Source organism: Cohnella sp. 56 (genome assembly GCF_037963805.1).
Classification (GTDB): Bacteria; Bacillota; Bacilli; order Paenibacillales; family Paenibacillaceae; genus Cohnella.
In genome coordinates, this window is sequence record NZ_JAZDQE010000025.1 from 1 (window position 1) to 56687 (window position 56687).

Consider the following 56687-nt stretch of genomic DNA (forward strand, 5'->3'; position numbering starts at 1 on the left):
TCTACACTTCTAATCCAGGGGGATGGCCCCCAGCTATTTATCGTGAAAGAATGCTATCACAAGCTGCTTAGTAACGGGATTTCTGTATGAGGGTGTTTTCAAACTGCACTTTTTTTGACAACTCCACATCGCCTGCACTACGAGAGGCGTTGCCTCGCTCCGGGCGCCCAATTCACACATCGCCTGCACTACGAGAGGCGATGCCGCGCTCCAGGCGCCCAATTCGCCCATCGCCTGCACTACGAGAGGCGATGACTCGCTCCGGGCGCCCGATTCACACATCGCCTTCACTACGAGAGGCGATGCCTCGCTCCGGCGCCTAATTCGCCCATCGCCTGCACTACGAGAGGCGTTGCCTCGCTCCGGGCGCCCAATTCACCCATCGCCTGCACTACGAGAGGCGATGACTCGCTCCGGGCGCCCGGTTCACACATCGCCTGTACTACGAGAGGCGATGACTCGCTCCGGGCGCCCAATTCGCCCATCGCCTGCACTACGAGAGGCGTTGCCTCGCTCCGGGCGCCCGATTCACACATCGCCTGTACTACGAGAGGCGATGACTCGCTCCGGGCGCCCAATTCACACATCGCCTGCACTACGAGAGGCGATGACTCGCTCCGGGCGCCCAATTCACCCATCGCCTGCACTACGAGAGGCGATGACTCGCTCCGGGCGCCCAATTCGCCCATCGCCTGCACTACGAGAGGCGATGCCTCGCTCCGGCGTCCGATCCACACATCGCCTGTACTACGAGAGGCGATGCCGCGCTCAAAAGTCCGCCTTCACCATATGCCGCCACCTTATCGAGCCACTCGCAACGCCGCCGCGCCACCACGCCCATGTGCTTCCCATCGCCGGCACTTCCACCACTCACCCGTGCCGCTATGCTCCGAGTCGCTCTCACCCACCACGCACATGCCAAAGACGCCCCCGTATCCGGAGGCGCCTCACTCGCTCACTCATTGACTCACTAGCTCGCCTGTTCACCTGCGCAGTCGCTCCCTAGCTCGTCTCCTCGCTCACTCCCGGTTTTCACCCGCTCGCTCCCTAGCTTGCCTGTTCACCTGCGCAGTCGCTCCCTAGCTCATCTCCTCGCTCACTCCCGGTTTTCACCCGCTCGCTCCCTAGCTCGTCTCCCCGCTCACTCCCGACTCGCTCCCTCGCTCTCCAACTCGCTCCCTACAAGTCCACTTCGACCATCGACTGTGCCGTCACGGGATGGTCGGTGATGATGCCGTCGACCTGGAACTTGAGCACTTCCTTCAGATCGCGCCTGTCGTTGACCGTCCATACCCATACGCCGCGGCCGGCTGCGTGCGCTTTGTTCACGAGCTGCTTGGTCAGCATGATCTGCTCGATTGTGTAGAAGTCGACGTCCAGCGACGACAGGTCGCCGAGCGCGAAGTACAGAATCTGCCCGATCTTGATCTCGGGATCGATCTCGCGGATATGCCGCAGCGCGGCCCCGTCGAACGACTGGATGTAGGCGTCCTCCTCCATGCGCGTCTCCCGGATGAGCCGGACGACATCCTCCGCCAGCGCCTCCCCGGCGCCGTACGGCTTCAGGTCGATGAGCAGCTTGATGCGCCCCTGCGCCTCGCCCAGCACCTCGCCCAACGTCGCGATCCGCACCGGCTCGCCGTTCTCGTCCTCCCCGATGTCCAGTCTGCCGAGCTGCGCATACGTGAGGTCGGACACGCGCGAGTTCACGCCCGCCATGCGCCGCAGATTGGCGTCGTGGTTCAGCACGACCACCCCGTCCCTGGTCAGCTGAACGTCCAGCTCTACGGCCGTCAGTCCCTTGTCGATCGCCGAGAGGACGGACTGCAGCGAATTCTCGGGCGCACCCGCCGTGTCGCCCCGATGCGCCGCGATCAGTACGCTCCACTTGGCATAGACGAGACTGCCGCTCGCCTTCAACGCGACGAATACCGACAGGCTGATATAGACGACTGCGACCGTCGCGTACAGGAGGCGTTTTCTGCGCAATCCCTTGAGGTAGCGGCCGATGCGGCGTTCGAGCCTGCCGAGACCGCTACGGTAGATGTTCAGCCGATCCTCCGGCTTCACGCCCTGGGAGCGGCCGAAGTTGTAGTACAGACGGGTCAGCAGGATGATATTGACCGGCAGGAGCAGCAGCGCGAACATGTACGTCAGCAGTGTCGACAGCGTGAGCGAATAATGGTTGGAGAAGATGGTGAGCACGTTCATATTGAGCCAGGCGGGCAGGTAGGACAGCGAATTGATCGCCGTCGAGCCGGCAGCGAAGACGACCGCATTGAACAGGAACAGCGACAGGAAGATCTGTACCCGCCGACCCCTGGTGAGCGCCTGGCTGCTGCGGAGCGCCTGGGCGGTCGTCTTGCCCTCGAGCACGATGAAGTGCAGCGCGAAGATCCATCGCAGCAGCGCGTACAGCGCGCCGACCAGAATCAGGGCATAGACGAAGGTCATCGTGTAGGATGCGTCCAGCACCTGGTTGTTCAGGAAGATCGGCACGTTGAACAATGCGTAGAAGGAAGCCGACAGCGGCGAATCGATGAACGGAATCAGCACGAGCAGCAGCATGAGCAGCTGGAATATACCGAAGCCGAGCAGGCGGGGCGTCCGCCGCAGAATCGTCAGCACAGCGTCCGCGATGGCGATTTGTTTGCCGAAATAATGCTGCTGCACGAGCACGACGAGCACGAACAGCTCGACCAGCACGGCGCAGGAGGCGACCAGACCGATGAGGACGAGGCCCAGCACGCCCTTGTAGCTCAGACCCAGCCGATACACATCGCCGTTGAGCAGCGAGCCGGAGCCGACGACCGTCAGAATCCGGTTGAACATGAACGTGATGACGGGAACGACGAATGCGCTTGTGACCAGCATGTACAAATATTCGAAAAGCAGAAGCTTCGGATAGGTGGCGCGAAAATCGCGGAAGGCTCTGACCAGCAGGTTAAGCATAACGGTTCATCCCAGTTCTATAAAATGTATGTTAACCGGCGGCTGCCGGGTGCTCCTATCATAACATGTCTCCCGCTCGGCGGACGACGGATTGTGCGGCTGCGGGAACGCCGGACTAGGCATGCGCATACGTTAATCTATGTTCAAACAGACGGAGGTATTGACATGAGCTTGCAGTATTCTGCGCAAGGCGCACCGACATCGCTCTATCAGTGCGATTCCAATCTTCATCAAGCGCTGAAGTCCGTCAGAGATCATATGCATGGACTCTGCGCCCAGCACGCAGGCAAGCTGGCGAGGGTCGAGACGCTCGACGGCGAGGTGTTCGAGGGACATCTCATGCACTGCGACAGAGGCATCATGTACCTGAACGTACCGGACACCCGCGCCTTTTTCCCCGGACCTCCGGTTCCGTTCGCGAATCCCGGCTTTGTGCTGCCGCTCGTGCTCTTTAACCTGCTGACCATCTCGCTGCTCTAATCGCGGCCGAGTATCCCCATCACGACGAGGAGTGAGAAAATAGCTATGGCCTTCATGCCCCCCTTCGGTCCGCAAGGCATGCAGCAGGCGCCGACCGCACCGCCGCCGCAGACCGTGCCGCCAAGACCGCTCAACGCATCGACGCTGGCCGTCGATCCGGGCGCGATCCGCGGCTGCCTGTTCCGCAATACGTATGTCTGGCCGCGTGGCGGCCAAGGCTTCTGGTTCTATCCGGTGTTCGTCGGCCGCACCTCGGTGGCGGGCTTCCGGTGGAATGGCTTCTTCTGGATGTATACCGGCATCGACCTGCAGCGGATCGAGTCGTTCACTTGCTTCTGAGTTTCCCTCAAAAAAAAGCGGGCGCCGCGTACGAACGGCGCCCGCTTCATTATGGCTTAATCTCGTCCGCGCTCCACTCGAACGTCCACGGTCCCCGAATCGCGACGTAAGGCCTGACGAAGGTGAGCTTCACTTCCTTGCTGTCGGGTTTAATCTCGAACTCCATATACTCAACTGCGCCTGTCGACTCGCTGAGCTTGGCCATACCGCCCTTTCCTTCAATGTCCAGATTGTAAAGCGACCTGTCCGGCTTGGCGTCCCAGTGCAGATCCGTATAAATCCGAAGCGCATCCGTCCCGATCCGCTCCGTCTTCGTGATCGTGACGGGGAATCCGGCGATGTCGAACGTCTTGTTCAGCGCATCCTGCGAAGTCGTCGGCACCTTCACAGTCGCCTCGCCCCGGTAAAGGACGCTGATCTCGGGAATCGTCATGACGTACTTGGCTCCCTGCCGCTCCGATAGCGGGAAGTACAGCTCGCTCTGCGGAGCGCCGGTACCCCGGACCCAAGTTACCTCCAGCGGACGCCCCGCTTCGTCCTGTACACTTAGTTGATCCTCGGAGCCGTAACGAATCGGCCATCCGATGCCGTAGCTATTAATCCAGTAAGACTCCTGCGGCGGCGCGACGAGCGAGATGCGCGCCCGGTCGCCTACGCGGTCGGCGATCGCGGTCACGGACAGGCCGCCGGCCGTCGCAGTCTTGCCCAACTCCGCATAGCTGGCGGCCCCATCGGCCCGCTCGAGGACCGCGCTCGTCTCGACCGGCTCGGGCAGCGGCAGCACGAGCTTGACCTCGCCGCTCAAATCCAGCTTGCCCTTGTGCCAGAACGAAGCGGTCCATTCGTCGCCCCCCCATGAGCCCATGGAGCGTTCGATTGTGTACTGCTTGCCCTGTCCATTGACCACATCGAGCTGTTCGACGCGGGGGGCTTGCTTCCCGGCCATCGTGATATACGTCATGTCTTCGCCGACGACCATGCCGGTGATCGTGACCTCTCCCTTGTATACCTTGAGGACGATCGGCTTCTTGAGCACATACCGCTCGGACGGCGACTCCTCCTCCGTCACGACGCCCGTGCCGGGCGCGAACTGGAACGTCTTGCGCAGCGCGGCCCATACCCGGTCGTGATTCGCGATGCCCGCGGACAGGACGAGCAGCGCGAGCAGGGCCGCCGCGATCGCCAGCGCGCGGCGCCGCGCCGGCCGCTGCGATCGCCGTCCTCGCAGCAGCCCGAATCCCGGCCGCGCCGCCGCCGCCGCCGCGATGCCCGCGCCGGCCCGCTCACGCAGCTCATCGGGCAGCGGGATCGACTCCATGAGCGCCTTCATATTATCGGTAGGCATCCTGCCCCTCCTCTCCCGCCCGCCGCTGGAGCTTCGCCAGCGCGCGATACAGCAGCGTCTTCGCGGTGCCGAGCGGCACCTCCATCGCCTCGGCCGCTTCGCGGATCGTCAGATCGTAGTAATACCGGAGCACGACGACCTGCCGCTCCGTCTCGTCCAGCAGCTCGAGCAGCGACTGGAGCGAGATCGCGAGCGGGATGTCCGTCTCGTCCCGGGCGACGAGCGTCTCCGCGTACGACGGCATCCACGCCGCCTCGCGCCTTCGCTTGCGATAGGCGTCCGTCGCGCAGCGGATCGCGATCCTGACGAGCCAGGTCTTGAAGTAACGCGGCTCCTTCAAGCTCCGGATGGACTTGTAGGAGCGATAGGCCGTCTCCTGCACGACGTCCAGGGCATCCTCCGCATTGCCCATATAGACGTATGCCGCCCGGTACAGCTCCGCCTCATATTGCCCGAACAGCGTCGCATAGGCTTCGCTGTCGCCCTGCTGCGCCCGTTTGATCAAATCGAGAATATCCCTCACCCGCCTCGCCCTTGCTCCTGCTTCTATATGATTAGACGGCCGAGCGCATGAAATGGCTTTAAACGGATCACGACGCCTTCCGGCGCGCTTCCCCAGCCGCTCCCTTGCCGCCCGACAAGAACCAGCCGCATACGGCAATGAGTATCAGCACGGCATAGAATGTCAGCTTCCAGCCCGTCGACTCCGCGAAGGCGTGCGGGATGACGTGCAGCGACGGATGGGCCAGCGTGTGCACCGCCAGCTTCACGCCGACCCAGCCGACGATGACAAAGGCTGCGATCTCGAGCGACGGCCGGCTCTCCAGCAGCTTCACGAACAGGTTGGCGGCGAAGCGCATGATCAGGAGCCCGAGGAAGCCGCCGAGGAAGATGACGGCGAAGTGTCCGCCGTTCATGCCGCCGATGCGCGGCAGGCTCGTCTCCGGCAGGGCGACGGCGAGCGCCACGGCGGCCAGGATCGAGTCGATCGCGAAGGCGATATCCGCGACCTCCACCTTGACGACGGTCGGCCAGAACCCGGCCTTTTTTGGCGTCGCGCCCGTATGCGGCTCGGCATTGCGCTCGCCTTTTTTGACGATGACCTTGCGGAATATGTGGTTGAGTGCGATAAACAGCAAATACAGCGCCCCGATCGCCTGCACCTGCCAGACGTCCACCAGAAACGAAATGGCGAACAGCGAGGCAAAGCGGAACACGAATGCGCCGGCGAGTCCGTAAAACAAAGCTTTCTTGCGTTCCTGCTCCGGCAAATGCTTCACCATAATCGCCAGCACGAGCGCATTGTCGGCCGCCAGCAGCCCCTCCAGCGCAATCAGCACGAGCAGTACCCAGCCATACTCCATCAACAGTGCGAGCTCCATCGACATCCTCCTTTGTGATTGTCCGCCCGCCGCCCGCTCTCCCCCCGGAACAAAACAAAAAAGACCTCTGCCTTGTTCAAGGGCAAAGGTCTCGCTAACAATGCCGTATCGGCAATGCCAACAAAGCCGGAGAGCGCGCTCTCGTATTGACGACTTTATTGTGGCAGCTACTCCCCTTCGGAGTGGTTACATATGCGATTGCGGATGCTTCGTTTTCCAAGTAGAATACGGCGAGTAGGATGAAAGGTTTCATCACGTTAGCGATTATTTATAACGGTTGACGCCGACACGGCGGTCGACAAGGCGGCATGCAGACGCCCGCCCCGTATGCTGCCCTGCCGGCACAGTCAGGATTGACAGCCCCCTTGTACTAGAGGCATAATACAATAGAGTCATGAGGCGGGTGAGCGGCGAATGTTGAACTTTTACGAGCTGAAGTTGAATCATAGAGACCCCGTCTACATGCAGATGGCGCTGTATGTGAAGCGGCAGATCCTGCTCGGGCATGCGGTATCCGGAGATAGGCTGCCGTCCAGACGGGAGATCGCCGCGCAGCTCAGCGTCAATCCGAATACGGTGCAGAAGGCGTTCAAGCTCATGGAGGAAGAAGGCTTCGTGCGCACGAGCAGCACGCTGGGGAGCGTCGTATATGCGGACGAGGAGACACTGCGGCGGATTGAGGACGAACTGACGCGGGAGCTGGTCCGGTCGTTCGTCGATTCGGCCAAAGAAATCAATCTGTCGTTCAAGACGGTCGTCGCCCTGATCGGCGAGCATTGGGATTAAATTTTTTTGAATCCATTGTACCATATGACTAATACAATTGAGGTGCTTCGCATGAAAGGGCTGTACCGTCTGATCGGCAACGAATTCGCCAAGTGGCTCCCGGTCGTCTCGCTGCTGTGCGCCGCCGCCGTCATCGTGCCGCTGCTCTTGCTGCGGAGCCGGCTGAAGGATTATAACGAGTTCGCCGTCAACGCAAGGTTCGAGGACGTGTACGCCTCGTCCGGCAGCATCCTGCTGTTCGCCGTCCTGCTCGCGCTGGCATGCGCCTACTTCCTCGTGCTGAACTACGCAGCGTACTGGGGCAGCAAGAGCATATACATGTACCTGACGCTGCCGGTTAGACGCGAGGCGCTGTACTTCAGCCGGCTGATCGTGTTCGCGGGCTGCCTGCTCTGCCTGCTCGCAGCGCAGCTGATCGGCATCCGGCTCGGGTATGCGCTCTACGTCGCCAAGGTCGGCAGCTACGCTGAAGGACAGTTCGTCATGCACAACGGCTTTTTTCTGGCGATGATCCGTTCGGCGTATTTCCGGATGCTGCTGCCGCTCGGTCCCGGCAGTATCGCCTCTACGCTCAGCATCTTTGTCGCAGCCACGGCCGGCTTGTACTACGCTGCAATTTGCGAGCGCAGCAAGCGATATTACGGGCTTGCCGCCGTCGCCGCCGCCTTCTGGTTCGTCTTCAGAACTATCAGCTACCGCCTGAGCGAGAACGGCAGTACCTACATCGGGACCCACAGCCTGTATCCCAACTGCGTGCTGCTGCTGGCGCTCGGCGGGTTTTTCGTGTGGCACGGGCTGCATATCGTCAAAAGGGGGGCCGTCGCATGAGCGGCTGGAGAGAGACGGGCGCGATGAGAGCGATCGCGCGAATCGCCAGGCACGGGGCGCTGCCGGCGGCGGCACTGGCGATCGCATGGATCGTCGGGCTCGCGATCCATACGTACGCGGCGAGACACGACGAGACCCTCCGGCTCCAGGATCTGGCCGGCAGCCGAGAGGCGATACAGGGCGTGTCCATCGGCGGGGTCGTGAAGGACGGCTATCACCGAACGACGTTCCGGGTACAGGAAGGCCATGTGTCCAGCCGGACGGAGGTGCTCGAGCAGCCGCGTTGGACGTTCGCGGATGGCGGCTTCGGGCAGTCGGGCGAAGGGAAGACGTACACTGCGCAGCGCGAGGACGATGGTACTTACAAGGTGATCGTCTATCCGACGAAGGACGGCTCTCTCGTGGGAGTTGGAGAACGAGCATACGCAAGCCCGTCGATCGCCTACCGCGGCCAGCGCGGACCCGTCGGCCAACCCGCCTTGGCCAACCGGCTTGAGGACGGCATCGCGACGATCGGAGACCGCGTTTACTTCACGGCGCCCGTCTCGGGCAAATTCACCGGCCAGAGCGGCATCTATGAGCTCAAGTTCTACGAATGGTGGCAGGAACAGCGCATCGATAAAAAGGAGTACGCCCCCCGCAAGCTCGCGGACATCGACCTGAGCGCCAATGCGCAAGGCGAGGGCGGCGCGATCGAGGTGCTCGGGCTCGAGGCGATCGGCGGCAAGCTGGCGCTCGTCACGGCGGAGCGCGGAGCGCTGCACGTCCGCTGCTACGATCCGGACACCGGCGCCGAGCTCGGCGCGATCGCCGTGCCGGACGTGCGCCCGGCCGCGGCTCCCGACGATGCCGCCGCAGCGGGCAACCGTGCCGCCTACGAGGCGCATCCCGACGCGTCGCGAAGCCTGCTGACGCTCGCCTTCGAGCGCGCTGCTGCGGGCGAATCGGGCCGGCCGACGACGACCGTGCTCGTCCTCGACTTCGCGGGCGGCGGCATCGAGCTGGCGCAGCGGTTCGACGTCGACATGAACGACGGCGAAGCGGATACGGACAGCGCGATGTCCGCCATGTACTACCGCGACGGCAAGCTGTATGCGGTCAAGTCGCGGCGGGAGCCGCAGAACTCCGATACGCGCATTGCCTACGAATGGCTGCGTCCCAGACATCTGTATATTTATGTCTATGACCGCCAGTCGCTGGCCTACAAGGGAGAGCTGCTCACCGATGTGAACGACGACAGCATCCGTCTGGTCAATATGCCGGCCAACGGCAGCAACTCTGTCTACGAGCAGTTGGATTACCGGCGCTTCGCGGATGTATCGATCGCCTGGGACACGGATACGGAGGGAACGTCATGATCCAGCTCACATTTGTCGACAAGCGCTATCCGACGAGCAACGCGCTGCTGTACACGAGCGATCTGAAGATCCGCAAGGGCGAGATCGTCGGCATCCTCGGGGACAACGGCAGCGGCAAGACGACGCTGCTCAAGTCGATCATGGGCATCGGCGAGCTGAAAAAAGGCGAGGTCGCGATCGACGGCAAGCCGGCCGCCGAGCAATATGAGCGCATGGCGTTCATTTCCGAGGAAGGCACGTTCCCGCCCCAGGCCACGCCGCTGCAGTATGCGCGGTTTTTGACCGACTTCTTCCCCGGCTTCGATCTCGAATACTACAACCGCCTGCTGGCCCTGTACGAGCTGCCGACCGGGCGCAGGATCGGCACATTCTCCAAGGGTCAGAAAATGAAGCTGGAGATGAGCGCGGGGCTCGCCAAGCGGGCGGACTACCTGCTGATGGATGAGCCCTTCATCGGCAACGATATCTTCGCGCGGCGCGAATCGCTGCGCGTCATGATGTCGGAGCTGACGGGCGGCGAGACGCTGCTCATCACGACCCATCTGATCGAGGAGATCGAGAATGTCATCGACCGCGCGATCATCCTCCACAAGGGCCTCATCCTGGCGGACCACTACATGGACGATCTGCGGGAGGCGGGCAAGAGCCTGACGGACGCCATGCAGGAGGCCCGCAGTTCCCGGCCCCGGCGGGACAGGACCACAATACGATAGCCCGCTGCCGCTCTATTCCCTCTCTGCATTTCCTCGCACTCGTTTATCGCCCACTACTGCCTGTTGGGACTCCCCATTATTGGGCCAGGCACAAGCAGGGCGTGTGACGCATAAACATCAGTATCGCAGTTCCGGCCTGCCCGTTACGCCGGCAGTCCGCGATCGCTTACCGGTCGATGCCGCACTCGGCGATGCTGAAGGTAACCTCCGCAAGTCCGAGCGCATTCGGCAAGACCCGATGATCGTAGACCGTGTTGTAGTCGCAAGCGCAAATATCGGCATCGGTCTCCAGGGCGCGGGCGTACATCGTCTCGAACATGCCCGGCTCCGCCCAGTCGTCCGCATCGACGAATCCGATGAACCGGCCGGCGGCCGCGTTCAAGCCTGCATTGCGCGCCGCGCCCTGGCCTTGGTTGTTCTGCCGGATCACCTTGATCCGGTCATCCTCGGCTGCATAGCGGGCCAGCACCTCTGCCGAACGGTCCGTCGAACCGTCGTCCACGGCGATGATCTCAATGTCCGCGAGCGTCTGGCCGCGCAGGGAATCCAGACAACGGGGAAGATAGTCCGCGACATTGTAGAGGGGACAACGATACTGACGGCTGGCTTCATGGATATCCTCCTGTAGCGTGTGAGGAGGTCCGCAAGGATGATGTATGTAGGAGGCGGGGGTGTCATACGGACCATGCCCACATAGAAATAGGCCCATAGTATGACTCCCTCTTACTTAATCCCTGAAGTTGGAAAATTAAACAAGGGATTACTCCCGTCACTTCATATTGACGACGAACGGAGCAGTGAACACCTTGCCATCGTGCTGAAATTGCCCCCAGATTTTGTACGTCCCGCTGTCAGGAAAAGAAGTCGCAAACGCCGCATCCGGTCCGGTTGCCTTCTCATCCACCGGATGAACATGGAGGTACTGGCTCGCATCCTCCGAAACAATGACAACATGTCCGATCGCACCCAAATAAGGCTGCAGGTTATCGATGCCCCGCTTTGTGTTCGCATCGCGAATATTGAAGGTCAAGGTCACGTCTTCCTTCGGCTTGGTCGTGCTCATGATGAGCTCGACTTCTTTGCCGTCGACCTCTTTCACTAGCGTCTTGTCGGCTGTGATTGCGGCATGCGCGCCCTCCGGGCCCGCCACCTGCACCCAATCGCTGAGCGTCGTGTTGGCGCCGCCCGCAGGAACAAAGTCCGCGAACAGCTTGTACTCGCCGCCGGCGGGGAATGAAGTGTTCACCGCAAAGGTGCCGTCTCCCCTGAACGTCGGGTGGATATGGTTAAAAAACGACAGGTCGTGGTTGACGACGATGAGATGGAGCAGCTTCTCGTGACTGACCTCGTACCGATCGACCGGCTTCCCGCTCTTGTCCTTCACTTGGACGGTCAATTCCGTATCTTCATCTGCCTTGGCAGCGCCTGCCGGGAAGGCAAACGACACCTGGAAATCCGCAGTGGCGGACGCGGCCTCCGCACCATGACCGTCATGCTCGTTATGATCGCCTCCGTGGTGGGCACTTGCTTGCGCGCTGCCGGCTGTATGGCCGGCATGTTTATTGCCGCCCGCGGACTTGCTGTCGTCCCCTTTGCCGCATGCGGCCAATACGCTGATAGCGAGCGCGGCGGCAGCGACGAGGATTAGGGTCTTTTTCACGTTTACAGCAGCTCCTTTTTTACAGTGTCTATAGAAATCCGGTTTCCATATTGCGTGCCATTACGTTTACAACTTTAATAGTATAGCCCCCTACCCTACAAGTCAATCGGCAGTTTATCGTTCACCAGATCAGGACTCGTACCGGACGATCTAATGCCTGCTTCGTGCTTCGCCTATGCCGCCTGGGTTTAAAAAAGGATAAGGAGGCGGAGATGCTATGAATATAAAAAGCAAAGCGGAGGAAATCCTGTCCCGGATCAAGAGCGACCAGCAATTCTCAAGCAAGTTCCAGCACGATCCGGCCGCTGCGATCGAGTCGGCCGTCGGCATTAACCTGCCGAACGATCAGGTCAACGCGCTCATCGGTGTCGTGAAGGCCAGGCTGGCCGGAGACCACGCGGGCGAACTGCTGGGGTCGTTAAAGAAACTGTTCTAGGGTTGCGGCGGCAGCGCGTTTTGAATTACAATACGGATAACTGAACCGGAATGGAGCTGAAGAGAGAATGTGATGATTCTTGCCTGTGCTGAGGAAGACGGCGTTCGCGCGCCCGTATTCTTTGCCATGCAAGAAAGTTACGTTTCTCTTCACTCAATCGACGGGTGCTGATCCGGCCGCAGGCGGCCAGGTTTTCCTGTATCTATTTGAGCTGCGAGAAGTAACTTTCTTGCAGCTTTTATCTTTGTATACAGGAGGACTGCCCTATGTCGATCATCCAGGTCAACAACCTGACCTTCGCCTACGACGGCAGCTACGACAACATATTCGAGGACGTGAGCTTCCAGCTCGACACCGATTGGAAGCTGGGCTTCACAGGGCGCAACGGGCGGGGCAAGACGACCTTCCTGCGCCTGCTGCTCGGCCAATACGAATACACCGGACAGATCTCGGCATCCGCCAGCTTCGAATACTTTCCTTTTCCCGTCGCCCATCCCGAGGATCTGACCTATGAGGTCGTGGAAGGCGTCGTGCCGGACTACGCCGACTGGCAGCTGCGGCGCGAGCTCAATCTGCTCAAGGTATCGGAGGATGCGTTGTACCGCCCCTTCGCCTCCCTGTCGAACGGCGAGCAGACCAAGGTGCTGCTGGCGGCTTTGTTCCTCAAGGAGAACAGCTTCCTGCTCATCGACGAGCCGACCAACCATCTGGACATGCACGCCAGACAGCTCGTCAGCGACTATCTGCGGTCCAAGCGGGGCTTCATCCTCGTCTCTCACGACCGCGCGTTCCTCGACAACTGCGTCGATCATATTCTGTCGATCAACAAGACCGATATCGATATTCAAAAAGGGAACTTCTCCGAGTGGTGGGAGAACAAGCGGCGGGAGGATAGCTACGAGCTCGCGGAAAACGAGAGACTCAAAAAAGACATCAAACGCCTGTCAGAGGCGGCCAAGCGCACGAGCGACTGGTCGGACGCCGTGGAGAAATCAAAAAACGGCACGCGTCCCGGCGGCCTGAGGCCGGACAAAGGCTACATCGGCCACAAGGCCGCCAAGATGATGAAGCGCTCCAAGGCCACCGAGCACAGGCAGCAGGCGGCGATCGAGGAGCGGGCCGGACTGCTGAAAAACATCGAGAGCGCGGAGAGCCTGAAAATATCGCAGCTGGCGTATCATCAGGACCGGCTGGCGGAGCTGGAGCATGTATCGATCGCGTACGGCGACAAGACGGCGTGCGAGGACGTGAGCTTCACAATCGGGCGCGGCGACCGGATCGCGCTGTCCGGACCCAACGGCTCCGGCAAGTCGAGCATCCTGAAGCTGATCTGCGGCGAGCCTCTGACCCACACCGGAACCGTCCGCATCGGGAGCCAGCTCAAAATCTCCTATGTCTCGCAGGACACCTCGCACCTGCGGGGCAATCTGACGGACTACGCGGCCGAATACGGCATCGACGAGAGCTTGTTCAAGGCCATCCTGCGCAAGCTGGACTTCGCCCGCGTCCAGTTCGAGAAGGATATCTCCTCCTACAGCGGCGGGCAAAAGAAAAAGGTGCTCATCGCCAGAAGTCTCTGCGAGCGAGCCCACCTGCACATCTGGGACGAACCGCTCAACTTCATCGACGTCATCTCCCGCATGCAGATCGAGGAGCTGCTGCTGGAGCACGCGCCCACCCTGCTGTTCGTAGAGCATGACCGCGAATTCTGCGACCGCATCGCGACCAAGACCGTAGAGCTGCGCTCGCCCGTATAGTGCCCAGCCGGGGCCAAGCGCCGTCGCCGTTCGCGCTCAGACGCACGAGAACCGCACCAATTGGTGCGGTTCTTCGCGGTGCTCGCACGCTCGCCCGCGGCCTGGCGCATGCGCTCACTCCCGGATGCACAACCAGCGCACCAAAATGGTGCAGCCGGCTCGCTTCTGCGGCAGCCTCTTCCGTACTGCGGCACAGCGCCCGTCTCCCGTGGCACCTATCGCACAGAGAGCGGCAGCCTGATGCCGGCTATCCCCTCTGCATCACGTCCCATGCCAGGTACAGGCTGAGCGCCGCAGCTACGATCAAGCATCCGTTCTCGCAAACACAATATAATCCAGGGCCGGGGGCTCGCCATGCCCCTCCCGCACCAGACGGTTGATCTGGCCGCGGTGGTATTGTCCGTGAAGCGCCACATGCGCGAGAATATCGCGGATGGAGTTGCTGAACGGAGCGCCGGACTGGCTCCGGTATTCCAGCAGCTCGTCCAGCCGCTCCTCGGACAGGCCTGCGAGAATCCGGTCGTAGCAGCGCGCGTTGTCCTCAAGCAGACGCTCGAGCGCGCCCGGATCGTCCTCGCCGGCCCACAGCTGCAGGTGCGAGCTGTCGCGGCCTTCGAGGCGCACCGCCCATACCTGCTCAGCGATCAGAATATGACGGAACAGCTTCAGCGCCTCGGGGCTAACTCCTCCGTCCTGCTCGAGCGTCTCCAGCAGACGCCGGTCCGCCCATTGCTGATGTTCGATCATACGGCGAATTGTCTCCACGCTGATCCTCTCCTCACCAGATGCTCGCCAGATGCTCGTCGCTTCCCGCGGCAGCACCCGAACTTTTTCCAGATAGACAAGTGCATTCATGACCTGCGGCTCAGCTCTCAGCGATGCCGCCTTCTTTTCGGCGATCCGGCCAGCTGACCGATGGACAGAAGACCGAACCTCCCCGACGGGAGATTCAGTCTTCTTCGCGTTCCTGGATGCGCGGGAAGACGCGATCGCTTATGCCATCGCCCCGACACCTGATTCAGGAACCGCCAGCGACAGTGCGCTTAAGCCGTCGATCTGCTTTAGACTGTCGACGATATTGGATGCTGCAGCCTCTGCGTTCATCCCGATCGCTCCAATCCTTAATCCGAGCAACAGCGCGCCTGCGCACGAGGCAGCCGTACCGTAAATGAGGTTCCTTCCCCGACGACGCTCGACATGCCGATCGTGCCGGCGTGGGCCTCGACGAATCCTTTGGCGATCGCCAGACCCAGACCCGCGCCGCCGCTATGGCGCGAACGTGCCTCATCCGTCCGGTAGAACCGGTCGAAAATATGAGGGGCATGGCGCGGCTCAATACCCGGACCGGTGTCGGAGACGACGACGACAATGCTGCCTGGCTCTCCCGCGCCGGCATCCTCCTCCAGCAGTTCCACCTCGATCTGTCCGCCCCGGGGCGTGTAGCGCAAGGCGTTAACCGTCAAATTCAGAAAAACTTGCGTCAGCCGGTTCGGATCCGCTGTCAGCAGGGCAGCGCCGGTGCCGCACCGAAACGCCAAGCGGACTCCCTTGTGCTCCGCCTCGGGAGCCAGCCGGTCGACGATGCGCCGCAGCAACAGGGCGAGATCGGTCGGCTGCCGCTCGAGCGGCAGCTTGCCGGCTTCAGCCAGGGACAGCTGATGAAGGTCGTCTACCAGGCCGGTCAGACGGATCAGCTCGTCCTGCAGCGGCAGCAGGCTCTCGGGATCGACCGGATCGCCGCTGTGCTGCGCCAGATCGAGCTGGCCGCGAATGACGGTGATCGGCGTGCGCAGCTCATGCGCCACATCCGCCACCCATTGCCGGCGGCTGGCCTCGGCCTCCTGCAGAAGCCGGGACATCCGGTTGAAGGCGTCGGCGACTTGCCCATATTCGTCCCGCGTGACGACGGGCGCCTGCACGCCGTATTCGCCGCGGCCAAGCCGATCGATGACCGGCATCAGCTGGCGCAGGGCTGCGGTCAGACGCCGCGACAGCCGCCAGGCTACGACCAGACCGATGCCGATAAACAAGATTGCGCCCGGAACGAGCAGCGTCAAGATGGAAATCGGGAGGCCGATCCGAAGCTTCGTCAGCATGGCGACATCCGGGTCGTAGTAATAGAGCGAGCCGATCGCTTGACCGTCCCAGCGAAGCGTGCTGCGAATGCCGAGCCGCCGGATCAGCGTCCCGGCGGGCGGCCCTTGATGCAGCAGCACTTCATTGTCGGGAGACAGCAGCAGGATGCCCGTATCTCCTCCGGCCGGCGCTCTGTCTCCGAGCGCAGCTGCCGCGTCCTCCTCCCAGGCTCCGCCATGCTCCCGGTAGTACGCGACCAGCGCCTCCGACAGCGAGGCGACGACTTCGCCGCGCGTCGAATCCACCGCAGCCTCCACCGAAGCTCTGACGATCCAATGCGTCAGCAATCCGAACAGCACGCACATCGCCAGTATGAAGGCGGCCAATGCGAGGAACAGCTTGCGGCTCACCTTCATCGACGGTCTCCGAAGCGGTACCCGAAGCCGTACACCGTCTGGATAAATGTCGGGCGGGCGGGATCATCCCCTATTTTCTTGCGGATGCGGCTGATATGGGCGTCCACCGTGCGCTCATCGTTCAATATATCGTCGGCCAGTGCCGCCTGCAGCAATTGGAGACGGCTGTATACGATCCCCGGCCGGGAGGCGACGGTCAGCAGCAGCTTGAATTCCGTCGGGGTGAGCGCCACCTCCTGCCCGTTTTTCCATACGCGGCATTCCCCTTCAGAGATGACCAGATCCCCATACCGATAGGTCGCCATCGACCGGCCGCCATGTCCGTCGAGCCGGCGCAGTACGGAACGAATCCTGGCGGCAAGCTCCCGCAGCGAGAACGGCTTGACGATATAGTCGTCGGCGCCGACCTCGAGCCCGACGATCTTGTCCGCCTCGTCCGAGCGGGCCGTCACCATAATGATGCCCGCCGGTCCCATCCGGCGCAGCTCCCGGCACACGTCGAGCCCGCTCATCTCCGGCAGCATCCAGTCCAGCACCACCAGGTCGGGCATCGCTGTCCGCGCCATCGTCAGTGCTTCCTTGCCCGACTCGGCCGTCAGTGTGGCATAGCCTTCGCTTCGAAGAAAGGGCACCATGAACTCAAGCACCTTCCGTTCGTCGTCCACCAGCAGCAATGTTCGCGTCATGTCCGCCCGCCGCACCTCCCTTTATGGGCAACATTATACGGGTTAACCGGCCCGAAAAGGAGATTCTGCGTAAATTCACGAGATCCGCAAACGATCGCAACAAGTTCACAACATCCGGCTGCTACGATGAAAGCCAGAAAGACGCGGAAGCGGATGGCGGCCGCTTCTTCGGTAAATCCGGACAGGAGGAATGCCAAATATGTCAAAGTCTATAGATGCGTCCAAACGCAGCGGCGGCCGAATTGGCGGCGTGATCTACGTCTGCGTGGCCGGTTTGTTCGCCTTGGCTGTCGCCGTGCAGATTTTTCTGGCCGGCATGGCCATCTTCGTCGATGCGTCGCACTGGCACGATCATGTCGTGTTCGTTCGTTTTTTCGAGCTGTTCCCGCTGCTGCTGTTCATCTTCTCGTTCGCGGGCGGCCTCCCGACGGGACTGCGCTGGATGAGTCTGGTCATCCTGCTGCTGATCTTCGCGCAATACTTCACCGCTCATGTCTCCGGCGCCGGCGCCCTCCACCCGGTCATCGCAGCCGTAATGTTCTGGGTTGCCGTGCATGTAACCGTCCGCGGAGCGCGAAGCGTATTCCCGAGGCGGGCACGCTAGACATAGCAATAGGATCACGTCATCACCCGGACGTCGGCCGAAGTCAGCGGCAGCCCCATGAATTCGCCATACTTCGCCGCAGCGTCCACGAGCTCGGCCGTCCTGCCTGCGGCCTCCTGGAATAAATGCATGACGATGTCGATGCCTCTCGCGGCGATGCTGCGCTTCCAGATGCCGGCCACCTGTCCGTCGATGACGATGATGGGCATAAATACCCCGTTGTTGCCCGGAACGATATAGCGGGTGTACTCCGTCTTCACCGCCGCGGTGCGGTCCTGATAGCCCAGAAAAAATTCATCGAAGCCCGGGAGCAGGTATACCCCCGACGGTACTGCGCCCGCCCCGGATCGCTCGGCGGGTGCCGACCAATAAACCTGTCCGTCGATCGTCTCCGCTATCAACCGGCTTCGGACGGCCTCCGTTCCCCTCCTGGCTTCACTGAGCGTGAGGCCCGCCCACCATGCCAGATCGTGAACGGTCGCCGGGCCGTGGCCGCCAAAATATACTTCGGCGAGCAGCGCAAGCGCCTCCTCCGCCGATACTTCCCTGGCCGGCGGCACCCATTCGTCCAACAGGACGAACGTCTGCTGCTTGCCTTCCCTCGGCCCCAGACAGATCAGGCCCGACTGCGCCATATGCCACAGAATGTGATAGCCTCGCTGGCCGGCCGTGCCGATCCCCGCCTCCTCGAACAGTTGCATGAAGGCCGGTCGCGTGATCCGCTTGTCCCCGCGCAGCGTGTCGACCGCGATCTGCCGGCTGTGTTCGAGTATGTCGGGCGTCAGCTCCAATTGCTCCAGCCTTCGCTTGTCCCGCGCCAGCAATCGCGGGGCTAATAGCCGCTGGAGCCATCGCACGCTGTCGGGCGGCATGCAGTGAATCGTGCCCCGCAGCGACCACGTCAGCACGATCCTGCGATCCGCTATGCACTGCTCGATGTCTCCTGCGGCGGCATGCTGCATACGCACGCCGATCGCCCACAGCAATTGATGATAATCCTGCGCCTGCATGGCGCCGAGATGGCGCACGACCTGCTCGGGCCCGACGAGCTGGCCGCCGGCAATACGCTGATTCAGCAGCCGGTCGCGGGCGATTGCAACGTTGGTCATGTGAATGCTCCCCCTCCCCGCCGATCCGCCGACGCGCGATGCACGAGTGCCTCGTTCACCGGAGACGGCTCAGGCGCCGCCCTGTAACGCCAGCCGTACATGGTCGATTTGATTTTGATGATGACGGTCATGGTCGATGAACTCTTCAATGATATACAGCAGCGAATACGGCGTCCCCGTATGCGGGCACCGCTCGACGCCATTGGCGGTCACAGGCCGTCTCAGCGTATCCTCGCCGATGTCGAGCAGGAGCTCGCAGAGCTCCTCGCGGGTGGCGCGGAACTCATCCAGCAGCTGTCTCTGGCTCACACCCGACCTCGCATAGTCGTAGGCCGCCGCATTGAACGGATCGAAGTCCGGGAAGACGACGCCCTCGCCGCGCTGCACGGCAGGGATCGCATAGATGATCAGGTATCGGTCCCAATTCAAGAGATGGGCTATAATGCCGGCGGTCGAGGCTTTGCCTGCCGCGATCGGTCTGATCCACGCCGCTTCATCCAACGCAGCCAATTCACCGGCCCAGTTTGTTATCGATCTGTAGCGCTCGAGCACCGCTTGACTATCGGACACACGCATCCCCACTTTTCCAAATAATAACACCATTATACAAAACGAACATACGTTCCGCAAATGTAGCCGACGGACGCTTCAACAACTGCAAAATAACCGCTTCGCCGCGCCGCTCCTGACGCTCCGGGATCGAAATCGCACCCTGCGCGCTTTTTGTCGAAGGAATCTGAAGCTCATTCGGAGAATTAAATGTCTACAACATTCTCGATGACAAGTCGACGCAGCGGAGGCACCCCGAGTGATCGTACGCACCAAGCTTGCTATTCCCGATAATCGCGGCGCGGTCATCGCCCGGCCCCGATTGACACTGAAGCTGAACGAAGGGCTGGAGGCCAAGCTGACGCTGGTATCCGGCCAATCCGGATACGGCAAGACGACGGCGCTGAGCCAATGGGCACGCGAAACCCCGCTCCCTGTCGCATGGATCTCGCTGGACCGGCAGGACAACGATTGGATCGAATTCTGGAGCGGTGTGACGGCCGCCGTCGAGGTTGTGGCGCCGGGCTTCGGCGCGTCGGTCCTGCCGCTGATTAAGGAAGGGCCCTCGTCCGCTCCGGCAACGGCGCAGTCACAGGTATCGTCCTTTGCCTCGTCCTCAGAGCCCGCGATCAAGGCGCTGCTGAACGAGCTGTGCGGGCTTGAAGGCGAGCTGGCGATCGTGCTCGACGATTTTCAATTCATCGAGCTGCCCGCCATCTACCGCTCCTGGGCATATCTGGTCGAGCGCCTGCCGGGCAGCGTGCATCTGTTCGTCGCCAGCCGCACCGATCCGGCGCTTCCGGCTGCCAGGCTGCTCGCCCGAGGCGAGCTGCACCGCGTGACGACGAACGATCTGCGGTTCGATTTGGAGGAGGGCCTGAAGTTTCTGACAAGCAAGGCGGAGCTGGCGCTCACGGGCGAGCAGGCGTCGGCGCTCGTACGGCAGACGGAGGGATGGATCGGCGGCCTGCAGCTGGCGTCCATCTCGCTGAAGCACAGTCCGGACCCGGCTGCGTTTATCCGCCAGTTCAGCGGCAGACAGCAGCGGATCGCGGACTATTTGCTTGAGGAAGTGCTCCGGGAGCTTGAGGCGCCGCTGCGCGCCTTCCTGCTCGAGTCTTCCGTCCTGGCGCGCATGAATCCGGCGCTGTGCGAGGCCGTGACGGGCCGGGCCGATGCGCGCGCGCTGCTCGCGCGGCTCGAGCAGCTTAATCTGTTCCTGATCTCGCTGGACGAGGAGCGGCAGTGGTACCGCTACCACCACCTGCTATCCGACTTCCTGCGGGATCAGTTCTCCGGCGGCGATCCGGCTGGCTGGGCGGCGGCCCATGCGAGAGCCGCACGATGGCTGGAGGCGCAGGGCTCCATCGAGGAGGCCGGCGAGCATTATATGGAAGGGCGGCAGTACGAGGACGCCGTGCGGCTCATCGAGCGGCATCTGCCCGAGCTGATCCGCAGCAGAGGCGCGACGCTGAGCCGGTGGGTGCTGCGGCTGCCCGAAGGCAGCCTGGAAGGCAAGCCGATGGCGGAAATGTTCTACCTGCTGCTGCTGACCGGCAGCGGGCAGAAGGAGACGGCTGCGCGCAAGATCGGCGAGGCGCGGACCCGGTACGAGTCGCTGCAGGGCGCGATGGACGAGACCGCCTGGCGGGCGGTCATGGGCAACCTGTATTTTCTGAGCGGGGTCTCCTGCTATCTGCTCAAGGATCTGGGCGGCGTGTCCGACTACTTCGAGCGCGCGGAGCGGCTCTTCCCGGAAGCGCGCCTGCTGCGGACGGTCTCGTTCAACAACAATCACGTCCTCGACGAATTCGACGATCATATGGGCTACCTCAACGATTACCATGCCGCCCTCGCCTTCATGGACAAGTGGCTGGGCATCTGGGGCGGCAACCTGGCCCACCCGTTCGTCATGTCGCTCAACGCCTCGTACAGCAAGCTGCTGTACGAATGGAACCGGCTCGAGGAGGCGGAGGCCTGCGTCCGGCGCTTGCTGGGACGCAGCGACACGCCGCCCGTCGCCCGGACGCTGCTGCATCTGTACGGGAGCGCATCTCGAATCGCGCAGGCGCGCGGGCATGCGGCCGAAGCGGAGGACCTGCTGATCCAGCTGCGGGCGCGCGTCGACTCGCCCGACTACGATCTGTATATGCGCAGGATCGAAGCGGAGGAGGCCTGCCTGCACATGCGGCAGGGCGACCTGCGCCGGGCGGCGCAGTGGCTGGCGCGATGCGGCATGTCGCATGCGGACGAGGTGTCGGCGGGCAGCGTGACCGAGCATCTGGCGCTGGCCCGGGTGCTGGCCGCCTGCGGGCGCGGCGAGGAGGCGCTGGGCCTGGCGGAGCGGCTGTACGCGCTGCTGTGCAGAGAGGATCGCCTGCGCGACCGCATTCAGGCGCTGCTCGTGCAGTGCGCGGCGCTGCGCGGTCTCGGGCGGACGGGCGAAGCGCTGGCGAGGCTGGACACGGCCTTGCGCCTCGCAGAGCCGCAGGGCTTCGTCCGCAGCTTCGTCGACGAGGGCGCGGTCATGGCGGAGCTGCTGGCCGCCTATCTGGCGGCGGAGACGCGCGGGGCGGCAGGCTCCGCGGTATACGCGGCGAGGCTGCTGGAGGCTTGCGTGCCGGAGGAGTCGGCGCGCGAGGCAGAGGAGGCTGCGCCTGCCGCCGGACGGCTGACGGTGAGCTGCTTCGGCAGGTTCAAGGCATGCGCCGCCGATGGCCGGGAGATCCGCTGGCGCACGGCCAAGGCCGAGGAGCTGCTGGCCTATCTTGTGCATCACCGGGGCGAGGCGGTGGACCGGTACCGCATCATGGACGCGCTATGGGACGACGACTCCGCCAAGACGTCCGCGAATCTGAACACGACGGTGCATCTGCTGCGCAAGACGCTGGACCGTATCGGCATCGCGGGCATCGTGCAGCATAACCGCGGATTTTACCGTATCGACACGGGTGTGCTGGACTGCGATTACCTGGAATTCGAGCAGTGGATCGCCGCGGACGACCCGCTGGACGCCGATAACATCGGGCGCTGCGAATCGATCGCCAGGTCGTATGACGGTCCCTATCTCGCGGGCAACGCCTACCCTTGGTCCGAGCAGGCCAGCAAAAGCCTCGAGAACGACTTCGTCGCGCTGCTGTTCCGCATCAACGACTACTATATGCAGGCACAAGATTACCCTGCGGCTGTCGCCGTCCTCAAAAAGGCGCTGAAGCATGCCGCGTGGCGGGAGGACGTACATGTGCGGATCATTCGCGCCTACCTCTCGGGCAACGACCGGATCGCCGCGCTCAAGCAGTATGACGCGCTGAAGCGGATGCTGCGCAGCGAGTACAGGCTGGAGCCGGGGGAAGAAGCCAGAGCGCTGCTGAACATCCGGTAGGCATGCGGCAGATCGTTCGGCTGCGTCTCCGACAAATATCGCCAATCGTCTAAAAAAACGGCGTTATACAAATGCTGGAAAACACTCGGATTCGAGAAGCCTTTCCTTACGGGACAAGGCTTTTCGGGTTTTCGGATGTTTTTACCATGCAGATTTTGTTTAGTCGTTTTTGTTACCATGGTCTCAGTTTGAATACCATGCGGAGGGGGCGTATCGGTTTACGATGAAAAAACGCACGATTGGTTTGTTTCTTGCTCTATCGCTGTCACTGCCGAACGCGGTCATGTTCGCGAAGACGTCTGCCGACTTCACCGATCTGAAGGACCTGGACGCGGCGACAAAGGCCAAGTTCGACGCATTGATCTCGGCGGGCATCTTCGACGGCATAGGGGAGAACAACTTCGGCCTCAAGGATGAGATGACCCGCGCCCAATTCGCCAAGGTCGCATCATTGATCTTCAATCTGGAGGTCGACACGAGTCTGAAAACCTCCAGCTTCAAGGATGTAAAGGCCGACGATGCGGCGAACGGTTATGCGCTGCCGTACATTGAGGCGGTGAAAAAAGCCGGTATTACGGACGGTTACGGCGGAGGCGTGTACGATCCTGCGGGAGATGTGACCAAGGAGCAGCTGGCGGCATTCCTGATTAAGGGACTCGGTCAAAAAGACGATGCGCTGAAAACCACCGGAGTGAGCGACACTACCGTGTCCGATTGGGCCAAGGGATACGTCGCATTAGCCTTGCAGCAGAAGCTGTTGAGCAACGGCGCAGACGGAAAATTCGGCGGCCAAGCGAACGCGACGCGGGATCTGCTCCTCATAGGCGCTTATGAGGCCGATCAGGCGTATAAGATAATTAAACCGTCTCCGACTCCGACGCCTACCCCTACACCGACGGCTACAACTACACCTGCGCCTACGGCCACACCGTCACCGCAGACACCTGCGCCGGTATCGACGCCTACGCCGACTCCAACTCCATCACAGTCGCCGACTCCGTCACCGTCGCCATCGCAATCTCCGACTCCATCACCGACACCGTCGCAGTCGCCGACACCTTCTCCTTCGCCGTCGCAGTCTCCTTCGCCGTCGCCTTCGCAGCCGCCGCTGCAGACGCTGGCGCCTGCGATTGACGGATATGCGGTGGAGCAGGGTACGGTAGTGGATGCGGTTCGAATCGTCTCTACGGCCGGCGAGGGGAACGCACTGCGCGTGGCCAAGCAGGCCGCCGCGTTCACCGTGCCATACGCAGGAGACGACGCGAGCGAGATCGGCGCCGCCTATCCGTCGGGCAGCAATATCGAGAATGCCGCCGCGGGCGAGCATATCGGTCTGTATGAAGTCGATGCCGAGACCCAGGCCGTCGTTCGATTCAGCGATATTACAGTGAACGGCTCGCAGATTGCGCTAGCGCCGCTGGATCTTCCGTTCAACAAGTACACATCTCCGGAGCCAGGCTCCATGCCGGGAACGGCGAAGATTGCTGGACTGAGCTTGCCGTCGGACGCTACGCAGTGGCGCGTATTCGCCAGTGTCGTTCCTCTGATGCCGGCGGCCGGGACGACGACATACGGCGCGCTGTATGCAGCCGGCCAAGACATTGACGTGAGCGGCGGGCGGAACAATATCGGGCTGGCCGCAACTGATGATGCAGGCCGTGTCATCAGGTTCGCTCAGCTCTATTACGTCGATACTCCGACGATCACCACCCTGGCTTCGCTGGAACAGCTGTATGCCGGCGCTAACCAGCATACCATCGCCATTCAGTTCAACGACGACTTGCAGCAGCAAACCTTGGAAAAGTCGAGCATCGACGAGTTGATCGCGTCTATCGTCATTAATCCGGGCAAACCGAACGAAGTCACTGTGGATCTGGGTGGCAGCACCTTCGAATGGAATTCCAGCGCGATACCGCCGTCGCAATTCCCGGAGATTCCTTTTCCGCCCCTGGGGGTGCCTTATTTCCCAACCCTAAATTATCCTTCGGCCACGATCACGCTTGCCGGCGGCATCGATCTGGCCCAGGGCGACGTCGTCCGCGTCACCTTCAAGACCGGTGCCGTGAAGGATACCTCCGGCAAATCGCAATTGAGCTGCGATACGGAAGTACAGCCGCTTATAGGGTAGCAACGAATTAGAAGAAAGCCGTCAGGGTGCGCCCTGACGGCTTTTCTGCTTGGCGGGCGGCTTCGAAAGCCGCTAACGCTTAATTCGCTCCGCCAGCTCCAAAATAATGCCCTCCGGCCCCCGGCAGTAGCACAGCTTATATACATTCTCGTAGTTCTGGATCTCGCTGAAGGTCTCCATCCCTTTCTCTTCCGGCACGATCATTTATCCGCCAGCCAGCCCCTGCAATTCACCGCCGATTGTTGAAGCTCATTGAACAACAAGCCGGCATGATAACCGTCGCAGACTGCATGATGGAACTGTACCGACAGGGGCAGCAAGAGCTTGTCGTCCTGCCGCCGGTATTTTCCGATCGTAAATATGGGCAGCAGATACGCGCCTCCCGTGTACACATTCAGGTTAAATCCGGTGAAGCTGACCCAAGGAATGACGGAGATCGGGAACGTGTTCGGCGGCTCGCTCGTGTCGGGGAACAGCTGCTTGGCATTTTTGTACGCTTCGGTCACTTGAATATAACCGCCATAAAACCTCTGAAACGACGCGGTCTCATCGAACGGCGTCCAAACGCTGGAGAAAGTCCGCTCTTCCTCATGAAAGATGGTGAAGCTGGGAGACATGCGATCCCAAATGCCCAGCCGCCCCTCCGAATCGAAGCAAGTTCGGAATTCGCAGTGGCGGTTAACCACTGTCGAGATCATAAAGATCAAGGCCGGATACAGCTTCATCCCCATGTCCTTCAGTTCTGTCCGCAGCAAGGTGATATCGATATCGGCAGTCATGCTGTAGGAGCACCTTACATGGTTCAAATAATGCTCAAAGTAGGGCCTTCTCGGCCAGCATTCCATATCGATCGGATCAAATTTCATTTTTTCGCCCTCCTAAAATTTTATATTTTAGGAGGGAACATCGACTGCTTTAACCATGTCCTTCATCCCATTCCTCTTCGTATTTGCGTTAACCCGGATACTTTTCCTTCAAAAAAGCGACGGATTGGCGGATCAGCGCTTTTAAGACGTCGGTGTTGATATCCGCAACCTTATTGATGTACACGCAGCCTTTGCCCGCCATGTGCTTGCCCAAGTCCTGCAGCAGCCGCTCCCGCTCGTCTCCGTGAACAGATCCAGCAGCGCATAGGCATCCTCGCGCTTTTTCGGATCGGCCTCTTCAATAAATGCAATGACGCTGGCGTCGGTTTCCTTCGTCTTCGATTCGTACCCCAACGTTATCCTTCCTCTCGGGCGACAGAATCGGAATGTATTCAGTTTACACTGCCGCCGCGTGTTTGCGCGAGCTGCGCAAGAAGAAGGCGCTTATTTGGTTCGGGGTATTTTTCTTCGGCATCGGCGCGGTCGTGGCGATCTCGAGCGGCGAATGGCTCATGTCGATTCTGGCAGCCGGCATGACGATCGCCGCCATCTTTGCCCGTTCGTCATCGAACCGGGGCATTCCGGCAAGCCCGCAGACGATAACGCGAACCTGGGCCCCCGAGTACAACGCGACGATCGAGGATCGCGAGATTCAGGTGCTGCGCATTCGCCGGGATGGCTAACCGCTCATGATATTGCAGCTCGGTACGCGCACCACACCCAGACAACTTGTTTTATTTCTTCACAACCGCTACCCATAGCTCGTTTTTGTTTTCTTCCGGCGGCAAGTAGCACTCGATGGCCGGCAGATCGGCGAGTTCATAGCCGGAGGTCGGGACCCACTCGGTATAGAGGCGTTTCCATATCTCCCCGATACCCTCCGGTCCTCCTTCCGCCTCGAACACCGCCCAGGTTGCCTCCGGGAAGTCTCTTTTTATCATCGGCTCCGGCGGCTCCTGTCCCGAGACGATGGACATGATGTAATGGAATTGTTCGTTTGTTCCGAAGCCGCCGTCCGCACATACGCCGAGAATTCCCCTCACCGGATGAGCGTCCGCCCTGATTTCCCACAGCCTCTCGAACAGTCCTTCCCGCGCCGCATTTGCCCACATGTCGGGAACGATACGGAAAGCCTGGTCGGTGTCGACGCATTGCTGCAGCCCTACGACGGAAAATCCCGGTGCGTCCTCGATTCTGTAATTCATCTCCGCAACTCCTTTAATTGAGATTTGGAAGGAGATCCGCGGATAGGCCTTGAGCTTTGTCCCATTTTTGCGCGCTGCGGTCGGCGTAGTGCCGTGCATGTTCTGGAATGCGCGCGTGAATGCTTCCGGCGATTCATACCCGTACTTGAGCGCGAGGTCGATGACTTTAACAGGGCTATTCTGGAGCTCAAAGGCTGCCAGCGTCAGCCGCCTGCGTCTTACATATTCCGATAATGAGACATCCGCAATGAACGAGAACATCCGTTGAAAATGGTACACGGAGCAGCAAGCGATTTGGGAAGCCGTCTCGTAATCCACATCTCCCGCGATATGATCCTCGATGTAGCTGATAGCACCGTTCATTCTTTCGACCCAATCCATCCGCGATCATCCTCTCCTGATTGAAATATATACTAGTGAGAAACGCGCGTCCGTGCAATCCATGCACGATAATGCAAGGCTCCCAGGGAACCTTTGCCCCGGATAAGGTGTCTAATAGGCGAGGTGAGAAAATGGAACCGGATTATTGGAAAAATATCGGTTCATTCGGCGCGGAGAGCTTCAGAGAGCTGATGGAGACGTACGGGCAGACGGTGTGGGACTACGCGTTCTATGTGACCGGCCGGTTCGATCTTGCCGACGATGTCGCGCAGGACGTATTTCTGACGGTATATCGGCGCATCGGCACGTTCCGGGGACAATCCTCTCTACGCACATGGCTGCTCGCCATCACGCGCAATGTCGCGCTGAATGCCAGGCGCTCCGCGTTCCTGCGCCGCGCCGTGCTGATGGACCGGCCGGGCGAGCTGACCGGGGACGCGCATCCTTCGGCGGAGCAAGAGGCGCTGAGCCGCAGCCATGCGGAAGCGCTGTGGCGGACGGTGCTGGCGCTGCCTGTCAAATATCGCGAGGTGCTGCTGCTCGACGCCAAATACGAGATGAGCCTGGCGGAGATCGCGGGCGTGCTCGACGTGCCGCTCGGCACGGTGAAGTCGCGGCTCGCACGCGCGCGCCGGAAGGTCGCGGCAGCCTGGAAGGAGAGTGCGGAATATGAGCAAGCATAACGAGGATGGTAGGCAGCCTGCGGGGAGACCGTCCTGGTATACGCAGCTGCGGGACGACGCGGCATTCCCGGGCCGCCGGTTCACCGAGCAGACGATCGGGCAGATCGAACGGCGCGCGCATGGCGGAGAGGCGGGCCGGCATCGCGCGCGGCTGCGGCTCGCCGGCATCCTGTCGGGTGCGCTCATCGTCTGCCTCGCGGCATGGCTGGCGGCGGGCCAGCTGTCCGGCAGCGGCACGGGCGGCGCCGACCTGCCGGGCAGCTCCCTTGGCCCGAGCGTGCCGCCGGACGGGACGGCGCCGGTGCCGACCGTCTCTGCGTCGCACGAGCCGGCAGGCGAGCGCACGCTCGCCGCGATCGACGGCAAATACCGGCTGTATGTAAACCGGGCGGATGAGGCGGACGAGGCGGACGGCAGCTATGATCAGGTCTACCTTGAAGATACGGCAAGAAATATCGTCAAGTCCTTCAACTGGCACGGGAACATTCGCAAGCTGGATTCGCAGCTGCCCGCCTCCGCGCAGCTGGTCGACCTGGATCAGGACGGGACAGCGGAGCTGGTCGTCATCCTGGTACGCACCGACGAAGCGGGCATGCGGACACAGGAGGTCCATGCGGTGACGACGAACGGACTGCATGAGCTGCCCGTGCAGCTCCCATCCGCCTATCTGACACACAATACGACCTCCAGCGTGAAGTACATCAATGGCTACATTTATATCGAGCTGACGGCGGGCGGGCACACTTACCGCAAAGCTGTCGAAGCCACGACGACGGCGGACGTAGGCGACCGGCTTGCCTACGGCACGACCCAATACAGCATCGCGACCGGGCCCGACCGGCTGACGGCGCGCGTGCAGGTCGTGACGAGCGGCCCTGCGGCCGACAGCCCGCGGGTAGCCGTGGGCGAGATGGAGCTATCCTATGCCGCTGCGGACGACGGGTTAACCGTGGACGCATGGAACTTCGCTCCGGCCCAGGCCGCCAAGGAGATCCCGCTGTATGCGATTCAGATCGGCGGCTCGTTCCTGCCGCTGCAGACATGGGACGACAAGCTCGACCTGGTCGGTCTGTTGGGCCAGCCGAAGTCCGAGCACCAGGAGCAGCTCGGCGACGGCGCGGACACGCTCACCGGCTCCTGGACCAAGAAGCTCGTCTATGATGGCCTGGCGGTACAGCTGTTCTCTCCCAAGGACAACGGCAAGACGTTCTGGATCGACGACATGACGCTGACGGACGACCGGTACGCCTCGTCTCTGGGCGTTCGCGTCGGCGATACCGTCGCACAGCTGCGGGAGGCCTACCCGACGATCGCCATAGCGAACGACGGGCGCACCGATCCGGACAACTGCGCCTATGCGCTCGAAGACGAATCGCAGACGCAGCGCCTGACCTTCGAAGTCGCGAGCGGCAAGGTCAAGGAGATCCGCATTCAGTATTTGATACCGTAGAGGGAGAGTGGGCGTTCTATAGCGCGAGTCTCGGCGCCTGAGATCCGCAGCCTTCCCGCACGACCAACAAGCCGCCAGTGCGCTGGCGGCTTGTTCCATTTACTTTCTATAAATAGACGAATTAATCTGGGCGATATGATGCTGCGCATGCCACACATACCGCTGAAGGGCTGCGTCGAGCGTCATGGCGCCATGCGTCGGGCTGGTAACCGAGCGTTGAAACTCGGCGGGCTGCATTCGGGTCAGCAATATCGCAAATCTGACGTGGAGCGCCTCCAGCAGCATAATCGATACCTCGACCGGCGTTTCCGAATAATCGTTCAGCTCCGCCCACAGGTCTTCCCGGAAGGTGCCGGCGATCGGCCGGTCCTCGGTTAACCCGCGCTTGAAGCGAATATAAGCATTCATCCCGGCATCGGCCAGATGGTGGACAACCTGGCGAACCGTCCAGCCTCCGGGTCGATATGGCGCGTTCAGTCGCTCCGCTCCCGCTCCCTCCACCGCCTGCCGCAGCCTGACGGCGATCCCGCCGATGGACTCGATCAATTGCCTGCGCTGCTCCTCATCAGGCTCCCGTACCTCTATGAACGGCCCAATCGGGTAACGCCCGGCGAACCAAGCCAGCGCCAGCTGCTCCATCTCACTCACAAAAGCCTTCTTGGCCGGGCTATACGCGCTCGTATGCTCGAAGCGTTCGGCCAACTCTTCCTTAAACCCGCTATACCGCGCAGCTTCTTCGGGATGGGACCTGAGATAATCTCTGAATATAAGATGACGTTCAATATGAGGGTTATCGATCTGATAAAAGTGAATATGATGCGTCCTGTCCTCGCCGCCCTTGCGGAGCAGCCGCCTGCCGGGGATGCCCCACTCTCCGGCCACATCGTATCCGAGCAGGCGCATCCGGTCGTTGTACCGATCGATGCTCTCGATGTCCCGCACGATGCCCATCATGTCGATGACGGGCTTGGCCTTCATCCCCGGCACCGATGTGCTGCCGACATGCTCGAAGCGTACGATCTCATCTCCGAATATTGTGCTTAGCAACGCAGCTTCGTCCCGGTACAGCCGCACCCAGTCGCTGCGATAGTCGCTGAGCCTGACCTTCATCCAGCACCTCCCGACAGACGTACGCCTAGAAATGTCCTCGCGGTTTTTTGCCGGCCCAGCGCTCGTCGACCTTCTCCAGGGTGGATTGATAACGGGTGTCCACGCTCAGCCGATACTGATTCGTCATGTTCTCCAGCGAGCAGTGCATGAGGAACATCCCGAAAATCATCACATCGCCCGCCCGGTACTCGGTCGTCGCCCACTTGCCGCCGTACTTGCTCGTGATGGCGAGCGGATCGTCCGTGTAGTTGTTCACTTTGTCCCAGTCCGCATCCTTCGTGCCATAGGTGCGCTTCAGCTCCTCGAACCGATGCGAGCCCAGGCACATCGCCAGACCGCCCATCTCGTAGCTGATGTCGCCGATCGGAGACCAGGCGGTGTACAGATTGTGCGTACCGCGTCCCATGTACACTATATCATAGTGCGCCCCCGTGTAATCGCCCTTGCCGACCGCGCGCAGCCATTTGTAATTGTAGGTCAGCGACTTCTCGCCAAACAGCTGATCGAAAAAGCCCATAATATGCGGGCCGTTCAGCACGTCCAGCAGCTCCGGCAGATCCTCGTTCGTGCCGCCGAAAAACAGCGTCCTGCTGCCGTCCGCCATCACCCCGTCCTCGAGCAGGGTGTCCCTGTCGAGCTTGCCCATCTTCTCTATCTTGCGCAGCACCGCGCGCCTGGCGTTCAGCACCTGCTCCCGATCGTGGAAGCCGCGCAGCAGCAAATAGCCGTCCTCCGCAATTCTGGCGCGCAGGGCGTCAAAATTATGCATAATATCGTTCGAATCTCTCAGCTCCGTCAGATGCTCCCCGCCAAGCTCCAGCTCCCGGTTCCCTACCTTTACCAGCATGCACGTCTCACTCCTCCAGTTGGTTGTAGCTTCAGTATAGGGAGAGGCTGCGTATCCTTCCATTGAGGGACGTCACAAATACATGTATAATCGTACAAAATAATGATGCAGAGGGGGCGGCTTGGCGTTGGTCACGACGGATATTCCATATGCAATGGACGAGGGCTTCGCGGCTCCGGCATTCCGCTTCCAATCGATCTGGAAGGTAGGCGCGAACGATACCTATCATTCGCTCAAGCCGAACGGCTTCCTGAGCGCCGGGCTCTTCGTGACCTATGAAGGCAGGGGGAGCATCATGTACGGGGATACAAACGAAGTGATGGAGGCGGGTACCTACCTCCTCGTCTCGGGCGACGTGCCCTGTGCGTACCGCTGTCTGGACGGCGATTGGAAGTTCTACTTCATTCACTTCGATCCGCTGGATGTAGCCGACCAGCTCGGACTCGATGCCTGGCGGTCCGTATCGACCGGGCGCATCTCTGACGCCATCCGGTTGTGCGAGCGCCTCATCGACAGCCTCATCCTCCAGCCTGCCGGCTATGGCATGGCCGTGCATCTGACCGCGCAGGAGCTGCTGCATCTGTTCGCCCAGGAACGCGCCGCCTACGGCCGCAGCCGTCATCCCGAGCTCGACGACATCCTCTACCGCATGCACAAGCAGATCGGCGCCTCCGTCCCGATCGACGACTACGTCCGGCTGAGCGGCCTGTCGCGCACCGCCTTCTACACCCGCTTCCGCGAGCGCACCGGCCTGTCGCCCACCCAATATGTGCAGGAGCTGAAGCTCGCCTCGGCCAAGGCGGCGCTGGAGACGACCAACGCTACGGTCAAGGAGATCGCGGCTTCGCTGCGGTTTTACGATGAATTTCATTTTTCGCGGCTGTTCAAGAGAAGGTACGGGATGGCGCCGAGCGCTTATCGGCGGGGTCTATAGAATGCGATGCGAAAACCCGCCGAAGCTGAGGGGCTGCGGCGGGTTTTGTTCATGGATGATAAATAGATTTATTTTGCGGCTACACCGATCGATTCGGTGGATATGGCTTTTTAACATCGGTGCGGCCTAAAAGATAGTCTGTGCTGGTGTTATGCAAGTCGGCCAGCTTGATTAGAATGGCGGTCGGAATATCGACCTCGCCCCGCTCATAATTGCTGTAAATACGCTGACTACAGCTCAAATACGCCGCCACCTGCGTCTGCGTCATATCCTTATCCTCGCGCAAATTCCGAATTCGTGCATACATCTCCGCTACACCTCAGAAGCAGTATATTTTAGCGGAAAATTCGCTATGGAATTTTAGCGATAATTTCGCTAAAATGAATTCAAATCATGCAAAGAATACCGATTTAATTACCTCGCAACTACTGCTTAGCAGTTAAGCGGAGGAAGGAGAAATATGCGAAAACTGCTGGAAAAGCTGTATAACGGGCAACTTAATCCACTTGAGCAGATTGTCTCCAAAGATCCGGCGTACCATACCATTAATCAGCAAATCACAAAAGCTATGAACCTATGGAAGAGTCGGCTTGGTAAGGAAGAGTATCGGGAACTTGAGCGACTAATGGACTTGCGCTCTCAAATGGAAGAGTTGGATATGCTGGCTGCATTTGAATATGGTTTTCAGCTTGGGGTTTCCTTGATGGTCGAAACGATGGCCAGTTGGGGAGAGTTGCTGAAGGAGAAAGATATGAACTGAAACAGAGTGATTTCCGAGACACCCTTCGCTTCATCCGTGTAGCCGGCTGGCTATACTCTTTGACTTTAAAAAAACCAAGAGCCGGGCGTTCACACAGCGTGAACGGACCCGGCCCTTGGTTTTCTGTATAGCGTACTCTTTTAAAGACTCGTCACCGACGTCCCCGCCATCAGATCGGTCAGCGCATCATGGATGACCGAGGCCGGAATGGCGAATCCGATGCCCTGGGCTTCTGCGTTCACAGCCGTATTCACGCCGATCACTTCGCCCTTGTCATTCAGCAGCGGGCCGCCGGAGTTGCCGGGGTTGATCGAGGCGTCGGTCTGCAGCAGATGCTCGTACTGATGCTCGGTACCGTCTTCTTCGGCAATCGTAATCGGGCGCTCCTTGGCGCTGAGCACGCCGACGGTCATCGTATGATCCAGGCCGTAAGGGTTGCCGATCGCGATCACCCAGTCTCCGATGCTGGCTTGATCCGAATCCCCGATCGTCAGCGCCGGGAACTTCTTGCCGTCCGGACTCTCAACTTTAATGACAGCCAGATCAAGCTCCTCGTTCGAATTCACGACCTTTGCCGTGAGCGGCTCGTCATATCCGGGCACAGTAACCTTAAGCTCCGTCGCGTCCGCAATGACATGCTCGTTCGTCAAGATGTAACCATCCTCATTGAAGAAGAAGCCTGTTCCCGTGCCCATTAGCACCGGCTCGCCGCTCTGCTGCGGCTGCATCGTTTGCCCGCGCGGATCTGTCCAGCCGCCGCCGCGACCGCCGAAAAGGCCATTGGCCGACGATTGGCTCTCGACGCCGTAATTCCCAATCTCTACGACAGCGGGATTCGCCTGTTCAAACACGGTGGAAATCTTCTCGTCTACGCTCGAGGAAGAGGAGACCGACGCCGTCGTAAGTCCTGCCGCATCCGAATAGGAGCTGCCGGCCGCTGCCGACTCGAACGTGGCGGAGGTCCCTCCGCTGAACAGGTTCATCCGATCCGCCATCACGCTCATGCCGCCGACGACCAGGGCGCCGACCAGGAATGAGGCGATGATCGACTTGAAGGAGCCGCCTTTGGGGCGATTACCGCGTCGGTGGCCGCGACCGCCGCCGTCATGGTTCATAGCTGCCGCTTGCTCGGCTGCGACTGCTGCGTTCAACTCTTCTTCGTAGACAGAACGTAACGACTCCACTCGGTTAACGGAATCATAGCGGTAGATCGACACAGGCTCGTTATGGTTATTTATTTCATGGTTATTCTCGTTCTGTTCATTCATTCGAGTCATCCTCCCTTGCTTGCTATGACTCTATCATGGACCTTCAACCTAAAATGGAGCTTAAATGAGCCTAAAAGGTTCCTGAAAGATAAAAAGAGCGCAGACACCGCAATGGTGTCTGCGCCCCGCACGCTGGACGGCAAGTATTTTTCCTTTTCATAGCCTCAAATCACCAGGCAAAAACGCCCTTCTCGTCCAAAAACTCGCCATTATGCCGCTGTCCGTCCGTCGCGTAGCCCACAATAATCGCTGCGGCCGCTTCCTTCGATTTCCCGCCTGCGGCATTGCCGTTCAGATCGGTGGTCGTGAAGCCGGGCGTCACCGCGAATACCTGCGCACCGCCGGTTCTGACTTCATAAGCCATCGACAGGGTCATGGCGTTGTTGGCCGTTTTGGAGGAGTTGTAGTCGAACGCGTTCAAAGTGAATTCGGAATTTTGCATATGGTCCAGGGAAGCCATGTCGGTCGAGACGTTGACGACGGTGCCTTCGTTCGCTTTGATGAGCGGGAACAGGCGCTGGTTCAGGCGGAAAGTGCCGAAAAAGTTGACTTCGAAGGCGTTGCGCAGGTCTTCCTCCTTGGTATCGGTAAACGAGCGGGAGAACGCGCCCGGCATGCCGGCGTTGTTGATCAGCAGCGTCAGCTCCGAGTGATTTTTGCTGATCGTGTCGGCCGCCTGTTCGATGGACTGCAGGTCGCTCATATCGATCTGTACAAATTCGATGTCCAGCCCCTTGGCAGTCAGGTCGGCGACGGCCGTTTGGCCCAGCTCGACATTACGTGCGCCAAGGAGGACTTTCCAGCCGGCCTCACCCAGTTGCTTCACGATCTCGAATCCGATTCCTTTATTTGCGCCGGTGACGAATGCGGTCTTTTTCACGCCAATCCCTCTTTCCATAGGTTGGTTGCCTTTCACGATTTATAAGTTACTATGCTACACTTAGTGTAGGTCAACCATGAATTTTAGATAAGCGAGGGCGCGTATGCTAACGATCGGAGAAGTGGCGAAGGACGTCGGAATCAATGTCGGGGCTATCCGGTTTTACGAACGAAAGGGACTGCTGGAGCCTGCCGCCCGCAGCGAGCAGAACAATCGGCTTTATACGGAGCATGACCGGAACTGGCTGCTCTTCATCAAGTGTCTCCGCGAGACCGGGATGAGCGTGGAGGACATCAAGACGTATTATGACAAGGTGAAGGAGGGCACCTCCACCCTGCCGGAGCGAATCTATATGATTCAGGCGCAGAAGCTCAAGCTGCTGCACGATATCGAGGAGAAGCAGGCGCAGCTCGTTCGCTTGGAGGAGAAGCTGGAGCGTTATTATCGCGGTGAGAATTATTAGCCGCCGCGCGTCTCCGCCCGGTTACCGCTCCATGACTTGTTCACGTCTCGGGCCAACCGATACTGTTGTGATTGCCACACCGATCTCTGATTCGACAAAATCAATATAGTTTCTGGCGGCTTCGGGCAGGTGACTATATGCGGAAACCTGGGAGAGATCGCACTTCCATCCTGCCAGCCGCTTGTACACGGGCTTTGCCGACAGCAACTTAGCAGTGATCGGAAACTGACTGCAGACCCCTTCTTCTGTCTCATACCCTACGCAAACGGGGATTTCATCCAAGTAGCCCAGTACGTCCAGATTCGTCAATGCGACTGAGGTAGCACCTTGTATGCGGCATCCATAACGCGTAGCGACCGCGTCAAACCACCCGACGCGCCTTGGCCGACCGGTCGTAGCCCCGTACTCTCCCGAATCGCCGCCTCGGCAACGCAGTTCATCCGCTTCATTGCCTCGCAGCTCTGTCACGAACGGTCCGGTTCCTACGCAGCTTGAGTAAGCCTTGGTTACAGCCAGGATTCTGGTTATTGCATATGGCGGAATTCCTGCACCGACCGGTGCGCCCCCTGCAAGCGTTGAAGAAGATGTTGTGAACGGGTAAATCCCATGATCCGGATCTCTCAGGGCACCGAGTTGTCCTTCCAGCAGAATTGGCTCACCGCTTTGATAAGCGTCGTTTAATAATGAAGTCGTATCGCCGATATATGGCATCAGATGTTCTGCGTACTCGCTGAGTTGCGTGATCCATTCGTCGACGTGAACTGCCGGTTGCCCGTAAAGATGCTTGAGCAGTACATTCCTCGTCTCGAGAAGCTGGCCGATACGATCCCGAAGCCGAGCCGGATCTCGCAATTCACTCACCTGCACGCCAAGCTTGGCATACTTGTCCGAGTAAAAAGGCGCAATTCCGCGTCTCGTCGAGCCAAAGTTCCGGGCGCCCAGCCGCTCCTCCTCAAGTTGGTCGATCATGGGATGGATCGGCAATACCACTTGAGCACGCTCAGAAATAATGAGCCGCGGGTCAGGTACGCCACGCAGGGACAACGTCTTCAGCTCCTCCAGCAGCGCTCCAATATCCAGTGCCACACCCGGACCGAGTACATTTGTGACATGGGGGTAAAATACGCCCGAAGGCAACATATGCAGCGCAAATTTTCCAAACTGATTAATGATCGTATGTCCCGCATTGCTTCCGCCCTGGTAACGGACTACATAGGACGACTGCGCTGCCAACACATCCGTCATCTTTCCCTTCCCTTCGTCTCCCCAATTTGCTCCTACGATTGCGGTTACTGTCATATAATCCGCCTCCTATTCATCGTTTGCTCACAAACTAATGATAAATGAAGGAGAACGCATTAAAATAATTGATATTAATAATGCCAGATATAAATAGGAGTTATGCTAATGGAAGTCAATCTGGAGTGGTACCGGGTCTTTTATTGGATTGCAAAAACAGGGAGCTTATCAAAGGCTGCCGAGCGATTGCATATCACCCAACCGGCAGTGAGCCATACCGTGAAGCGGCTGGAAGACTCGCTTGGCGGTCAGCTTTTTTTCAGAACGCCGAAGGGCGTCACGTTAACGACGGAAGGCGAGGTTCTTTTTCATTACATCGAGCAGGCCTTTAACTTTGTTGACATCGGAGAAAAGGCGATTGCCGATATGAACAGCTTAATCAGCGGGGAGATCGCGATCGGGGCAAGTGATACATTGTGCAAGCACTATCTGCTTCCCTATCTGGAAAAGTTTCATTTGCAGTATCCGGGAATTCGCATTCGGGTCACCAACCGGACCACGCCGGAAACGCTTGCCCTGCTCAAGGAAGGAAAAATCGACTTTGGAATTGTAAGCTTGCCTGCTTCCGATAAACAGATTGAATTTTACGAAAGCATACCTCTACGGGACAGCCTCGTTGCAGGAAGCAAATTTGGCGAACTATCCAAAACTCCGCTTTCAGTTAATGATCTGCAAAACTACCCACTGCTGCTGCTGGAGACGGGAAGCAGCACCAGACGTTATCTGGATCATTATGCGGCCATGCATCAGATCACGCTCAAACCTGAGTTCGAGCTGGGAAGTATCGATCTGCTGGTCCGCTTTGCAATAAGCGGATTCGGCCTTGCCTTTGTGCTCCAAAATTATGTCCAAGAAGAATTGCGGGAAGGCTCGCTTGTAGAAATTCCGCTAAGCCCTCCCGTTCCCGAACGCAACATCGGCATCGCTACATTGCGAGGCGTGCCCTTGTCCTCAGCGACCAATTCGTTTCTCGCGATGTTGCCATTGAGAAAGCTGTGAGCGGCTGCAATCCATTTCGCGGCATCCTCGTCCCGCGATCAAGCCCCTCCGGCGCCGCGATCAAGCCCCTCCGGCGCCGCGATCGGCGCCGAGGGGCTGCGGCGGGTTGCCCCTGTCCGTCATGTGCGTGCGCCGATTATTGAATCGTCACATTGTCGATATAGACAGCGGACTGGCCGCTGCTGTTAGAGGCCGTCACGAACTGCACGCCAAGCTCTCTGACGTCGCCCGGATTGGCAATGCCGGACAGATTGAGCGTCAGTACGGTGTTGCCGGTACTAATCGGAATTGTGCCGCCGTCGTACCAGGTGTATGAGGCGCCGGTTTTCACATACAGCTTGGCGCGCATGCCGCTGCCCTGGGAGCCCCAGCTCGCATGCTTCACCGTCGCCTTAAGCGCCGACTTGCCGGACAGATTGTGCGCGGCCAGTTTGTACAGGGTGGCCGATCCGCCGCCCAGATTGATATCGGCCTTCAGAGAATAAGAGCCGCTTGCCGCCCATTCGGTGACGGCCCACGGGCCGCCGGACACGCCGCTTGCCGCCCAGCCGTTGCTGGAATTTTCGAAGCCGTACAGTAGGGATGCGGACCCGCCGCTCTCCGTAATGGCGGACAGATTAATGCCCGCGCGGTTCACGATCGCACTGTCGTTCATGAACGCATAAGCGTTGGCATTGTTCGCCGGCGACCAGCCATCGTTCCACGCGAAGAAGTAAACCGTCGCCGGGAAATTGTTCTTGATGGCGCTGCTCCACTTCGTATAGTCGAACGAAGCGCCGGTCGTGCTCGGGCCAATCTCCGAGAATGCGAACGGCTTGCCCAAGGCGACCAGCTCGCTATAGCCCGCCACGGTCGAAGGATTGTCGCTATATGCATCCAGCCCGACGATATCGACATAGCTCGATCCGGGGTAATACGAGGTCCGGTTGCCCCTGCTGGCATCGGGCGCATAGACCCAGATCAGATTGTTCAACCCTTTGGTATTCGTGAAGTAGTTGTACATATTGATCCACACATTTTTATATGTGGCCGCATCCTGATTGCCCCACCAGAACCAGTCCCCGTTCATCTCGTGAAGAGGCCGGAAGATGACCGTGACGCCGGCATTTTTCAAATCCTGCAGGCCAGCGGCCGTCTTGTCGAGATAAGCCTTCCAGCGTGCGCCGGTCGCCGTGCTCTCATTCAGCAGATCCCCGAAGTTGGTCAGCTTCGTGTTCAGGTTGCCTCCCGTAGCGGAGCCGGGACTTGGATAATGGACGTTGACGGTGACCAGACCGCCATTATTAAAGTAAGTCTTTAAATCCGAGTTGCAGCTATAGTTGATCAATGTCGTCGGGTCGGACGCCGTAGCCCAGCCGGAGCCATAATCGCAGCCGAAAATGCCGGGATACTGCCCTGTCGCCGAGACAAGCGAGTTCAGCTGCGATGTGGAGAATCCGCCATTGCTATAGCCGCCGAAAAAGCCCGAGAGCACCTTGCTGCCAGAACGATTCGGGAGATGCGCAAGCCAGTTATAGACATCCTTTGTTTTCTGCGACGAAGCGGAGTTGACCGGGGATACCGTGTGCGCGAGCACCGGCGTAATCGTCAAGCAGGTGAGCGCCATACATAAGAGCAACATCCAAGCTGAGCGCTTCATAAATATAACCTCCTCGTAGTTTGGAGAACCGACACCGGCAAGCGAGCGATGTAAGCGGTTTCGTGGATATTATAAGTCTTGTTTTGTTATTCATCAAGACATTTTTGTTAGTTATATATATTAAATTATTAGAAAACATTATCCAAACATGCGTTGTAAGTTAGTGGTTTGTATTCATCGTTATTAGTTTCTTTGGGAGATTTGAAGAAATAAAGGCGTGGGGCGCGATGGTGGCGAGAAGGGCGCGACTGCTCGCGGCGCGGCGATGAGCGGGCAGGAACCGCACAAAAATTGTGCGGTTCTGAGGGTGGGTTGCGCGGGACTGGAGGGATCGCGGAGGCAGCGGGGGCGGAAAGGGCGCGACTGCTCGCGACGCGGGCGATGAGCGGGCAGGAACCGCACAAAAATTGTGCGGTTCTGGGGTGGGTTGCGCGGCTGGAGGGATCGCGGAGGCAGCGGGAGCGAGAAGGGCGCGACTGCTCGCGGCGCGGGCGATGAGCGGGCAGGAACCGCACAAAAATTGTGCGGTTCCGAGGGTGGGTTGCGCGGGATTGGAGGGATCGCGGGGGCAGCGGGGGCGAGAAGGGCGCGACTGCTCGCGGCGCGGCGATGAGCGGGCAGGAACCGCACAAAAATTGTGCGGTTCCGAGGGTGGGTTGCGCGGCTGGAGGGATCGCGGGGGCAGCGGGGGCGAGAAGGGCGCGACTGCTCGCGGCGCGGGCGATGAGCGGGCGGGAACCGCACAAAAATTGTGCGGTTCTGAGGGTGGGTTGCGCGGCTGGAGGGATCGCGGGGGCAGCGGGGGCGAGAAGGGCGCGACTGCTCGCGGCGCGGGCGATGAGCGGGCAGGAACCGCACAAAAATTGTGCGGTTCTGGGGGTGGGCTGCGCGGGACTGAGAGGATCGCGGGCGCGGCTGTGGCGGGTGGGGCGCGATTACTCGCGGCGCGGCGAATGAACGGACAAGAACCGCACAAAGTTGTGCGGTTCTCGGAGCGCGCTGCCTTCTCTATTCCGTCGATGCCGTCGCATCTTACGCCGAGGGCTTCGCGTCTTGCTCAGCCAGCTTCGCGACAGCGCGGAGCGCGGCTTCGATCTCCCGCTCGACCGCCTGCGCGACGGCATCGGTGTGCGGGTCGTACTCGGCCGCGAGATCGGCGTCCGCGTAGCCGTCGACCGCGAGGATCGCGCCCGCCCGCGCGCCGCGCAAGCTCGCGACGACGTACAGCGCGGCGATCTCCATCTCGACGCCGATGGCGCCCGCTTTTTTGTACGTCTTGTGCGGGATGTCCAGCGCGCCCTGGAAAAAGGCGTCGAGCGTCACGGTAATGCCGCGGCTGACGACGCCGCCGAGCTCGCGCGCCGACGCGTCCAGCGCCTCGACGATGCGGCTGTCCGCGACGGCCGGGAATCCGTCCGGCACGATCGACCGGGTCAGCCCGTCGGCCCGGACGGCCGCCGTGCTGACGATCAGGCTGCCGGCCGGCGTCTGCTCCGAATACGAGCCGGCGGTGCCGACGCGGATGAGCGTCTTGACACCCGCGCGGATCAGCTCCTCGAAGCAGATGGCCGCGCCCGCAGAGCCGACGCCGTGGCTGACGACCGCGAGGCGTACGCCCCGGTAGTCGCCGACGAACGTACGGTACTCGCGGGCGAACGCCAGCTCCCGCACGCCCTCCAGCTTGCGCGAGATAACTTCGGCCCGGCGCGGATCGCCGCAGACGATCGCGTATTCGGGAATGTCTTCGGAGTGAATCTGCAAGATCGGCAAGTACATCGTTAATCGAACTCCTTTTTGGTCCATTCGTCCTCGGGAATCGGCAGCGCTTCGCCGGAGAACCGTTCCTCCGCGAACGGATCAGCTTCGTTATGGAACCCGTTGCGCTCCCAGAAGCCCGGCCGGTCCTCGCGCATGAACTCGATGCGGCGAATCCACTTCGCGCTTTTCCAGAAGTAGCGATGCGGCACGAGCGTACGCAGCGGCCAGCCGTGCTTGTCGGTGAGCGGCTCTCCTGCGAAGCGATAGGCGAGCATGACGTCGTCCTTCAGCAAGTCCTCGAGCGGCACATTCGTCTCGTAGTCCGGATCGGCGTGGAACATGACGTACTTCGCCTCCGGCTTGACGCCGAGCAGCGGCAGCAGATCCTTGAACAGCACGCCCTCCCACTCGGTGTCGAGCTTCGACCAGCGCGTCACGCAGTGGATATCCCGCACGACCTTGGTCGCAGGCAGCCGCATGATCTCATCGAACGTGAAGGAGCGCTCCTCCTCCACCTCGCCGCACACCGTCAGCCGCCACTCGTTCAGATCGTAGACAGGCACATCGCCCTCATGCAGAATCGGGAATTTCTCCGTCACGGTCTGCCCCGGGGGCACCCGATGGCGCAGCGCCGGATCGATGCTGGCCGCGGCGGCCGGCACTTTCGCTTTTTTCAGACGGTTCGCTTTGTTGTGCATCTTCGCTGTTAACCTCCTCTGACGTCCGGCATCGTTATCTGGAGCTGGAGCCGGCGTTTTGCGCGTCCTTGATGAACCCTTTGTCCCGGAAAAAGAACATCGCGATAATCGTCACGACATAAGGCACCATCTGCGTAAAGTGGGACGGCCACGACACGCCCTGCAGCCGGATGCTGAACGCGTCCATGAAGCCGAACAGGGCGCTGGCGCCGAGTACGCCGAGCGGTCCGGATTGGCCGAGCATCGTCGCGACGAGCGCGATGAAGCCGCGGCCCGATGTCATCCCTTCGGTGAACATCGTCACCTGCCCGAGCGACAGCTGCGCGCCGGCGAGCGCGCACAGCACGCCGCAGGCGATCATCGCGCCGTACTGGTAGCGGCGGACGTGGATGCCGATCGTCCTCGCGGCCAGCGGGTTGCTGCCCGCCGCCAGGAAACGGAACCCGTTCACCGTGCGATAGAAGTAGTACCATAGCAATCCCGCCAGCACGAGCGACAAGTACACAAGCGGAGAATGCCCGGAGAAAATGTCGCCCACGACCGGAATGTCCTTGATGAGCGGGATGTTCCACTTCGGCAAGCCGACCATATTGGGATCGTAGTAAGCGCCCTTCACATGGAAAATCGTCCGCAGGCTGAACGTCGTCAAGCCGAGCGCCAAAAAGTTCATCGCGATGCCGACGACGATCACGTTCGCCTGCAGATGGATGCTGAGGAACGCGAACAGCAGCGAGAACGCGCATACGCACAGAATCGCGAACAGGATGGCCAGAAAGGTATTCTCGAAATAATGGTTGCCGACGATGGCGGTGAACGCGCCGATCAGCATCAGCCCCTCCAGACCTACGTTGAACAGGCCGACGCGCGCGCACAGCGCGCCGCCGAGCGCCGCGAGCAGGATGGGCGTCAGGATGCGAAGCGCCGAGCTGAACAACGCCAGGTCAAACAGCTGATCCATCGACGACCGCTCCTTTTTTGCGCCGCATAAAGCGCCAGCTGAATTTTACCGTGATGAACAAGATGAGCACCGCCTGAATGACCGCGCCGATCTCAAGCGGCACATCGGTGTTGAACTCTACGCCCATGCCGCCTGTCTGAAGCGCCGCGAGGAAGAAGGCGCCGATGGCCGAGCCGATCGGATTCCCGCTTGCGAGCAGCGCCGCCATGATGCCTGTCCAGGCGTAGTCCGCCGAAGCGAACGAGCCGTCGATGTAGCGATATTGCGAGCCGAGCACTTCGGCCGCGCCTGCCAGACCGGCGAGCCCGCCGCTCGCGAACATCGTCGTCAGCATGAGCGATGTCCGCCGCACCCCGCCGTAGACGGCGAACAGCGGATTGCCGCCCAGCATGCGCGCCTCGTACCCTTTGACCGACCTTGCCAAATAGACGTACAGGATGACGACGGCAGCCAGCGCCAGGATGAACCCGGCGTGTACCGTCATGCCCTTGAACAGCTTCGGCAGCCAGACCGCATGCTCAAGCATCTGCGTCTGCGCCATGGCGGCCGAGCCCGTCTTGTCCTTGAACGGATACGTGACCAGGTAGCCTGCGAACAATGAGGCAATATAATTAAGCAGCATCGTCGTGATGAGCAGATTCACGCGGAAGCGAACGTCGAAGTAACCGGCCATCGCAGACCATAGTCCGCCGGCGATGATGCCGCCGAGCATCGCGACGATGCAGACGAACCAGCCCGGCCCCGGCATATGCAGGCCGATGAGCGCCGCGCTCAAGCCGCCGAACGCCATCTGCCCCTCCGCGCCGAGATTGAAGAAGCCCGAGCGGAAGGCGACCGCCGCCCCCATGGCGACGAGGATAAGCGGCGTCGCGCGGGCAAGCGTGCCCGTAAAAAAGTAAAAGCTGCCGAATGCGCCCTTCCACATCTCCGTGTACGTCTGTGCGATCGAGCCGCCGGCGACGAGTATGGCGATCGAGCCTGCGAGCAGCCCGATCGCGATCGCGACCAGCGGGCCGCGAAGCGGGAGCAGCCACGTTCCGAGTTTATTCAATTCGTACCCCTCCTCCCGCCATCAGCAAGCTGAGCTTGTCCTCGCTCGCCTCGTCGACGCGCAGCTCTCCTGCGATGCTTCCTTCGTACATGACGACGATCCGGTCCGACAGCTTCAATATTTCCGACAGCTCCGACGAGACGAGCAGGATCGCCCCGCCTTCGGCGCGCCTCTGCAGCAGCCCCTCGTGAATCGTCTCCATCGCCCCGATGTCGACGCCGCGCGTCGGCTCCGCCGCGATCAGGAAGGGCGTATTCTGCGCAAGTTCGCGGGCGACGATCAGCTTCTGCAGGTTGCCCCCGGACAAGTTCTGCGTCTTGTTGTCGAGCGAACCCGCTTTGATCGCGAAGCGCTTGACCCAGTCCGATACGAGTCCCCGCATCTTCCTGCGACGCAGCATGCCATAACGCCCCAGCCTGCCCTGGTGGCCCATGATGCCCGTCTCGACGACGGTCGCGTCCTTGTTCGCGCCCCAGATATACCGGTCCTCAGGAATATGCGACAGTCCGGCATCCCGCAATGCCCGCGCGCTGCTGCCCGTCACGTCCTTGCCGAGCAGCGAGATCGTACCCGCATCCGGCTTCATGAGGCCCGCGATCGATTGGATCAGCTCCGACTGGCCGTTGCCCGAGATGCCTGCCACGCCGACGATCTCGCCTTCGCGCACGGTCAGGTCTATATGGCTCAGCAGCGGTCTGGGACCGCGTCCGGCGAGGGAGACGCCTCTGAGCTCGAGCACATTCGCCTTCGGATTCGCGGGCTGCTTCGCGGAGGGCGCCAGTTCGCGGCCGACCATCAGCCTGGACAGCTCCTCCACGTCGGTCTCGGATGCGTTCAGCGTACCCGTCACTTCGCCGTCGCGCAGCACTGTGATCCGGTCGGCGACGCTCATCACTTCGTTCAGCTTGTGCGTGATCAATATGAAGCTTTTGCCCATGCCCGCCAGTTTCTTGATCGCTTCGAGCAGTTCATTGACCTCCAGCGGGGTCAGCACGCCGGTCGGCTCGTCGAGGATGATGATCTCCGCGCCTTGATGGAGCACCTTCAGAATCTCCACTCGCTGCTGTACGCCGAGCGGGCAGTCGCCGACCTTGGCCCGCGGATCGACGCGGATGCCATACGTCCCGGACAGTGCCTCCACCTGTGCGATCGCGGCTTTGCGATCGAACCGGACGGCGCCGGGCTCGCGGCCGATCACGATATTTTCCGCCACCGTGAAGTCCGGGAACAACATGAAGTGCTGATGCACCATCCCGATGCCGACGGCGATCGCATCCTTCGGATCGGCGAAGCGCAGCTCGCGCCCGTTCAGCCTGATCGCGCCAGCAGTCGCTTGCTCCATGCCGTACAGGATGCGCATGAGCGTCGTCTTGCCTGCGCCGTTCTCGCCGACGACGGCATGCACCTCTCCGGCCTTCAAGTTAAAGTCGATTCCCTTGTTCGCGATGACGCTGCCGTAGCTCTTCGTGATTCGCTCCATCTCGAGCAGCATGCGAGCCCTCCTGTCTGCGGTCCTTATAAGCATAGGAAACCGGCTGCTCGAGGCAGCCGGTTATCGATGGTTATTGGCGAGGCGACATTTATTGTTGCAAAGGATTGTTGACGACGATCGTGCCTGCAATGATATCATCGGAAATCTTCTTGAGCTTGTCAACATTTTCTTGGCCGATGGCATCGCTCAGCGGAGAGTTGCTCTCCTTGTTCACATAAGTCAGGCCGACGCCGCCTTCCTTGAGGCCGTAGTCGCGAACGCCGTACGTGAAGTTGCCTTGAACGAAGTCCTTGACTGTCTCATAGGCGACTGCATCCGTGCCTTTGAGCTGCGCCAGGATGATTTGTTTGCCGTCGGTGTTGTCCGTATCCTGACCGGACGTGTAGAAGCCCTTCTCGCTTGCGGCTTCGAAGACGCCGCGGTCGCCTACGGCCGACATGCCGGCGATGAAGTCCGCGCCTTGCGCGTTTTGCTGCAGCGCCAGTTCCTTTGCTTTGGCAGGGTCGGTAAATCCGCCTACGTAGCCAACCTTGATCTTGATGTCCGGGTTGATCGACTTGGCGCCTTGCTCGAAGCCCTTCGTGTACTTGGACAGCAGCGGGACGTCCATCGCGACGACGTTGCCGACCGTGCCGGTCTTGGACACGAGCGCCGCAGCCGCGCCGAGCAGGTACGAAGCTTCGTACTCCCGGAAGGCAACGGAACGCACGTTAGGCAGATCGACGACCGTATCAATGACGGCGAATGCCTTGTTCGGATATTCAGGCGCGATCTTCTTCAGCGCATCTTCGACCTGGTACGTCGCGGTGATGATCAGGTCGTAGTCGCCTGCTGCTGCCGTACGGATGTTTTGCTCGATGGAGGCCGGGTCCGTGGACTGCATCGTCTTTACTTCTACGCCGAAGTCTGTGCCGGCCTTCTTGAAGCCTTCGTCCATCAGTACAAAAAACGCGTTGACGCCGATCGGCTCGGGCGTGATAAGCGCGATTTTCTTCTTTTTGCCGCTATCTGCCGCGGGCGCGCTTCCGCTTGCCGGAGCGCTGCTGCCGGCGTTGTTGTTTTTATTCGATCCGCATGCGGCGAGGACGCCGGCGATCAGGACGAACATCAGAACGAGCGATAATGTTTTTTTCATCTGTTTCTCTCCCCCGGAAGTATGCAAAAAAATAGACTTTATCATATCCTAGAAGATCACTGGGGATTTGTCAATTGTATTTTCCGTTTTTTTCGACAAATTTCGCCTGTCCTGGGTCCATGCCTGCGATAGGGTGCTCTCGTTATATCCCCGCGGTGCCGCTCGTCTGTCGCCTGTACGGCGGTCCCTGGATATTCACATCAGCGTGCCTCAAGCTACCTTGCAGCGCCCGGTCCAAATACCGGCGCCAATCGCGACGCCGAGAGCTGATCGCCCAGACCAAAATATTCACAGAAGTTCATAATCATCGGATTCCATTGGGACGGATCGACATAATTCGGATGATCCTCCATCGTCAACGCCTGCTCCACGTGAATTTTCTCGATATGGACCTCCAACGCAACCAGAGAACTCGGCTCTTCGAAGGGATGTACCTTCACAAGCTTGGCCTCCAGGTGAACCGGACATTGCCGCACACGAGGCGCCCTGACAGCCCGCGACGGCAGCGGAGTCAACCCGGACACGCCGAACTTATCGGGCTCGAATCGATACCCGCGCGCCGCTTTGGATTCCGGGACCGGATTGCGGCCGGTCAACAAGGTGAGACGCTCGATCGCAGGGATCAAGTCGATGGACGGCAAATTGAGCACGCATTCGCCTTCTCTAATCATGTTCAAGACGGTCTGCGATTTGCTGCTTAGTCCGAGCATGCAAGAGCGATTCAGCCACCAGGCCGAAGACATCGGCGCCAGATTCGGGGTGCCATCCTCGTTTATTGTACTAATGAGCACGACCGATGAGCCGAAGTACAAAATCTTAGGTTCGATTTCGATATGCATTTCTCGCTTGCAGCCCCTTCCGTATCATCAAGTGCCCCTACTATAGCACGTGCCGGCAGGCGACTATACGAATTTGGAATGAGACAGCAAGAACTCGAAGGCCCGAACGGAACGCCTGTGATAGAGACAGGGACAATATTTGCTTGAGCTACTGAACATCGATATAAACCGGGTCCAGGTTTACGGCGATTACCTTCGATGGCCCGTTTATATGAGCGGTTAAACGGGATGTTGCGATATACACCTTATACTTCCCCTTTTTATCCAACATAATCGGGAGCATACGGGTGCGCTTTTCTAATGGCTTTAAAGAATAAATTCTGCCGGCATCTGCATCGATATACTGATCAGGATCTCCCGGCTTAATGACATGGATATGGATGAGCTGACTCCCGCCGTCAAAATCAAGGGTATGCTTGGTTACGTTTTGCAGGGTCGCTCTAAGCTCGATAGTATCGCCAAGCTTTGGACGAGGATTCGACAGCTCGTACGAGAGCTTGAAGTCAGATTCATCTAGCGGGCTTACTTTTCCCGCACATGCCGTGGTCATCAACAGCAGCATCAACAGAACTATGTATTTTTTCATCATCATAACTCCCCCAGTAAGTTGGACGTCGGAGGTTCGGAGAAGTTTCCGATAATTTCATTTTTTTCAAATGTTATCTCTCCCGCTTGCCGAATTGACGTACGGTGATGTCGTTTTTACATCAAGCAATTATAATGAGGGAAGTTAACAGCTGCCGAAAACAGCAAACGTGTGGGTGTGGTGACGTATAGTGAGAAAAATAATGCTTACGGGCGGCGGCTCAGCGGGCCATGTCACCGTAAACTTGGCTTTAATACCGCGCTTGCAGGCCGAGGGCTGGACTGTCGAATATATCGGTTCGCATACGGGCATCGAGAAGCAGCTGATCGCAAATGCGGCGAGCGTTCAATATTTTGGCATCGCCACGGGCAAGCTGCGCAGATATATGGATTGGAATAACGTGAAGGATCCGTTCAAAGTTGTCCAAGGCGTTGTTCAAGCTTACCGCATCATCAAGCGCAGCAGGCCGGACGTTATTTTCTCCAAGGGCGGGTTCGTCTCCGTCCCTGTCGTGTTGGGCGCGAAGCTAAGCGGGGTGCCCGTCATTATTCACGAATCCGATCTAACGCCCGGACTGGCGAACCGGATTGCGATTCCATTGGCGACGAAGGTGTGCACGACGTTCCCCGATACGGACCGGCATCTGCCGAAGAGCAAAGCCCACTACGTCGGCGCTGTCATCCGGGAGGCTCTCAATCGCGGCAGCATGGCGCGCGGAAGAGCCTGGAGCGGTCTGGCGGCGGACAAGCCCGTGCTGCTCATAATGGGAGGAAGTCTTGGTTCTCGTAAAATAAACCTGGCGGTGCGAGAGGCGCTTGCGGATCTATTGGAACGGTATCAGGTCGTGCATCTGTGCGGTAGAGGACAAACGGACGACACCGCGAGGGCGCCGGGTTACATCCAGGCAGAGTATATTCAGGACGAGCTGCCGGATGTGCTGGCAATGACCGATCTCGTTGTTTCCCGGGCAGGCTCCAACTCGATTTTCGAATTTTTGCACCTCCGCAAGCCGATGCTGCTCATCCCGCTTACGAAGGCGCAAAGCCGCGGCGACCAGATTCTGAACGCACAATCGTTCCGCCAAGCCGGCTACAGCGACGTACTTCCCGAAGAAGCTCTGACGGCCGAGGCGCTCGTGTCTCGGATCGACCGGCTGTACGCGGATCGGCAAGCATACATCAGGCGCATGGAGGCGGGAGCACCGCATACGGACGCGCTTGCGAATGTCATGGATCTCATCAAGCGGGTAGCGAAGCGGCGTTAGGCGCGGCCCGCAAGGCGATGCTACTTCAGATTGCTCAGCCATGCGGCCAGCGCTTCGCCGACTTCATCCGGTGCGTCTTCTTGGGGATAATGACGGCCCGGCACTGTAACTTCGGTCTGCGATGGCCATGTACGGCAAAAATCGATATGGGATGGCGGCAATAAGCCGGGATCGCATTGAATGAACAGTTTAGGAACGGCGCTCTGCGCCAGCCATTCCCCATACGCCGTGACGATTTCCGGCACACCCGTCGGGTCCCCGACGAACGGAAGCTGGCGTGCCCAGCTGAGCATGGGACGGCGGCCTTCGCCCGGCTCCAGGAACGGTCGGCGGTACTGTGCCATCTCTTCATCCGTCAGTTGGCGCAATATGTTGACCGGCAGATTAAACTCGATGAACGAATTTTGCTCGAGTACCATTTGTTCCCCTTCCGGCGTCCGGAGCGCTTGGAAGATTTTGCGGCCGTTCTCCGGCATCTCGCTCCAACTGCGCGGCTTCATAATCGCTTCCATGTAAGCGATGCCTTTGACCGCTTCAGGGTGGCGCATGCTCCAGTCGAAGCCCAGTGCCGATCCCCAGTCGTGCACCACGAGAGTCACACGCTCGCTCACGCCAAGCTGATTGAGCAGCTCATCCAGATAACGGCGGTGCTGGGCATAGGTATACGCGTGAGGCCCGCTATCCGGGAGCTTCGCCGAATCCCCCATTCCGATGAGATCGGGCGCGATGCAGCGGCCAAACTTCCGGGCATAAGGAATCATGTTGCGCCACAGATAAGAAGATGCCGGATTGCCGTGCAGGAACACGATCGGATCGCCGCTTCCCTCCTCTACATAGGCCATATCCAAACCGAATACTTGAATCCGCTTTTTCTCATAGGGCAATGTCCCGTTAATCATTTTTTATCTCCTCCTCTTGCGTCTCATCCTGCTCGGTCAGATTGCGAAGCACGATTTTCAGCAAGCTTAACAACAAGTCATACTGTTCATCGGTTATGCCTTTGCGCGTTTTGTTCTTAACGCGGGCCAGCGCCTCCTGCACTTGCGGCACCGCCTCACGTCCCGAATCCGTCAGATAGAGCAGATGATAGCGGTTGTCGACGGGATCGGGTTCCCTCCGAACGTAGCCTTCCGCTTCCAGCTTGGCAATCGCTTTGGCGGTAGTCGTCTTGTCAATGAGCAGCCTCTGACTGAGCGCCTTCTGCGTAATGGGTTGTTGGAACGCAATCGCCATCAGAAAAATGTACTGTCCGCTTCCGATTCTGTACGGCGACAGTTCGGCTGAGATCATTATCTGCATGTGTCGGTAGATCGCCGAGATGTATTGGCCATGCGATTCCGCTGCGCCCTTGTCACCCTGCCTCCAATGCTCGCTCATCGTATCCCCCTTTAATAGAATGCTATTGCAACTAATTTCATAATACGCATAATAGGATGTTATTGCAACTAATTTATTTTAGGCCAAAGAGAACGAATGGAACTATCCGGTTAGATAGTTCCATCGCAATTTTCTATTTAATCAAGAAGCTGGTCAAATGCGAATACCCGTAAACGAGAATGCCGCCTTTTTGTTTGTCGATGTATTCCGGTGCGTCCTTCAACGCTACCTTCTCCAACGTCTTGCCTGTCCGTTTGCTGATCTGATAGATGTAATCCTTCTCGCTTGTAAACCCGTAGCCGGACAAAATAACATCACCGACAATCTGGAAATTCCTCGTGTTGCTGACGAGCGAAGAGGTTCGCCACAATAATTTGTTATCGGAGAGACGAATTGCGGTAATGAAGCCGTTCACGCCCTTGGAGCTCTTGGCATATGTCCAGTGTGAATGAGAGACATAGAGAATTCCGTCCTCAACTACCGCCCAGCGGACCCGCTGATAAATATAATCGTAGTCCTCCGCCATGTATGCGGGGGAGATCGCATAGTTGATAAAATCGTAAACCTTTTCGATCCGGGTCATGGATTTATCCAATATGACAAGATACCTGTTCTCGCCAAAGTTTAGACCGTAGATCAGAATGACGTTGTTCGTTCCTTTTATAGCTTGAACCAGCATTTGTCCCTTGTATTCGGTCGGGATGCCCGCAGGCAGATTGCCCTTGATATTCTGAAAAGGATTGGGGACCGCATATTGCGAAGCCTGCAACTCTTTGGAATCATCATGGACAGCCGGAATGGACTTGACTGCACTCTGCTTCAGCGTCAATTTTTTCGTTTTGTTGACAGCTGCATTTGGATCGATCAACGAGCTCAAATAATAATTAAAGGGCGGCTTCGGCAGCTGAACCGGCTCTAACTGATCCAAGTTCGCAATATTGTTTTTATCGATCCCTTGTTCCGCAGTTGAACCGTCATTTGACTCTGCACCTGCATTCGTGGAGCCTAGCATCAAGCAAACCGCTGCAAAAACAACGACCAATCGGCTCAATTTAATCAAGAATTAACCTCTTTTCTATTTTCTCATACGCATCCAATATTTTACTATATAAGCGCTTGAGAAAATAGGTTTTGTTGTAAGTATTTTCAGGGAAACGGGGGGGAGGATGGGCTGGGGATGTGGACGGATGGGGCTTTGACGATAAGCGTTGAGAAAAGCAAAAGTTAAAAACGATTAAGCCGACGCATAAAATTCAAAATTGCTTCAATGCGTATTTTTTCTTCACAATCCTCGCAACAAATAAAATTAACCTCTCTTTCCTTAGCTTGTTTATATTTGAGTGAACCTTCGTATGCCCTGAATGTTTTTTTACAAGCATAACAAAGTACATCATAGTAAAACATGGGTAACCTCCTTAGTGACACATCACTTCTTAGTTGATATGTCGAAGATTGCAACGAGTTCTCTCGTATATTCCTGTACATCTAAATGAGGCTTTCTCATTAATTCCATGGTGAACCCGTCAATGGCATTTCTTATTGTTAGCGCAATCACCCTTGCTGATGATTTGGTAAATTTCCGAAAAAGCCCTTCTTGCACACCTAGGGCGAGAATATTTTCAATTGGAACTAAAACAGCTTCATCATGGTCTGCTGAAAAGTGAAGTTTACCCGCTACAGTTATGTTTTTAGAAACCAATTGTATAACAGCGAAAACATGCTGACGATTTTCAGCTACAAATGCAAGATTGGATTCGATATATACACGAAGCATTTCTTTAGGGGATTTTTGAGCTTCTACTCTTGGAGCAATGTATGATTGCCAAGCTATATAGTATTCGATAGCTATTTGCTCCAATATTTCCTCTTTATTTGCAAAGTGATAAGAAATGACCCCCTTGCTGATTTTTGCACGCTTCGCAATTTCCCCCAAAGAGGCTTGAGTGTAGCCTAATTCTGCGATTGTCTCAATCGCACATTCTACAATTTGAGCTCTACGAGCTTTTTCGATGAATGACAATTGATTTTGGTTAGTTGGTTTGTTTTTTTTACTCATGGTTTTATTTTAGTACGAACGTACAAAAAAATCAAACAAAAAACATCTACCACCCGAACCTGATCGCCCCGGCCCCCGGTCGTGACGGTTTGAGCGATCAGTGGACTATGGTTTTGCTGCCGATGCTTCCGGCAGCGCTTTGTGCCAGATTGGCGTTACATATCGTTGCTGTCTGATCTCACAAATGAATCCGGACCTCCTTGGAAGGTATACGCGTCTTCCCCTCCCGCAAGCGAATGTATTCTGAAGCTCCCCTTGACGTGGTCATACTGTATGCTGTCGTCCCGGCTAACCTTCAGCGCCTCTCTTGCGCTTGCCCACAGAAGCTGTCCGTCCTGTTCCTTGAAGATGTAAATCTGGTTTTGTTTACGGGTGACGATGATGGCCTCTTCTTTGCCGTCGCCATCCAGGTCGCGTTCGTAGCTCGCGGCATCCAGCTGCATATAAGTAAAGACTTGCCCCTCCGAATTCTTTTTTAAATACCAGACACAAGCTTCCCCGTCCGTTCTGCAGACCGTTTGCTCGATCTTCAGCACTGGTTGGCCGAACAATCTCGTCATGCTGAACTGCAGGCCGTACATATGCCCGGTGCCGTAATGGTACAGCATCTCCGGCTGGGCTTGCCCGTTCACCTTAAATCCGAAAAAATCCGGATTCCCTCTGATTTCATTAGGGGCTGTCGAATCGGGCTTCAAGGTATAATGCAAGGCCACGCCAAAGCCTGCTATCGGCCGTTCATCGAGCAATTGAATATCGTTGAGCTGAATCTGCGGGATATAGCCATTGGTCTCGTTAGTCAACGGATTGTACTTGTTCGACAATCCCGGCAGGATGTCCGGATCCGCTTGAGCGATAACTTGTCCCCATTTCATTTCTCTCGCGGCCAGCGGTTCGAATGCGACAGGCAATCGCGCTTCGGCGGACGAGACGAAGACGGCCTTGTCGGCATTGCCATATGGCCAGTTGACCGCCACCATGACCGCCACGATGCCCAGGACCACGACTCCCGCGAGACGCATCCATTGCCGGGACCAGTATGCCGGGCGACGCTCCACAGCCTTCAACACCGACAGTTTCATTTCATCGGAGAAAATCTCATCCGCAAAAAGCCCTTGTTTGACTTGGTTTTCCCACTCTATCGACCGATCGCTCATAGCTCCAGCTCCCTCCACCTTTTGTCAACGATTTTGCGCGCTCTGTGCAGTCTCGACTTCACGGTTCCTTCCGACACGTTCATCAATCTGGCGATCTCGATCATCGTCAGTTCGTGCTCCAGCGTCAGGATCAGAACCTCACGCAGCTTTGTGGACAGACTCATAATAATGTCTCTGATCTCCCGGAAAGACTGTTCCGAGAAGTAGTCCATCTCGGCCGATCGTTCGATGGTTTGCGGCTTCACCCAGCTGAACAGCACAATTCGGCGCACATAGCTGGACTTCAATTCGTTAATCGCCAGATTTCTTGCAATCGTAAACAACCATGTTTTCATTGATGACTGGCCTTTGAAGGCGCCTACGCTATGAAATGCTTTCAGAAACACCTCCTGCGCAATATCTTTGGCCTGCTCCCTGTTCTTGGTGATCGCATACGCGTATCTCCTCACATCGTCTCCATATGCGGTCATCAGGTCATAGAGCTCGGATTTGTCCATGCATTCCGTATTCACCAGGTATTGATACTCCAAATGGGATTCCATGTATTCACCTCCACCCTATTAGACAGGAGCCGACGGCGAATCGTTCCCCGTTGATCTCGTGTCGACTTCGGATATAAAAAACATCGTCAGGCCAATAGAGGCCATGACGATGTAATACCGTTTCTATGTTTCCCCTATAAGCTCTGTCCAGTCACTCCCGTTACCGGATCGAAGGTCAGCATCTTGGTCCCGATCTTATCGATGAAGAAGCGATCGTGGCTCACCGTGATGACTGCACCGGGAAAATGGATCAGCGCTTGCTCCATAACCTGAATGCTCGTGAGATCCAGATGGTTGGTCGGCTCGTCCAATATAATAACGGCCGCGCCCGAGAGAAGGCACTTGGCCAGCGCTACCCGCGCCTTCTGTCCACCCGACAGATTGCCGATGAGCTTGCTCAGATCCGCCTCCGAAAATTGCAGCATAGCCAGAAATTTGTTCACCTTTTTGCGGGGAGCGTCCAGCCCCAGTCCGTATGTATTCACCGCGTGGCTGACGGTATCCTTAGGATCAAGCTCCTCCCACATCCGGTTGAAGTACGCATAGCTGACGCCCTTCTCCCAGACGACCTCTCCGGACTCCGGCTTCTCCTGCCCGGTGAGCGCCTTGATCAGCGTAGACTTCCCGCTTCCGTTCGGCCCCACGATGACCAAGCGGTCTTCCTTCTGAATATCGAAGCTGACGTTCTCGAAGATCTGCCGCCCCTCGTAGGTCTGCCCGATCTTCTTCACCTCGCACAGCTTGTCCGGGAAGCGCAGCCTCTCGTAAATATCGGTAATCAGCACGTTAACGGGATGCGGCTCGATTCGCTTCTTGTTATCCGCCAGCTTGCGCGAGAGCCGGTCCTTAGAACCCGACTTCCTGCTCGCCCGATCGTCGATCGCCTCGGACTCCATGAGCAGCAGCTCTTCCTCCCACTCGAACTGACGGTCCAGCTCCTTTTTGCGCATCTTCTTCTTGCGAACGTAATCCGTGTAGTTGCCTTCATATTCCTGAAAATGATAATTCTCGATCTCGATCGTGCGGGTAACGACCTTGTCGATGAATTGCCTGTCATGAGACACCAGAATCATGGCACCCTTGAACCGATACAACCACTGTTCCAGCCATGCGATGCCATCCATATCCAAGTAATTCGTCGGCTCATCGAGCAGCACGACGTCGGGCAGTTGGATTAACATCTTCGCGAGCGCGGCGCGGTTGCGCCATCCTCCGGACAACTCATCGATCGGCTGATTGCGCGATCTGTCGTCGAATCCCAGCTTCGTCAGCACCGTATTGATCTCGACGGACACGTTCCAGCCATCGAGATGTTCCATCTGTTCGAATAATTCCGCCTGCCGGGCGAGCAGCCCGTCCATCTCCTTGTCGTCGGTCACGATACCCAGCTTGTCCCCGACCTCTTGCAGCTCCCGCTCGATCAGCGCGACCTGCTCGAAGCACGCCTCCAGCTCTTGCTGAACGGACAGGCTGCCCCTTAATTCCGAGAACTGCGAGAAATATCCGATGCTCACCTGGGGGTCGATCTCCACCTTGCCGGATGTCGGCTCCTCCTGTCCCAGAATGAGCTTAAATACCGTCGACTTGCCGGCGCCATTGCGTCCGATTAGACCAATCCGCTCCCCTTGCATCACTCGAAAATAAATATCGCGAAAGATCATGGACGCTTCGTACTTCTTCGTGACGTTCTCCAAACGTATTACGCTCATACCGATCACCTTTCTGGTTACAACTTCTAGGGTGATTCTTCACGCCTGCACGTCGATCAGGATCTCCTTCTTTGCGTAATTGTGGCGTCTCCAAGCATAATAACCATCCGGTCTATAAAAACGTCTTCGTTCGTTTGCGTCGAATTAAAACAGGCTTTTAGAGTGAAACGAACGAGGGAAGCGTGTCCATAAACAATAACGCAAAGATAGCCGCTACAATAACAACCAATAATGTTAACCTTGGAATAACGTGCCACATGGAGGATCGCCACTGATTCGAAGAAGAATCGAACCTGGC

At 58.8% G+C, this 56687-nt stretch carries 55 protein-coding genes and 2 pseudogenes (1 of these 57 running past the window's edge); 19 read left to right on the forward strand and 38 right to left on the reverse strand.

What is annotated here, in order from left to right; all coding sequences use genetic code 11:
• Positions 1-1179 precede the first annotated feature (1179 nt).
• Positions 1180-2952, reverse strand: a complete 1773-nt coding sequence (locus tag VQ071_RS27425) for a glycerophosphodiester phosphodiesterase (RefSeq protein ID WP_340517804.1) — start codon at positions 2950-2952, stop codon at positions 1180-1182.
• 165 nt (positions 2953-3117) lie between these two features.
• Here VQ071_RS27425 and VQ071_RS27430 point away from each other — a divergent pair, with 165 nt between their 5' ends.
• Both VQ071_RS27430 and VQ071_RS27435 read left to right on the forward strand, forming a co-directional pair.
• Positions 3118-3432: a hypothetical protein gene (locus tag VQ071_RS27430; RefSeq protein ID WP_340517806.1), complete on the forward strand. Its 315-nt coding sequence runs from the start codon at positions 3118-3120 to the stop codon at positions 3430-3432.
• Positions 3433-3477: 45 nt separating this feature from the next.
• On the forward strand, positions 3478-3771 hold the full coding sequence (locus VQ071_RS27435) for a transporter (protein WP_340517809.1): 294 nt from the start codon (positions 3478-3480) through the stop codon (positions 3769-3771).
• 49 nt (positions 3772-3820) lie between these two features.
• On the opposite strand, the gene VQ071_RS27440 is transcribed toward VQ071_RS27435, so the two are convergent.
• The 3 genes from VQ071_RS27440 to VQ071_RS27450 all read right to left on the reverse strand — a co-directional run bounded on the left by VQ071_RS27440 (position 3821) and on the right by VQ071_RS27450 (position 6498).
• Positions 3821-5116 (reverse strand): hypothetical protein, encoded by a 1296-nt coding sequence (locus tag VQ071_RS27440; protein ID WP_340517810.1) that lies wholly within the window; start codon positions 5114-5116, stop codon positions 3821-3823.
• On the reverse strand, positions 5103-5621 hold the full coding sequence (locus VQ071_RS27445) for a sigma-70 family RNA polymerase sigma factor (RefSeq protein ID WP_445293347.1): 519 nt from the start codon (positions 5619-5621) through the stop codon (positions 5103-5105). The genes VQ071_RS27440 and VQ071_RS27445 overlap by 14 nt, the downstream gene beginning before the upstream one ends.
• 85 nt (positions 5622-5706) lie before the next feature.
• Positions 5707-6498, reverse strand: coding sequence for a TerC family protein (locus VQ071_RS27450; RefSeq protein WP_340517814.1), 792 nt, complete (start codon positions 6496-6498; stop codon positions 5707-5709).
• Between the two features lie 414 nt (positions 6499-6912).
• Between VQ071_RS27450 and VQ071_RS27455 the strand changes: the two genes are divergently transcribed.
• From VQ071_RS27455 to VQ071_RS27470, 4 genes are read left to right on the forward strand one after another with little or no spacing between them, the layout of a single operon-like run.
• Positions 6913-7284 (forward strand): GntR family transcriptional regulator, encoded by a 372-nt coding sequence (locus VQ071_RS27455; RefSeq protein ID WP_340517815.1) that lies wholly within the window; start codon positions 6913-6915, stop codon positions 7282-7284.
• 51 nt (positions 7285-7335) lie between these two features.
• A complete protein-coding gene (locus VQ071_RS27460; RefSeq protein WP_340517817.1) occupies positions 7336-8112 on the forward strand; it encodes a hypothetical protein in 777 nt (258 codons plus the stop codon).
• Positions 8109-9470 (forward strand): hypothetical protein, encoded by a 1362-nt coding sequence (locus VQ071_RS27465; protein WP_340517819.1) that lies wholly within the window; start codon positions 8109-8111, stop codon positions 9468-9470. The genes VQ071_RS27460 and VQ071_RS27465 overlap by 4 nt, the downstream gene beginning before the upstream one ends.
• Positions 9467-10183: an ABC transporter ATP-binding protein gene (locus VQ071_RS27470; RefSeq protein ID WP_340517821.1), complete on the forward strand. Its 717-nt coding sequence runs from the start codon at positions 9467-9469 to the stop codon at positions 10181-10183. The genes VQ071_RS27465 and VQ071_RS27470 overlap by 4 nt, the downstream gene beginning before the upstream one ends.
• Before the next feature lie 166 nt (positions 10184-10349).
• Here VQ071_RS27470 and VQ071_RS27475 read toward each other — a convergent pair whose 3' ends face one another.
• Positions 10350-10892, reverse strand: coding sequence for a glycosyltransferase family 2 protein (locus VQ071_RS27475; RefSeq protein WP_340517824.1), 543 nt, complete (start codon positions 10890-10892; stop codon positions 10350-10352).
• Positions 10893-10952: 60 nt separating this feature from the next.
• The gene (locus VQ071_RS27480; protein WP_340517825.1) at positions 10953-11843 is read right to left on the reverse strand and encodes a hypothetical protein; all 891 of its coding nucleotides are present in this window, start codon (positions 11841-11843) and stop codon (positions 10953-10955) included.
• A gap of 217 nt (positions 11844-12060) precedes the next feature.
• Here VQ071_RS27480 and VQ071_RS27485 point away from each other — a divergent pair, with 217 nt between their 5' ends.
• Positions 12061-12279, forward strand: a complete 219-nt coding sequence (locus tag VQ071_RS27485; RefSeq protein WP_340517829.1) for a hypothetical protein — start codon at positions 12061-12063, stop codon at positions 12277-12279.
• A 266-nt stretch (positions 12280-12545) separates the two neighbouring features.
• On the forward strand, positions 12546-14036 hold the full coding sequence (locus tag VQ071_RS27490; RefSeq protein WP_340517830.1) for an Lsa family ABC-F type ribosomal protection protein: 1491 nt from the start codon (positions 12546-12548) through the stop codon (positions 14034-14036).
• A gap of 303 nt (positions 14037-14339) precedes the next feature.
• On the opposite strand, the gene VQ071_RS27495 is transcribed toward VQ071_RS27490, so the two are convergent.
• From VQ071_RS27495 to VQ071_RS27505, 3 genes are all read right to left on the reverse strand, one after another.
• Positions 14340-14801 carry a DinB family protein gene (locus VQ071_RS27495; protein ID WP_340517832.1) on the reverse strand — a complete coding sequence of 154 codons (462 nt, stop codon included), beginning with the start codon at positions 14799-14801 and terminating at the stop codon, positions 14340-14342.
• Between the two features lie 356 nt (positions 14802-15157).
• Positions 15158-16528, reverse strand: a complete 1371-nt coding sequence (locus tag VQ071_RS27500) for a sensor histidine kinase (protein WP_340517834.1) — start codon at positions 16526-16528, stop codon at positions 15158-15160.
• A complete protein-coding gene (locus VQ071_RS27505; RefSeq protein WP_340517836.1) occupies positions 16525-17214 on the reverse strand; it encodes a response regulator transcription factor in 690 nt (229 codons plus the stop codon). Before VQ071_RS27505 ends, VQ071_RS27500 begins: the two co-directional genes overlap by 4 nt.
• Positions 17215-17413: 199 nt before the next feature.
• On the opposite strand from VQ071_RS27505, the gene VQ071_RS27510 reads away from it, so the two are divergent.
• The gene (locus VQ071_RS27510; RefSeq protein ID WP_340517838.1) at positions 17414-17818 is read left to right on the forward strand and encodes a DUF6220 domain-containing protein; all 405 of its coding nucleotides are present in this window, start codon (positions 17414-17416) and stop codon (positions 17816-17818) included.
• A gap of 14 nt (positions 17819-17832) precedes the next feature.
• On the opposite strand, the gene VQ071_RS27515 is transcribed toward VQ071_RS27510, so the two are convergent.
• Positions 17833-18927 (reverse strand): winged helix DNA-binding domain-containing protein, encoded by a 1095-nt coding sequence (locus VQ071_RS27515; protein WP_340517840.1) that lies wholly within the window; start codon positions 18925-18927, stop codon positions 17833-17835.
• Positions 18928-18996: 69 nt separating this feature from the next.
• A complete protein-coding gene (locus VQ071_RS27520; RefSeq protein WP_340517842.1) occupies positions 18997-19497 on the reverse strand; it encodes a DinB family protein in 501 nt (166 codons plus the stop codon).
• A gap of 238 nt (positions 19498-19735) precedes the next feature.
• On the opposite strand from VQ071_RS27520, the gene VQ071_RS27525 reads away from it, so the two are divergent.
• On the forward strand, positions 19736-22858 hold the full coding sequence (locus tag VQ071_RS27525) for a BTAD domain-containing putative transcriptional regulator (protein ID WP_340517844.1): 3123 nt from the start codon (positions 19736-19738) through the stop codon (positions 22856-22858).
• A gap of 223 nt (positions 22859-23081) precedes the next feature.
• Positions 23082-24986 carry an S-layer homology domain-containing protein gene (locus tag VQ071_RS27530; protein ID WP_340517845.1) on the forward strand — a complete coding sequence of 635 codons (1905 nt, stop codon included), beginning with the start codon at positions 23082-23084 and terminating at the stop codon, positions 24984-24986.
• 72 nt (positions 24987-25058) lie between these two features.
• On the opposite strand, the pseudogene VQ071_RS27535 reads toward VQ071_RS27530, so the two are convergent.
• The 3 genes and pseudogenes from VQ071_RS27535 to VQ071_RS27545 form a co-directional block, all read right to left on the reverse strand.
• Positions 25059-25172, reverse strand: a pseudogene (locus tag VQ071_RS27535) (VOC family protein); the annotation flags it as partial.
• Positions 25173-25186: 14 nt separating this feature from the next.
• Positions 25187-25852: a type A chloramphenicol O-acetyltransferase gene (gene catA / locus VQ071_RS27540; protein WP_340517847.1), complete on the reverse strand. Its 666-nt coding sequence runs from the start codon at positions 25850-25852 to the stop codon at positions 25187-25189.
• Between the two features lie 88 nt (positions 25853-25940).
• Positions 25941-26206: pseudogene (locus VQ071_RS27545) on the reverse strand (hypothetical protein).
• A gap of 32 nt (positions 26207-26238) precedes the next feature.
• On the opposite strand from VQ071_RS27545, the gene VQ071_RS27550 reads away from it, so the two are divergent.
• Positions 26239-26535, forward strand: a complete 297-nt coding sequence (locus VQ071_RS27550) for a hypothetical protein (RefSeq protein WP_340517849.1) — start codon at positions 26239-26241, stop codon at positions 26533-26535.
• Positions 26536-26586: 51 nt separating this feature from the next.
• On the opposite strand, the gene VQ071_RS27555 is transcribed toward VQ071_RS27550, so the two are convergent.
• Entirely contained in the window at positions 26587-27438 is an 852-nt protein-coding gene (locus tag VQ071_RS27555; protein WP_340517851.1) for an AraC family transcriptional regulator, read from the reverse strand.
• Positions 27439-27569: 131 nt separating this feature from the next.
• Between VQ071_RS27555 and VQ071_RS27560 the strand changes: the two genes are divergently transcribed.
• Both VQ071_RS27560 and VQ071_RS27565 read left to right on the forward strand, forming a co-directional pair.
• Positions 27570-28121, forward strand: a complete 552-nt coding sequence (locus tag VQ071_RS27560; protein ID WP_340517854.1) for an RNA polymerase sigma factor — start codon at positions 27570-27572, stop codon at positions 28119-28121.
• The gene (locus VQ071_RS27565) at positions 28108-29571 is read left to right on the forward strand and encodes a hypothetical protein (RefSeq protein ID WP_340517855.1); all 1464 of its coding nucleotides are present in this window, start codon (positions 28108-28110) and stop codon (positions 29569-29571) included. The genes VQ071_RS27560 and VQ071_RS27565 overlap by 14 nt, the downstream gene beginning before the upstream one ends.
• A 99-nt stretch (positions 29572-29670) precedes the next feature.
• Here the strand turns inward: VQ071_RS27565 and VQ071_RS29380 are convergent, their stop codons facing one another.
• Together VQ071_RS29380 and VQ071_RS27580 are read right to left on the reverse strand one after the other, a co-directional pair.
• Positions 29671-30681, reverse strand: a complete 1011-nt coding sequence (locus tag VQ071_RS29380; RefSeq protein ID WP_445293348.1) for a YfiT family bacillithiol transferase — start codon at positions 30679-30681, stop codon at positions 29671-29673.
• Positions 30682-30706: 25 nt separating this feature from the next.
• A complete protein-coding gene (locus VQ071_RS27580; protein ID WP_340517857.1) occupies positions 30707-31528 on the reverse strand; it encodes a phytanoyl-CoA dioxygenase family protein in 822 nt (273 codons plus the stop codon).
• A 121-nt stretch (positions 31529-31649) separates the two neighbouring features.
• Between VQ071_RS27580 and VQ071_RS27585 the strand changes: the two genes are divergently transcribed.
• Complete coding sequence (locus VQ071_RS27585) at positions 31650-32462, forward strand: helix-turn-helix domain-containing protein (protein WP_340517859.1); 813 nt, start codon at positions 31650-31652, stop codon at positions 32460-32462.
• A gap of 79 nt (positions 32463-32541) precedes the next feature.
• Here the strand turns inward: VQ071_RS27585 and VQ071_RS27590 are convergent, their stop codons facing one another.
• Complete coding sequence (locus VQ071_RS27590; protein ID WP_340517861.1) at positions 32542-32769, reverse strand: helix-turn-helix domain-containing protein; 228 nt, start codon at positions 32767-32769, stop codon at positions 32542-32544.
• Between the two features lie 153 nt (positions 32770-32922).
• On the opposite strand from VQ071_RS27590, the gene VQ071_RS27595 reads away from it, so the two are divergent.
• Complete coding sequence (locus tag VQ071_RS27595; protein ID WP_340517863.1) at positions 32923-33222, forward strand: DUF6809 family protein; 300 nt, start codon at positions 32923-32925, stop codon at positions 33220-33222.
• A gap of 140 nt (positions 33223-33362) precedes the next feature.
• Here VQ071_RS27595 and VQ071_RS27600 read toward each other — a convergent pair whose 3' ends face one another.
• Positions 33363-34490, reverse strand: coding sequence for a S1C family serine protease (locus VQ071_RS27600; RefSeq protein ID WP_340517865.1), 1128 nt, complete (start codon positions 34488-34490; stop codon positions 33363-33365).
• Positions 34491-34659: 169 nt separating this feature from the next.
• Positions 34660-35370 carry an SDR family NAD(P)-dependent oxidoreductase gene (locus VQ071_RS27605; protein ID WP_340517867.1) on the reverse strand — a complete coding sequence of 237 codons (711 nt, stop codon included), beginning with the start codon at positions 35368-35370 and terminating at the stop codon, positions 34660-34662.
• Positions 35371-35473: 103 nt separating this feature from the next.
• On the opposite strand from VQ071_RS27605, the gene VQ071_RS27610 reads away from it, so the two are divergent.
• Entirely contained in the window at positions 35474-35833 is a 360-nt protein-coding gene (locus tag VQ071_RS27610; protein WP_340517869.1) for a MerR family transcriptional regulator, read from the forward strand.
• Between the two features lie 21 nt (positions 35834-35854).
• On the opposite strand, the gene VQ071_RS27615 is transcribed toward VQ071_RS27610, so the two are convergent.
• Positions 35855-37132, reverse strand: coding sequence for an adenylosuccinate synthase (locus tag VQ071_RS27615; protein WP_340517871.1), 1278 nt, complete (start codon positions 37130-37132; stop codon positions 35855-35857).
• Between the two features lie 108 nt (positions 37133-37240).
• Between VQ071_RS27615 and VQ071_RS27620 the strand changes: the two genes are divergently transcribed.
• Entirely contained in the window at positions 37241-38131 is an 891-nt protein-coding gene (locus VQ071_RS27620) for a LysR family transcriptional regulator (RefSeq protein ID WP_340517873.1), read from the forward strand.
• Between the two features lie 136 nt (positions 38132-38267).
• Here the strand turns inward: VQ071_RS27620 and VQ071_RS27625 are convergent, their stop codons facing one another.
• From VQ071_RS27625 to VQ071_RS27665, 9 genes are all read right to left on the reverse strand, one after another.
• A complete protein-coding gene (locus VQ071_RS27625; protein WP_340517875.1) occupies positions 38268-39770 on the reverse strand; it encodes a glycosyl hydrolase in 1503 nt (500 codons plus the stop codon).
• A gap of 1032 nt (positions 39771-40802) precedes the next feature.
• Positions 40803-41546 carry a nucleoside phosphorylase gene (locus VQ071_RS27630; RefSeq protein WP_340517877.1) on the reverse strand — a complete coding sequence of 248 codons (744 nt, stop codon included), beginning with the start codon at positions 41544-41546 and terminating at the stop codon, positions 40803-40805.
• 2 nt (positions 41547-41548) lie between these two features.
• Entirely contained in the window at positions 41549-42226 is a 678-nt protein-coding gene (locus VQ071_RS27635) for a sulfite oxidase-like oxidoreductase (protein ID WP_340517879.1), read from the reverse strand.
• 34 nt (positions 42227-42260) lie between these two features.
• A complete protein-coding gene (locus VQ071_RS27640; protein WP_340517881.1) occupies positions 42261-43184 on the reverse strand; it encodes an ABC transporter permease in 924 nt (307 codons plus the stop codon).
• On the reverse strand, positions 43168-44235 hold the full coding sequence (locus VQ071_RS27645) for an ABC transporter permease (protein ID WP_340517883.1): 1068 nt from the start codon (positions 44233-44235) through the stop codon (positions 43168-43170). Before VQ071_RS27645 ends, VQ071_RS27640 begins: the two co-directional genes overlap by 17 nt.
• Positions 44228-45727 (reverse strand): ABC transporter ATP-binding protein, encoded by a 1500-nt coding sequence (locus VQ071_RS27650; protein ID WP_340517886.1) that lies wholly within the window; start codon positions 45725-45727, stop codon positions 44228-44230. Before VQ071_RS27650 ends, VQ071_RS27645 begins: the two co-directional genes overlap by 8 nt.
• A gap of 88 nt (positions 45728-45815) precedes the next feature.
• Complete coding sequence (locus tag VQ071_RS27655; protein WP_340517889.1) at positions 45816-46862, reverse strand: BMP family lipoprotein; 1047 nt, start codon at positions 46860-46862, stop codon at positions 45816-45818.
• Between the two features lie 215 nt (positions 46863-47077).
• On the reverse strand, positions 47078-47701 hold the full coding sequence (locus VQ071_RS27660; protein WP_340517891.1) for a flavin reductase family protein: 624 nt from the start codon (positions 47699-47701) through the stop codon (positions 47078-47080).
• 148 nt (positions 47702-47849) lie between these two features.
• Complete coding sequence (locus VQ071_RS27665) at positions 47850-48287, reverse strand: hypothetical protein (protein WP_340517893.1); 438 nt, start codon at positions 48285-48287, stop codon at positions 47850-47852.
• 187 nt (positions 48288-48474) lie between these two features.
• On the opposite strand from VQ071_RS27665, the gene VQ071_RS27670 reads away from it, so the two are divergent.
• Positions 48475-49551: an undecaprenyldiphospho-muramoylpentapeptide beta-N-acetylglucosaminyltransferase gene (locus tag VQ071_RS27670; protein WP_340517941.1), complete on the forward strand. Its 1077-nt coding sequence runs from the start codon at positions 48475-48477 to the stop codon at positions 49549-49551.
• 20 nt (positions 49552-49571) lie between these two features.
• Here the strand turns inward: VQ071_RS27670 and VQ071_RS27675 are convergent, their stop codons facing one another.
• The 8 genes from VQ071_RS27675 to VQ071_RS27710 all read right to left on the reverse strand — a co-directional run.
• Positions 49572-50450, reverse strand: coding sequence for a haloalkane dehalogenase (locus VQ071_RS27675; protein WP_340517895.1), 879 nt, complete (start codon positions 50448-50450; stop codon positions 49572-49574).
• Positions 50443-50928: a MarR family winged helix-turn-helix transcriptional regulator gene (locus tag VQ071_RS27680; protein WP_340517897.1), complete on the reverse strand. Its 486-nt coding sequence runs from the start codon at positions 50926-50928 to the stop codon at positions 50443-50445. The genes VQ071_RS27675 and VQ071_RS27680 overlap by 8 nt, the downstream gene beginning before the upstream one ends.
• Before the next feature lie 133 nt (positions 50929-51061).
• The gene (locus VQ071_RS27685) at positions 51062-51988 is read right to left on the reverse strand and encodes a hypothetical protein (protein WP_340517899.1); all 927 of its coding nucleotides are present in this window, start codon (positions 51986-51988) and stop codon (positions 51062-51064) included.
• 366 nt (positions 51989-52354) lie between these two features.
• The gene (locus VQ071_RS27690) at positions 52355-52984 is read right to left on the reverse strand and encodes a TetR/AcrR family transcriptional regulator (RefSeq protein WP_340517900.1); all 630 of its coding nucleotides are present in this window, start codon (positions 52982-52984) and stop codon (positions 52355-52357) included.
• A gap of 155 nt (positions 52985-53139) precedes the next feature.
• Positions 53140-54138, reverse strand: a complete 999-nt coding sequence (locus tag VQ071_RS27695) for a hypothetical protein (protein WP_340517902.1) — start codon at positions 54136-54138, stop codon at positions 53140-53142.
• Entirely contained in the window at positions 54135-54680 is a 546-nt protein-coding gene (locus VQ071_RS27700) for an RNA polymerase sigma factor (protein ID WP_340517904.1), read from the reverse strand. The genes VQ071_RS27695 and VQ071_RS27700 overlap by 4 nt, the downstream gene beginning before the upstream one ends.
• 134 nt (positions 54681-54814) lie before the next feature.
• Positions 54815-56389: an ABC-F family ATP-binding cassette domain-containing protein gene (locus VQ071_RS27705; protein WP_340517906.1), complete on the reverse strand. Its 1575-nt coding sequence runs from the start codon at positions 56387-56389 to the stop codon at positions 54815-54817.
• A gap of 157 nt (positions 56390-56546) precedes the next feature.
• Positions 56547-56687 carry the 3' portion of a hypothetical protein gene (locus VQ071_RS27710; protein ID WP_340517908.1) on the reverse strand. Its footprint extends 447 nt past the window's final position, so 141 of the gene's 588 nt are visible here — the last part of the coding sequence; the start codon falls outside the window, past its right edge; the stop codon is at positions 56547-56549.

Coding starts and splice junctions, on each gene's coding strand:
- VQ071_RS27425 (WP_340517804.1), bottom strand. CDS start 2,952: ATGCTTAACCTGCTGGTCAGAGCCTTCCGCGATTTTCGCGCCACCTAT.
- VQ071_RS27430 (WP_340517806.1), top strand. CDS start 3,118: ATGAGCTTGCAGTATTCTGCGCAAGGCGCACCGACATCGCTCTATCAG.
- VQ071_RS27435 (WP_340517809.1), top strand. CDS start 3,478: ATGGCCTTCATGCCCCCCTTCGGTCCGCAAGGCATGCAGCAGGCGCCG.
- VQ071_RS27440 (WP_340517810.1), bottom strand. CDS start 5,116: ATGCCTACCGATAATATGAAGGCGCTCATGGAGTCGATCCCGCTGCCC.
- VQ071_RS27450 (WP_340517814.1), bottom strand. CDS start 6,498: ATGGAGCTCGCACTGTTGATGGAGTATGGCTGGGTACTGCTCGTGCTG.
- VQ071_RS27455 (WP_340517815.1), top strand. CDS start 6,913: ATGTTGAACTTTTACGAGCTGAAGTTGAATCATAGAGACCCCGTCTAC.
- VQ071_RS27460 (WP_340517817.1), top strand. CDS start 7,336: ATGAAAGGGCTGTACCGTCTGATCGGCAACGAATTCGCCAAGTGGCTC.
- VQ071_RS27465 (WP_340517819.1), top strand. CDS start 8,109: ATGAGCGGCTGGAGAGAGACGGGCGCGATGAGAGCGATCGCGCGAATC.
- VQ071_RS27470 (WP_340517821.1), top strand. CDS start 9,467: ATGATCCAGCTCACATTTGTCGACAAGCGCTATCCGACGAGCAACGCG.
- VQ071_RS27475 (WP_340517824.1), bottom strand. CDS start 10,892: ATGGGCCTATTTCTATGTGGGCATGGTCCGTATGACACCCCCGCCTCC.
- VQ071_RS27485 (WP_340517829.1), top strand. CDS start 12,061: ATGAATATAAAAAGCAAAGCGGAGGAAATCCTGTCCCGGATCAAGAGC.
- VQ071_RS27490 (WP_340517830.1), top strand. CDS start 12,546: ATGTCGATCATCCAGGTCAACAACCTGACCTTCGCCTACGACGGCAGC.
- VQ071_RS27500 (WP_340517834.1), bottom strand. CDS start 16,528: ATGAAGGTGAGCCGCAAGCTGTTCCTCGCATTGGCCGCCTTCATACTG.
- VQ071_RS27505 (WP_340517836.1), bottom strand. CDS start 17,214: ATGACGCGAACATTGCTGCTGGTGGACGACGAACGGAAGGTGCTTGAG.
- VQ071_RS27510 (WP_340517838.1), top strand. CDS start 17,414: ATGTCAAAGTCTATAGATGCGTCCAAACGCAGCGGCGGCCGAATTGGC.
- VQ071_RS27515 (WP_340517840.1), bottom strand. CDS start 18,927: ATGACCAACGTTGCAATCGCCCGCGACCGGCTGCTGAATCAGCGTATT.
- VQ071_RS27530 (WP_340517845.1), top strand. CDS start 23,082: ATGAAAAAACGCACGATTGGTTTGTTTCTTGCTCTATCGCTGTCACTG.
- catA (WP_340517847.1), bottom strand. CDS start 25,852: ATGAAATTTGATCCGATCGATATGGAATGCTGGCCGAGAAGGCCCTAC.
- VQ071_RS27550 (WP_340517849.1), top strand. CDS start 26,239: ATGTATTCAGTTTACACTGCCGCCGCGTGTTTGCGCGAGCTGCGCAAG.
- VQ071_RS27555 (WP_340517851.1), bottom strand. CDS start 27,438: ATGGATTGGGTCGAAAGAATGAACGGTGCTATCAGCTACATCGAGGAT.
- VQ071_RS27560 (WP_340517854.1), top strand. CDS start 27,570: ATGGAACCGGATTATTGGAAAAATATCGGTTCATTCGGCGCGGAGAGC.
- VQ071_RS27565 (WP_340517855.1), top strand. CDS start 28,108: ATGAGCAAGCATAACGAGGATGGTAGGCAGCCTGCGGGGAGACCGTCC.
- VQ071_RS29380 (WP_445293348.1), bottom strand. CDS start 30,681: ATGAAGGTCAGGCTCAGCGACTATCGCAGCGACTGGGTGCGGCTGTAC.
- VQ071_RS27580 (WP_340517857.1), bottom strand. CDS start 31,528: ATGCTGGTAAAGGTAGGGAACCGGGAGCTGGAGCTTGGCGGGGAGCAT.
- VQ071_RS27590 (WP_340517861.1), bottom strand. CDS start 32,769: ATGTATGCACGAATTCGGAATTTGCGCGAGGATAAGGATATGACGCAG.
- VQ071_RS27595 (WP_340517863.1), top strand. CDS start 32,923: ATGCGAAAACTGCTGGAAAAGCTGTATAACGGGCAACTTAATCCACTT.
- VQ071_RS27600 (WP_340517865.1), bottom strand. CDS start 34,490: ATGAATGAACAGAACGAGAATAACCATGAAATAAATAACCATAACGAG.
- VQ071_RS27610 (WP_340517869.1), top strand. CDS start 35,474: ATGCTAACGATCGGAGAAGTGGCGAAGGACGTCGGAATCAATGTCGGG.
- VQ071_RS27615 (WP_340517871.1), bottom strand. CDS start 37,132: ATGACAGTAACCGCAATCGTAGGAGCAAATTGGGGAGACGAAGGGAAG.
- VQ071_RS27620 (WP_340517873.1), top strand. CDS start 37,241: ATGGAAGTCAATCTGGAGTGGTACCGGGTCTTTTATTGGATTGCAAAA.
- VQ071_RS27625 (WP_340517875.1), bottom strand. CDS start 39,770: ATGAAGCGCTCAGCTTGGATGTTGCTCTTATGTATGGCGCTCACCTGC.
- VQ071_RS27630 (WP_340517877.1), bottom strand. CDS start 41,546: ATGTACTTGCCGATCTTGCAGATTCACTCCGAAGACATTCCCGAATAC.
- VQ071_RS27635 (WP_340517879.1), bottom strand. CDS start 42,226: ATGCACAACAAAGCGAACCGTCTGAAAAAAGCGAAAGTGCCGGCCGCC.
- VQ071_RS27640 (WP_340517881.1), bottom strand. CDS start 43,184: ATGGATCAGCTGTTTGACCTGGCGTTGTTCAGCTCGGCGCTTCGCATC.
- VQ071_RS27650 (WP_340517886.1), bottom strand. CDS start 45,727: ATGCTGCTCGAGATGGAGCGAATCACGAAGAGCTACGGCAGCGTCATC.
- VQ071_RS27655 (WP_340517889.1), bottom strand. CDS start 46,862: ATGAAAAAAACATTATCGCTCGTTCTGATGTTCGTCCTGATCGCCGGC.
- VQ071_RS27660 (WP_340517891.1), bottom strand. CDS start 47,701: ATGCATATCGAAATCGAACCTAAGATTTTGTACTTCGGCTCATCGGTC.
- VQ071_RS27665 (WP_340517893.1), bottom strand. CDS start 48,287: ATGAAAAAATACATAGTTCTGTTGATGCTGCTGTTGATGACCACGGCA.
- VQ071_RS27675 (WP_340517895.1), bottom strand. CDS start 50,450: ATGATTAACGGGACATTGCCCTATGAGAAAAAGCGGATTCAAGTATTC.
- VQ071_RS27680 (WP_340517897.1), bottom strand. CDS start 50,928: ATGAGCGAGCATTGGAGGCAGGGTGACAAGGGCGCAGCGGAATCGCAT.
- VQ071_RS27690 (WP_340517900.1), bottom strand. CDS start 52,984: ATGAGTAAAAAAAACAAACCAACTAACCAAAATCAATTGTCATTCATC.
- VQ071_RS27695 (WP_340517902.1), bottom strand. CDS start 54,138: ATGAGCGATCGGTCGATAGAGTGGGAAAACCAAGTCAAACAAGGGCTT.
- VQ071_RS27700 (WP_340517904.1), bottom strand. CDS start 54,680: ATGGAATCCCATTTGGAGTATCAATACCTGGTGAATACGGAATGCATG.
- VQ071_RS27705 (WP_340517906.1), bottom strand. CDS start 56,389: ATGAGCGTAATACGTTTGGAGAACGTCACGAAGAAGTACGAAGCGTCC.